The following is a 57,671-nucleotide window of genomic DNA, read 5'->3' as shown; positions in this document are numbered from 1 at the left end:
GGGAAGAAACCCCAGTAATTGTTGGCTCCAAGATTAGAAGCACCATCATAGCGGGCGGTGAAGGAAAACAGGTATTTCTTATCAAAATCGTAGTTTACCCTTCCGAAGTAACCAACGATCACCTGCTGGGTCAATGAACTGCTCACCGAGGTGGGTTCCGCAGAAGCATTGAGGGTGGGAATCAAATCCGAAGCGGCTCCTCTACCAGTGGCGCTCGCCACATAGCTCTTACGGTCATAATAGGATCCACCCAGCTTAAACTGCAGGTTATGAAGGCCAATGCCCTTTTGATAGCTGAACACCCCATCAAATTGTTTCTGCCAATAGATGGAATTGGAAGCTGAAGCCTCCCTGCTGTCCACAAATTGGGTCGGGGTATTGTAGAAGGATTTTTGAAAACTATTATTGGTAGCCTGCACGAAGTACAAAGACGCCATGGGCTCAAATGTAAAATCCTTAAAGATTTCCCAGTTTGCTCCACCGGAAAGTGTCATTCTGTTGGTGGCGTTCATGGCGGAAATCCTATTCAGGTGATACAGCGGGTTCCCCATACTTCTGTTTTGGCCGGTGGCCAAGGTCCCGTCTTCGAAATAAAGCTTGGCGGTAGGCGGCAAACCAAGGGCACGTTGGAACAGTTGGTTTTCACTAAACACCTGACTGTTGGAGCTGGAAGTAAAGTTCAATCTCCCATAGACTCCCAGCCTGTCATTGACCTGTACATCCCCGTTCATACGGGTGGTAAACCTTTTAAAGTCCGTATTGATGGCTACCCCTTCATTATCCAGATACCCCACACCAAGGTCAAACCTTGCTTTTTCTGATCCACCGCTGACATTAACATAGTGGTTTTGACTGACGGCCGTCCTGAAAAGAATATCCTGCCAATCGGTCTCCGCAAAAATAATGGTCTTGGTGGGGTCCGCAGGATCAGGCATTTGCTGCCAGCCTTCATTGAGTTTATACTCATTTTCGGAAGTAAGGTATTGCGGCGTGAAGGCGGTATTGTTGGAAAGGTCATTTCCTACCCCAAAGCCATTGGCCAGGTTCAACCTGAACAAATGCTGGGGACGCTTTTCAGCAGTGGCCAAAATTCCTTTTCTATTGAAATAGATATAGTCTTCAGCAGAAGCCATGTCGTATTGGTTCCACATTTCTGAAGCGCTGATATTATAGCGATAGGTCACCAAGGTCTTGCCCACCTTGCCGGTTTTGGTGGTGATGATCACCACACCATTGGATCCTCGTGCACCATAAATGGCCGTGGCAGCGGCATCTTTAAGCACCTGTAATGACTCGATGTCATCAGGGTTGATGTCGTTCATATTGCTACGGATAACCCCATCCACAATATAAAGGGGCTCCGCGCCATTGGGATTGTTGATGGAAGTTCCCCCTCTTACGATGATTCTTGGCGCTGCTCCGGGCTGTCCGGTGGTGGTCTGCACCCTTACCCCGGACACGGTACCTTGCAGGGCAGAAGCAGCATTGGCAAAAGGCACGTTTTCCAGGACCTTTTTGTCCAACTTCGCTACCGAGGAAGTCAAGGTCTCCCTGGACTGCTCTCCGTATCCGATTACCACCACTTCATCCAATTGCTTGGAGTCTGTTTCCATGCTGATCTGTAGGCTCGTTTCATTGGTAATGGTGGTTTTCTGGCTAACATAACCGATATAACTAAATATCAGCACTTCTCCCTGACTGGCCTGAATAGAGAAGTTACCATCCAGATCAGTTACCGTACCCCGTGTGGTACCTTCGATCAAAATATTTACACCTGGAATGGTTTCCCCGGTTTTGGCATCCAATACTGTTCCATTGATGGCTGCTTCCTGGGCCATGACCTGGCCGGACAAAAGCACCATGAACAGTATCAGCCACTTTTTAATGTAGTTGTTCCAATACATATTCTTTTGGGTTATAGAGTGAATAATAAGGTGAAAGCATAATACCTGTTTTTTACTTTACTGTACAGCGTGGGATATTTAGGAATAGCTTACCTAACAAAGCTAGAAAAGCCATCTTCCAAATAGGGGAACTATCGTCCGTAAGAAGGTGCCCTAAAGTCCAGGGAGGTAAAAAATCGTCCTGAATAAGGGATATAATCGTACATTCTTAACATTTACTTCATGCTGAGCCGGAAAATTTAAAGGGAAAAAACTAGATTGGAGCATGAAAAAGTGATGGTAAAAAAAAAAGGAAAGTCCACGGATTTCACAGCCTGTCCCGTCAAATGACGGGAGATCTATCTGGCACTAGACAGGTTTTGTCCACGAATTACACGGATTAGCACGAATTACTTTTGATAAGTGGAGTTGTTTACCGTTGATGGTGGACTCATATTTGACGGTTGCAAAGGAGGGGTGTTAGGTTTTGTTGCTCACGAATCCACTACGGCAGACAAGTTTCCACAGCCTGTCCCGTCGAATGACGGGAGATCTACCTAACGCTCACAGGTTTTCACAAAATAAACAAAAGCTTTCCGTGGATATCTGTGAAATCCGTGAGAGACTATTTTAAAAACACAAGGCTACTGGTATAATTGCGTATAATCATATAAAAGAGTTAACATAGGCTCAACATAACACCATTTAATTTAGAGATTGACATTAGTCATATACATACTCCTAGTGCTTTCATGATAAAAAATTGCCTCTTCATATTAATCACTATAATTTCTTGTCTTGACTTATCAGCCCAAGGTACGGGACATCCTTTTTATAAATTTACCCACTATACCTCCCAGGACGGCCTGCCACAAAATTCCATCTTGGCCATCATGCAGGATGACAAAGGCTTCCTTTGGTTTGGTACCGATGATGGATTGGCCCAGTTTGATGGCTATCAGTTTACGGTCTTCAAACATCAGTTCCAAAAGCAGAAAAGCCTCAGCAATAATGTCATCCGGGGTATTGTCCAGGACAGCAAAGGCTTCATCTGGATCAGCACCGAGGGCGGTGGAATGAACGTTTATGACCCCAAAACGGCCTCCTTTGCTTCTCTACTCCAGAAAAACCTAATTCCCTCCCAAAAAACAGGGGAATTACTATTGGATTCTCAGGGGCGACTTTGGGTAAGCACCCCCTCCGATGGTATCTATAGGATCAGTTCCAATTCTTCTGCTACTCCTAAAAACCTCGACGAGTTCATCGAGTCACTGGACATTAAACATTATACCAGCAACAATTCCGGATTGTCCGACAACAAAATCTGGCAGCTTTTTGAGGACAGCCAGTCCCGGATCTGGATAGGCACTTATGACCAAGGTGTTCAATCCTTGGATCCGCAAACCGGAAAATTCACCTCCATGGCGATAGACCATCATGGTAAACGCATCCGATCCGTAAAAACTTTCTTTGAAGACAGCAAGGGAAATCTATGGGCAGGGACCGAACACCATGGCGTTTTTATAAAAGCTTCAGGAAAATCCGGTTTTGTACCTTTTGATTCCCCCCTTGCCCCCCTTAGGGAAGAAAATATTACCAGCTTTTTGGAAGATCAACAGGGCCACCTCTGGATAGGCACGCTGGGCGGAGGATTGTACGTCTTTGAGCCCAGATCAAGGCAGATGTTCCATTACGATGACAATCCTGCCGACCCTTACAGTTTGAATGGCCAGTCCGTTTACACCATGCTGGAAGACCGGGAGGGAAATATTTGGATAGGGATGTACTCTGGGGAAGGGCTGAACAAAATCAACCCGGCTTCCCAGCACTTTGAGCACTACCGCCCCCAGGCAAACGAGCCAGGGAGTCTTTCGGGAAAAATGGTCAAATCCCTGCTCATGGACCATGACCGGAACCTATGGGCAGGCATTTTCAATGGAGGCTTGAACGTAAAAATAGCCACAAAAGAACAGTTTTCCATTTTTTCTCTTCCTACCAGGCAAAAAGAAATCACCAAACCCAATGTTCAGGTGATTTTTGAAGACACCAGCCATCAGCTATGGATCGGCACCGACGGCTCTGGACTTTACAAGTATAATCCCGCCACCAAAGCCATCACCTCATTCCATCATTCTCCGGACGCCCCCAACTCCCTGAGCAAGGATGAGGTTTGGGCCATAGTGGAAGATCACAAGGGCCTCCTTTGGATCGGCACGGCCAATGGAGGAGGATTAAATGTACTGGACCCCAAAACAGGAAAGTTCAGCAACTTTTTGCACCGCCCCAATGACCAGAGTACCCCTAGCTTCAACGATGTCCGGTCACTGTTGATCGATTCCAAAAACAGGCTCTGGATTGGCACCTACGGAGGGGGGCTGAACAGGTACGACTTTGACACTCAAAAATTCACCTATTTCAGGCATGATGATGCGGACCCGGAAAGTATCAGCCACGACATCGTCACCACGATCTATGAAGACCGTAAAGGAAACCTTTGGGTGGGGACCTTTGGGGGAGGACTGAACCGAATGAACCCCGAGACGGGAAATTTTGTGCAGTTTAGGGAAAACGATGGCCTGCCCAGCGATGTGATTAAGGCTGTACTGGAAGATGACAGTGGACAGCTTTGGATCAGCACCGTCAAAGGACTTACTGCTTTTAATCCTGAAATCGGAACCTTTAAAAACTATACCGCAGAAGACGGTCTTCAGTCCAACGAGTTTAACCTGGGCTCGGCCTTTAAGGCGCCAGATGGCAAAATGTACTTTGGTGGTACCAATGGCTTCAATGCTTTTTTGCCAGACCAGATCAATCTTCCCGAAAATCCACATATTCCCATTTTGACCAAACTCAGGGTACTCAATCAATTGGTCCACCCGGGAGACACCATAGAGAATGAGGTATTGTTGGCCCACAGCATAAGCTATACTGATGAATTGACCCTCAACCATCGTCACAACAGTTTTGAACTGGAATTCAGCAGCCTGGAGTACAACCAGCAGGAAAAAATCAATTATGCCTATAAACTGGAGGGCTTTGACAAAGAATGGGTATCTACCGATGCATCTAGACGGTATGCTGCTTACTCCAACCTGGATGCGGGGGAGTATGTCTTTCGGGTAAAAAGCACCTCAGAAAATGGACTGCAAAATTCAGAAGAGCGCTTGCTGCACCTTAGGGTTTTGCCGCCCTGGTACAGAAGTGTGGCAGCCTACCTTATCTATTTCATCCTCTTTCTTCTTATCTCCTACATCGTCAAGTCCATCATTACTTTCCGTATCCGGATGAAAAACGATTTGCGTTTTGAGCGTCTGGAGCATCAAAAGCAGGAAGAGATCAACCAATTAAAGCTTCGGTTTTTCACGAATATATCCCACGAGCTAAGGACTCCCCTGATGCTGATCAAGGTACCTCTGGAACAGCTGATCCGAAGGGCCGATCTTTCCCAGCAGGTCCATCACCAACTGAACTCTATCCATAATAATGCCTCCCGCTTGCTAAAGCTGATCAACCAGTTATTGGAATTCAGGAAGCAGGAAACAGGGCATTTAAAGTTAGAAGTTCAGGAAAATGACCTGAAAGCCTTCATTAATAATATCTATACCTCTTTTGAAGGGCTTGCCAAACACGGAGCTATTGATTTTAGGCTGGATATGGAAAAGGAGCTTCCCGAAAAACTCTGGTTTGATCCCGACCAAATGGAAAAAGTGCTCTACAACCTTTGCTATAATGCCTTTAAATTCACTCCCAAAGGGGGGAAAATAAGGATCCATTTGAGTCAAAAAACGATTAAAATCGATCAAGAGGAAATCGTTGGAGTGGTCATCACAGTGGAAGACAACGGAAAAGGAATCCCCCTTGAACATCAGGACAGGATTTTTGAGCGCTTTTTCCAAATTGAAGACGCTCAGGAAAATTTCACGGCAGGAACAGGTATCGGGCTGGCTTTGAGTAAAAACATCGTCGATTTTCATCATGGCAAAATCAGCATGTCCAGCATCCCAAAACAACAAACCTGTTTTACGGTCTTTTTGAGAACCGGCACTGCACACTTTGCCGCTCATGAGATGAAAAGGATGCCTACCGAAAGCAGTCCAAAAAAATTATCCATAGAGCAAGAACTCAACGCCATAGACCTGCACATGCTCTCTTCGATGAAGCTCTCGGAAGATGCCGGTCCAATAGACTCCGGCCTGCAAAACCAAAAGCTCCTTCTCGTAGAAGACAATGAGGAGCTACTTTCCCTGATGAAAGGAGTATTGCAGTCGCATTTTACGATAATCACAGCACCCAACGGAGAAGAAGGTATCAAAATGGCCCAACAAGGGTCTCCAGACATCATTATTTCCGATGTGATGATGCCTAAAATGGACGGTGTAGAAATGTGCGGACTGCTCAAAAAAGACCTGGCCACCAGCCATATTCCCGTTATCCTGCTTACCGCCCGCAGTGCCTATGATTATCAAAAGGAGGGCTATGCATCAGGGGCTGATGATTACCTCAGCAAGCCCTTTCCGCTGGACCTGCTGATCACCAAAGTACGTAACCTGCTATTCACCCGCGAAAAACTCAAGCAGGCCTTTCGCCAAAAACCAGACCTGGCACCTTCGGACATTACCGTCAGCCCTGCCGATGCCGATTTGATGGAAAAAGCCATTCAGGTGGTAGAAAAGCATATGGATGACACGGATTTTGACATTTCCGGCTTTGTCAAGGAAATGGGCATGAGCCGCACACTGCTTTTTGCCAAGCTCAAGGCCATCACCGACCACACCCCCAACGAATTTATCCAAACGATCCGCCTGAAAAGAGCTGCACAACTTTTAGTGAAAAGTGAGCAAAAAATAGCAGAAATCAGTTACATGGTGGGTTTCAACAATCCCAAATACTTCAGCAAATGTTTCCAGAAGCAATTTGGATGTAGTCCTTCAAAATACAAGGAGCAGCATACCCTCTAAAATTTCTAGGGAGAAAAGGTGCTGCTAAGTTTTCCCAATGAAGCCTTTCAATGCAAGAGCAAATCGATGTGGCCTGAGGACTTTTTGTCCATATTTCCATCTAACTTATGTCATAATCTCAGTTCAAGTTTCAAAGACGTCATTCCGAACTTGTCTGGAGCCAAACAGGGCTTGGCGTAGGATTTCGAGAAGGAAGCCGTGGGAATCTCATAATAAGAAGATTGCCACACCCTTTCCTCCCACACTCACCCAAGCACAAAAGGGTTCGCAATAGCCTGCCCCGATCACTTTCGGGGACGCAGCGATCCTATTTCACTGCTTTTAAATCGAACTCGGGTTCATACCTTAGCTATTGTACGTTACTTTTTCAAAGTCTTAGAATTCGGGTTAAAAATCCAGTACCAATCCAATGGAGGGCAAAACTGATCCATCTGAAATCGAGGGTATCAGCTTAAGGTTCCTCGGCTCAGTAATATTGCCCTCATCATCGCGCTCAAGCCCATATAGGGGTTCGGACGGAGCATCCTGGCCCAAAAGGTTTTGGAACTCCAAAAAGAGGTTAAAGGTAAAGTTGGTGAAATTCCACTTTTTATCCACCCTCAAATCCGTCTGGTTGAAAGCCGATAAAAGCAAGTCCCCCTGTCTGGAATAGTCCTTTATGATGGCCGGATAATTTTCCAAGGTGGCTACCTCATCCACAGGGGCTATCGGCATTTTTCCCAGGTACCTGACGCGTGTGCTGATTTCCCAGTTCTTATCAAATTTATAGCCCCCGGTAAAGGTCAGGAGGGTTTTATTGTCCCATGAAGACGGCAAATAGACCTCTTCATCCAAACTGGTATATTCGCTTTTATAAATGGTCAAAGCAAGAATTCCGTAGAAGTCATTGGTGAACTTTTTTTGTAATAACAGTTCTGTCCCATAAGATCTGCCCTTTCCTACGCTGGATACAGGCTCATTGCCCAACACAGAAAAATCACCGCCCAGATTAGCAAGGGAGACGTTCTTACTTAAACTCACAGGATAGTTATCGTATTTTTTATGAAACCCTTCCAGGGTAATTCTGGTGGAGGGATTGATCAAATATTCCAAACCGGCAACGTAGTGGTCACTTTGGATGTATTGGGTGCTTTTGTTCACAAAGTTTCCTGCTTGGCTCTTAAAGCCCAAAACGGTATAAGGCGGAATTTTATAATAGCGGCCAAGGGAGCCGTTAAAACTCCATTTTCGGGCCTTGTCAAGGGAATAGGAAAAAGAAAACCGGGGACTAAATGTTTTCCAAATATCGTTTCCGGAATCCATAAAGTCATTTCCATCCATTCTGGCACCTCCCGAAAGGCTCAACCTTTGCTGAAAAAATTCACGGGTAAGCTGACCGAATATCCCATAGCGCAAAAAGTTGATATCCGACTGATAGGTGAAATCATTGACAAGATCTATCGAACTGTTTTTATAGTCCGCACGTTGCAGAATACCTCCGGTGCTGAGTGTCCAGTCACCTAAAAACTTGGTCAAACTGTACCGAAACTTCGTTTCCTGTTCCCTGGAGTCATTGACCAGGTACTCCCCTTCTTCGTTGACCACATCTTCAAATTGCCTGAAATTATTATTCAACATATTGTTGCTCAAAGCGGTACTCATAAAACCACTTCCATCTTTGAACCTCCTTTTCCAGACAAGTCCATGGGTACTTGTCCATTGTTTGATGATGGGCAACTGGTCCAACGTGGCCTGTTGCTCCGCATCGATATCGTCTGGCTGGTTGATAGCAAAATCATCAATTGATCCCAGTCCGGTAAAGATCAAGCTATTGTATTTATCAATTTCATGGGAAACTTTATACTGAAAATCCCAATAATCAGGCAGGAAGGGCAAATCCAAGGCCTTAAACAGTACCTGTAAATAAGACCTTCTAACCGAGGCGATAAAAGAGGTTTTGGAAAAATCCTTCTCCCTCTTGAACAATGGCCCTTCCAGGGTCAAAGCAGCTTCACTACTGCTCACACGCACGTTGGAGTGAAACTCCCTGTTATTCCCATCCCTTTGATCAAACTGCAACACTCCTGAAAGCACATTATCATAATTTGCGGCAAAAGCACTTGTTGACAAGGTGACGCCTTCAAAAAAAGACACGTTGAGCAAGCCCACTGGTCCGCCGGCACTCCCCTGCGTAGAAAAGTGATTGATGTTGGGAATTTCTATTCCATCCAAGTAATAGACGTTCTCATTTGGGGCTCCGCCCCGGATGATCACATCATTTCTGAATCCGCCTACTGAACCCGAAACTCCAGGCAGGGCTTGCACCACCTTGGCGATGTCGTTATTTCCACCGGGGTAGGTGGCAATTTCTTCTAGAGAAAGTCGCTGAACAGACAGTGGTGTTTCTTCATTTTTACCAAAAGTATTGGCCAGGACCACCACTCCCTCCAGTTCGCTGATTTCTTCTTCCAGCAAAATACTTACGTCCGGCACTCCCCCTGACCTTACGGTGAGGTTGAATACCTGTTTTTTGGTATAACCGATGTATGAAGCTTCCAGTGTATATGTTTTGGGCGGTACCTCACTGATCCTAAAGAAGCCATCCGGATCTGTCACTGCTCCCAGATCCGTGCCCAGTAATTTTACAGCAACCCCTATCAAAGGCTCCTGGGTTTTGGCATCTTTTACGTACCCCGCCACCGTTCCACTTGGTTCCTGCCCCTTGACACTAAATACTATGGTCAAACCAAGTAGAAGTGAAAAAACGATTGCTGATAATTTGTTCATCGTATTGCCCATTTACAATACAAAAAAACAATCCTTGGAACTATATGTTTAAACCTTTCTCTACTTTTTTAACAAAAAATTCTCCCATCAAAAAATGAGGTCTCACTTCCCTTTTCCTGTTTCCCTTGAGCCAGGGCTAAGCAATACCCCTAGGGCAAGATCCCCGCTTCCCCATTTTTAGAATAAATGAGGAATCAGGACAATGCTAAAAGAACAAAGCGCCTGTCTCATAAGTAGATTTCTCTGAGTCCTACACAAATAATATTTTGTAACAGTGTGCGAGTCAGTGGAGAAAAAGCCAGCCCTAAAGGGGGTGAACTTATAATAGCCTGGGGCTGTGCCCCAGGCTAAAGTATTCCGTAAGGATCATGTTTTGGCCGGATCAATATCACTATAGCATACAAATTGCCGCCAAAACCCGTAGATTTCAATTGAGAAATCTACCCAAGATAATGTTTATAATTACGTCATCGCAAGCGATCAGAAACCCTACACCCATGGAATATTTGGTAACAAGATTCCAATCATAACTTATGAGGTAACCTCTCTTTCCTTTCCAATCCCCTAAGCTATGCTTAGAGGGGAAAGAATCCTTTACTGTGAATTTTTGATACCTTGGTACTAATCGGATTAATTGACGATTTTATCCAAGGTAGTTAAAGAAATCGGGCTGTCCCCTGTCGACAAGGAGAGACCGGCATCGATATACTGACCTCCGATATCTTGTTTACAGTGGATGGCCATCACATTGCTACCGTTTGATTTTAAGGATTTTTTGGCTTCCTCGGATATCTCCACATTGATATAATCGGAAGTAAAACCGCTAAGTTCCACGGCTTTCACCCCGTTGATATAAACCACACATTCGTCGTCATGATGGATCCTCAATCGGATCTGGTCACGGTCTATCTTGGAAAGGTTGCCCAATTCGAACTCCCTTCTCAGCCAAATATTATCCGTTCTCCAATCCGTTCCATTGATGGCACCGGGAGTTTTTGGAGCACCAAAGCCGGCTTTTCCTGTGGACCAGCTAGCCGCATTGAAGTCCCTCTCCATCCAGTTGGATGCCGGAGAAGTGGTGGTATATTTCCATTCTTTTTCCGCATCCTTTGCTGTAGGCTCCAGTACATAGCTATAGCTTTGGTCATGGATGATTTTCTGATTCGTTTTGGCCATTACCGCTGGGTCTATCTTCATGATCCTGTCGTAAGTCATGATTCCGTTCAGTTCAATCTCCACATCGGTAATTTCGGTGTAAACCGCTGCGCTAAGGCCCTGGTTGGTTTTAAAATCCACCAGCATATCTGCAAATCGGTTGTACATGCCAAAGTATTCTTCATCGTCTTTAACAGATACATATTGCATCAGGTCATTGGGATTCCACAAATGATCGTCCATCTGATAGCCTATACCTCCGTATTCCCCGCAGGCAGTCGCCCTGTTGGCACTTGTCGGAGCCACAGGAGGAGGATAGCTATGGTAATCCATCACATCCCCTTCACCTCGATCTCCCCCTCCACTGGCTTCGTTCACCAGCCTGGAAGGGTCCATTCCTTTGACCATGGCCACATATTCTTTGGTATCATGCTGGGCCTGGCTTTCATTGAAGACCACCCACATGACGATACTTGGCGAATTCTTGAGGTTTTCCACCATCCTTATCAGTTCATTGGAAAAAGCCTCCTTCACAGGTTCTGGCGCACCAAAGGTATAACTGTTAGGAGAAGGCATGTCCTGCCAAACCATCAGGCCCAGTTTATCGGCCCAATAATACCAGCGCTGGGGTTCCACCTTGATGTGCTTCCTGGTCATGTTAAAACCGAGCTTTTTGGTCATTTCCAAGTCATACCGAAGGGCCTCATCGGTAGGGGCAGTATATAGCCCGTCAGGCCAATATCCTTGGTCCAAAGGTCCCATATGAAACACAAATTCATTGTTCAGAAACAGCCGTTGGAACTCCCCGTCCTGCTCCACAGAAATCTTACGCATTCCAAAATAGGTGTCCACTACATCGACCACCTTATCCCCATCTTTTAGGGTGATGGTCATATCGTACAGAAAAGGACTGTCCGGTGACCAGAGCTTTTGGCTCTTGATAGGAATGGCAGTAGGTTTCATCGGCTTGCTGTCTACCCTGGCAATCACTTTATCGCCTTCTTTTACCTCAGCAGTATAGGAAAGGAATTTACCCCCCGCAGTAGTGACCGCAAGATTGAGCTCGGACCGGTCTATATCAGGTACCATGTGGAAATCAACAATTCGTTTTTCGGGAACCGGTTCCAACCAAACGGTTTGCCAGATGCCAGTTACCGAGGTATACATGATACCTTCAGGGTTCAGGGTCTGCTTACCTCTAGGAAAACCTTCCTTGACCGTAGGGTCCCATACCTTGACGGTTACGGTCTGTGTTCCCGGTTTCAGGTACTTAGAAATGTCAAAAGAAAAGGGATCATAGCCTCCTTGGTGTTTTCCCACCGACTGGTCATTGATAAATACCTCACATTGATAATCCACCGCGCCAAAATGCAACAGAACGGACTGTCCCTTCCACGCTTGGGGCACGGTAAATTCACGACGGTACCAGATCCGTTCATGGGACTCCATCACTCCGGAAAGGGCCGATTCCACGGCAAACGGTACCAAAATAGTATCAGAAAGCTTTCCTTTCGGGTAGGGTTCATTCACCCAGGTTCCCGGCTGGTATTGCCATAGGCCGTTGAGGTTCATCCACTCGTCCCGCACCATCTGCGGACGGGGATATTCAGGAAGTACATTGTCAGGATCTACATCCTTGGCAAACTTGGTCATTAGCGGAGCCTTCTTTGGTGTCCACTGCTGGGCTTTTAGCCCTGCGGTGAGCAAACATAACATAAGCACTCCGAGTAACTTAATTCTAGTCATTTTTATGGATTATGTTGATTGAACAATTCACTTTTTACTCTTCATCAGACAAGATCCTACCAACCGTAGGAATCTAAAAAAAACTGATAAATCGCTTTAGCTTGCCTTTTTTGGCACTACAAAAGTAAAGAAGAGCTACTCGTTCCATTGCCACAAATCCTCCAAAAAAACAGGAGAAATCCTTCATCGGCTGCAGTAATGATGGTAAAGTGCTTTTCAGCATCCATTCCCTCCTATTCCTCGTCCCAACAGGTTGAAAAAATGGAAAGGAGCTAAAAGGGGTGTTTTCTAACTTCATCGAAAAACCGAATAAATAATTCCGCCCCCCTGGGACCAAATTAACCCATACCCACTTTTCACCGATATTCCATCCACCATCCAACTATCAAATAGGGTCATTTCATGTTACACTTTTTTTGTAACTTACGACGATACAATTGACCTTGTTATGAAACCCCTATTGTTCAAAATCGCCAAAACAGAAGAAGAGGCCGTCAGGATATTGCAGGAAGATTATCCCTATTTCTACGATAACCTGCACTATCATTTGGAAACCCAGATCATGGTGATTTTGGAGGGTGAAGGGACTTATTTCATCGGGGATGCTATAGGGAACTTCAAAGCTGGGGACATCTTTTTGCTGGGGTCCAACCTCCCCCATTTTTTCAGAAGTGATAAGCCCTACTATGAAGAGACTTCAGGACTTCGGTCCAGGAATATTTCAATACTGTTTGCTGTGGAAACTTTAGGGAAGGACTTGATGGACCTACCGGAATTCCATGGCGTAAAGCAGCTCTTGTACCATAGTAAAAGGGGACTCCTTATTCAGGGGAATTCCAGAAAACGGCTTTTTGAATCTGCTCACAAAATTGCCTCAAAGAAAGGCTTGGACAGGCTCATTTATCTGCTGAAGATTCTGAACAGACTCTCCAAAAGCCAAGAACTTATTCCGCTAAGCCATATTAATTTCGAGCTGGAAGCCCGTCCAAGCGACACCAAAAAAGTAAATGTCGTCATCCGTTTCATAATGGACAATTTCACCCGTGACATTTCACTTTCTGAAGCTGCAGATGTAGCTAACCTTAGTGTCAATGCATTTTGCCGTTTTTTCAAACAACATACCAGAAAGACCTTTTCTCAATTTCTGAATGAAATCCGCATCGGACACGCCTGTAAACTCTTGATCGAAGAGGGTTATAGTGTCAAAGAAGTCGCCTTTGACAGCGGATACTTTAATATTTCCTATTTCAACCGGCAGTTTAAACTCATTACCGGACATACCCCTTCGGAGTATTTAAAAGCCCATACCCAGAAACACAGCAAAGCGGGTTAAAGCACCTAGACGGAAACCAGAATATCCACCTCTATCGATTTGCTGATCGGTGTATTGCTTTTATCGGCATACTGATCATTGGGAACAAGTACATTGGTCTCTGGAAAATAGGCTGCCAGATTGCCCCTTGGGATATTATAAGGGATGATCAAAAAGTTCCTGGCTACCCTTTCCTTTCCATTGTAATTGCTGACCAGGTCTATCTTATCGAGCTTTTTCAGCCCCCATTCCACCGCATCTTCCGGATTGATAAACACCACTCTTCTTTCATTATAAATTCCCCTGTACCGGTCGTCCAATCCGTAAATGGTGGTATTGAACTGGTCATGGGACCTGATGGTCATCAGCAGGAACTTGGCGTCGGTTAGGTTATGCTCTGGAACCGGGCAAATGCTGAATTTTGCCTTACCTCCAGGAAGGCTGGAAAAGTCCCCTTTTCGGGCATGGTTGGGCAGGTCAAAGCCGCCTGACTTCGATCTCTCGGAATAATTGTCAAAACCTTTGAAAACCTGCGCTATCTTTTCCCTGATCAATCCATAGTCAGCTCCCAACGCTCCCCAATCAATCAGGTGGTCATTTCCAAAATAAGCCTGGGCCATTTTTGCCACAATTTCCGGTTCGCTTTTAAGGTTTTCAGAGCTAGGTTGAAGGCTTCCCTTTGACCGGTGAACCCTGCCCATGCTGTTTTCCACCGTCACAAAGCGTTCCTGGCCATTTTTGGCGTCCTTTTCGGTTCGCCCCAGCGTGGGCAGAATTAGGGAGGTTTTTCCTGGAACCAGGTGTGTCCGGTTTAACTTGGTGCTGATGGATACGGTCAACTGGCAGTTTTGAAGGGCCTGCCCCGTATATTCTGTATCAGAGGCTGCAGAGAGAAAATTGCCCCCCAGAGCGATAAACACTTTTGCTTTGCCTTCATGCATGGCTTTGATGCAGTGCACCACATCAAGGCCCTCCTTTTCGGGAGGCTGGAAGCCAAACGCAGTGGCAAAAGCCTCATTTAAGGACTTGGACACATGGTGGGTAATCCCCACTGTCCTATCTCCCTGGACATTGCTGTGCCCTCTAACCGGGCAGGTACCAGCTCCTTCCTTCCCAATGCTTCCTTTGAGCAATAACAGGTTAACACATTCTTTGATATTATCCACCCCGTTTTTATGCTGCGTCAGGCCCATGGCCCAGCAGATGATGATCTTCTTTTTTTCGGCAAGCAGGGCAACGGTTTGGTCCACCTTTTCGGCGCTTACTCCGCATTTCTCCAAAAGCGCTTGCTCATCGTAGTTCTCCAAATCACCTAAAAGTGCTTCATAGCCCTGTGTATGCTTTTGGATAAATTCATGGTCAAATACCCCACCTTTTTCCTTGTCCAGGCGGGCCAGCTTCTTGATCAGCAGTTTGAGCAGGGCGACATCCTGGTTGATTTTTACCTGAAGAAAAATATCGGTAAATGCAGTGCCTTCCCCAATAAGGCCATTCGGTTTCTGGGGATTTTTGAAGCGGATCAAACCTGCTTCTTCCAAGGGATTGATCGCCACCACCTTGCCCCCATTTTGCTTGCATTTCTCCAAAGCTGACAACATCCGGGGATGGTTGGTGCCCGGGTTTTGCCCGATGACCATCACCACTTCTGCATGGTCAAAGTCTTCCAGGGTCACTGAGCCTTTGCCAATTCCAAGGGTTTCTCCCAATGCCACCCCGCTGGACTCATGGCACATATTGGAGCAATCGGGCATATTGTTGGTCCCAAATGCACGGACAAAAAGACCGTATAAAAATGCGGCCTCATTGCTGGACCTGCCCGAAGTATAAAACACTGCTTCGTTGGGATCTGCTAAGTCTTTCAGCTTGTCGGCTATGGTTTGAAAAGCTGCTGCCCAAGAGATCGGTTCATAGTACTGGCTATCGGGCCGGAGAATCATCGGATCCGTGATCCGCCCACTCTTTCCGATCCTAAAATCCGACCATCGGGACATTTCAGCCACCGAATACTGGTTAAAAAACTCAGGGCTAACCTGCCTGGTGGTGGCTTCCTCAGCCACTGCTTTCACCCCATTTTCACAAAATTCACCTAAGGAAGTCCTTTTATCCGGATCAGGCCAGGCACAGCCCGGGCAATCAAAACCGTTTTTCTGATTGAGATGGGACAACGTCGAAAAAGACCTCTTCAGGCCCATTTCCTTCATCGCATGGTCCAAAGCCACTTTTATCGCCGGTATCCCCGCCGCAAAGTTTTTGGGCTCACCGGTTGCTATACCCGTCAACTTCTCCGGGCCAACAACCGAAATATCCCTTTTATTTGATCCTTCCATGGTTCAATTTGCCTAAAAACAATAGTAAGATAAGGATAAAAATTTATTCGGGAAGTTTCAGGCTACCTGTAAATTTCCTGAGACAACTTGTAATCCCCCACTGATTGTCCCATCAGATTTTAGTCCGGCTGATTGAATTTCCTTTTATCAAAACCCGGCCCTGACCAACTTAATTTGGGAAATTGACCTGTCTGGTTTTTCAATTCAAAAACATGTTTCCCCTTGCTCAGGCCAATGACCCCATACCTACCCAGCATCAATTTTTTATCATCACCTTGAGCAATGAAATTTCCATCTACATAAACATCCGCTTTCCCCTCGATATAAAAAGTATAATAGCCATCCCCGTGCACCTCGAAATTCCCGTTTTTATGCGAAGGGCTTAAGTCCATCTCCACAACCATCTTTTCCCCATCCAAACTGTGGCGCATATGTTTTAATGCCCTTAGCTCTGTTTCCTGTCCTTGGTCACCACATGCTAGCATCCATTTTTGAAGTGCAGCTTTAAGCTCCGTTATTTTTTCAAGGTACCTAGGATCCTGAGCAAGGTTGACCAGGTTATAGGGATCTTCCCTATCATTATACAATTCTATTTTTGGGCGGTACTGATACCGATAGGCCAAGTTTTGATAGAACACATTACTTGAAGACTGCCATTCCTTAAAAAATTGCTGCCTTTCTGTTACTGAATTTTTAAAAGGAACCTCAGGCGATAAATTCACAATAAGCCTAAAAGTCCCGTCAGAAACAGTCCTGATCCCATAATACTCGGGACCAAAATAAATCCCCCTGCTTGTCTGTAGTCCAAAAGTATATTTTCTTCCATTATCCTTCTTTGTACCCTGAATAAGCGGTACCAGGGACTGGCCATCCATTTCCCGTGCCGGCTCTCCTCCGGCCATTTCAATGAAGGTGGGCAATAGATCAATGTACTCCACCAAGGCTTCCGACTCCGTACCTGCCCTAATTTTCCCTGGCCAATAGGCAATCAAAGCAGTGGTCAATCCCGCATTATAGCAGGTCCATTTGGCAAAAGGAAAACTGTTACCCTGTTCGCTTGAAAAAATAAAAATGGTGTTTTCTTCCAAGCCATTTGATTTTAGCAGTTCCAACATTGACTTTACCTGCCCGTCCAAGTAGTTGATTTCAGCCAGATAGTCCCTGAAATCCGACCTGGTCCGCTTGGTGTCCGCAAGGTTGGGCGGCAGCACTATTTTATCCTTATCGAAAAGCGTGGTATCGCCCCTGTTCCATGGTGTATGGGGCTCCGTGGAGCACACGTACAAACAAAACTTATCACCTTTGGACTTTGCATCTTTGAGGAATCCATCAATTTTGTCAAATTCCGGATTGAGCTCTTTGTCCGCACTCCCATCCAAATATTCATAATCAAACACCGACTGCGGAAGTATGTGCCTCTTGCCGGAAAGCGCCACCCTGTACCCCAAAGGTTTCAGGTAATTTACGGTGGATTTCACATCAGATCTCACATAAGTATGATTGGGATAGGCTCCTGTCTTTACCGGATACATGCCTGTCATGATACTGTGCCTGGTGGGCGAGCACATCGGTGCTGATTGATAACAGTTGTTGAATTTCATCCCCTTTGCCGCCAACATATCGATGGTTGGGGTAATGGAGTTTGGACTTCCATAGCAGCCCAAGTCCCATTTGGTACAATCATCCGCCAGAAAAAATACAATATTGGGACGCTCTCGATCCTTATTATTCTGGCCGGATGCTTCCGCATAGCTGAAAATCATTAATAGCATTCCCCAGATGCAGTTGCTTGGAGTAAGATAAGCAATCGGGTTTCTTAGCCGACAAAACCTTTCCATATTCATCATTAAAATTTAATTAATCAGGGTATTGATTACTTGGCTTTCTTTTAGTACTTCCTGCTATCCTTAGGCTTATTCGGACACTTAATTACCATACAGATACCTCCAGCTCTTGGGCAAGCAGTGTAACACCGCCTTTCCGCCTTTTTTGTCCTCAAAGTTTGTTTTTATCAAAGCTGTCTTTCTGGGCCCCACCTTATCTTCTGAATAATGAGTATGAAACACATAGTACAAATCATCCCCAATAGAAAAAAAATCACCATGCCCTGTACCTGGAACTCCTAACAACGCTTGATGCAACAAGGGCTGATCATCCATTTTTTTCCACGGCCCCATGGGATTCTTGCTAACCGAAACACCCACAGCATAATGCTTGCTTCTAAAGTCGTTTGCACTGTAAACCATGTAGTAATGGCCATTGCGATATAATACAGTGGGACCTTCTGTCACTGTCCAATCTGCCTTCTCGAAATTCTCCCATGGCATAGTGGCCTCAACACAAAGCCTTTCTGTTTCAGTTATTGTACCACTTAGGTCTTCCTTCATTTCAGCCACGTAGATCCTGTTGCCCCCATTGGCCACTTTGACGAAGTACAAATAGGCCTTTCCATCAGGGGCACGGTAAAAGAAGGGATCTATCATCTTTCCATCCCCTTCGATCGGTTCTTGAACGGTTTGTTGAAAAGGGCCTAAAGGGCTGTCACTTTCCGCCAGGGCAATATGCTCATTAGCCGTATAGGCCATATAAAACTTCCCGTTTTCAAAAAACACCTGGGGTGCCCAAAAGCCCTGATCCCCATAAACATCCTCTTTCCGGAGACAAAACCCTTCATTTAGCTTGCCTGAGGGACCTGACCATTCCTTGGTATCCTTGGAAGTATAGACCTGAAAACCTTCATTGGCCCTTCCTGTTCCATACAAGTAATAAATTCCCTCGTGATAAAAGATGGTGGGGTCTGCCATTTGAAGGCTTGGCTTATCCTGGGCCATTAGTGAGGATAATTTCAAAAAGCATAGTATTCCGAACATCAGCTTTCCGAGATTTCCTCCCCTTTGATATAAACTCTGCTTTGACATAGTTGAAAGTAAGTTTCCTCTTATGAATAGTTCCAACTTCTGCTTTTGACCTTTCCTTCTGGCAAGTATTCACAACATTTCAGCTATTTCTCTACCGTCTCCCCTTTTATTCCCCAACCTGAAGAATTAAACTTTCCTTTTTCAACCCCTTGCCGCTGACGGTCAGCTCAATCTCCCCCTCTTCAGCAGAGGATTGGACCAGCACCACCAGCTTACCGCTAAAAGCCTTCATGGTCGGATGGTGAAACATTTCCATTGAAGTGGGATCACCGTTACATACTGCCCTGAATTTACCCTTGCCCTTTACCTTAAAATCCAATTGGTTGGATGCCGTCGGACAGGGGTTTCCATCTTTGTCCACGATGGTTGCGGTCACAAAACTCAGGTCTTTGCCATCAGCTTGGAGGATTTGCCGGTCAGCATCCAACTGGATATGATGGGGCTTGCCAGCAGTCACCACTGATTTTTCCGCCACCGCATTTCCCTGCTCATCGTAGGCCACTACTTTTACAGTACCCGGTTCATACTTTACATCCATCCACATCAGGCGATACCGCTCTAACTTTGAATCCTTGCTCTTGCGCTGCACTCCCTGGCTTTTCCCGTTGACGAATAATTCGGCACTGTTATAACTGGTATATACAAAAACTGGAGTAGTCTCTCCTTCCCTGCCTTCCCAGTTCCAATGGGGCAGGATGTGCAGGGTCTGGTCTTCTGTATTCCACCGGCTTCTGTAGAGGTAATACCTGTCTTTTGGCAGGCCGGCCAGGTCACTGATGCCAAAATAGGAACTTCTGGATGGCCAGTAATTGTCATAGGGCGTGGGCTCTCCCAAATAATCGAAACCTGTCCAAACAAACTCTCCCAGTACCCAGGGCTTATCGTCCTGAAGGACAAAATCATCTTCAGGGATATTCGACCAGTTACAATATTCCAAATCATAGGAGGAGCTCTGCAGGTCCTCGTACACTTTGTCACTTCCCTTCTCTACGGGAAACTTGTAAATTCCCCTAGAGCTCACTGTTGAGGCTGTCTCGGAACCTAAAATAAAACCTTGAGGAAACCGCTCATAGGCCTCTTCATACAAATGGGTCCGGTAATTCAGGCCAGGAATATCCAAAATGGCTCCAAAACCGCTTTCCATCACTGACTTGACCTGGTCCATTCCCACGGTCACCGGTCTGGTGGGATCTTCCCGATGGAAGAGGTCCTGCAGCCACCTTGCCCGCTTCACGCCTTCACTGCCCCACTGATCGGGCACCTCATTTCCTGCACTCCACATCACTATGCTCGGGTGGTTGCGGGTGGCCTGTACCAAATTCACCACATCCTTTTCTGCCCACTCATCAAAATACTGGTTGTACCCGTTCTTTACTTTAGGCTTTTTCCATTCGTCAAAACTCTCGGCCAAAAACAAAAAGCCCATTTCATCGCACAGCTCCAACTGCTCAAGGGATGGCATATTATGCGCTGACCGCACGGCATTACAACCCAAATCTTTCAGAATGGTAAGTTGCCTCTTCAGTGCTGCTTTGTTCACTGCCGTACCTATAGGCCCCAAATCATGGTGCAGGCAGACTCCCTTGAACTTGATGGTTTCCCCATTCAGCTGAAAGCCGTTTTCAGCACTGTATTTTATTTCCCTGATTCCAAACCGTACGGTTTCTTTATCTTTTAGCTCCTCGCCTTGGTATAATTCCAACTCCGCCGTATACAAATAAGGGTGCTCAGGATTCCATAATATGGGATGCTCCACAGCTATATTTTGCTCTATTTCATCTCCAAAACGCTCCCCTGAAGTGTTTTCCGCAATGATGTTCCCATCAGCATCCTTGATGACGGTTTTAATCTCCACCTGCTCACCTTGCACCTTAGACTTTATCCTTACTTTGGCCAGTTTTTCCGAGATATAAGGAGTGGTCAGGTAATGCCCCCAATGTTGAAAACTCACCTGGTCCTTTACGATAAGCTGGACTTTGCGGTACAGCCCCGCACCCGGGTACCATCTGGAGGAAAACTCCTGGTTTTCCAATCGGACGGCAATCACATTTTCTTTTCCTTTTTTGAGCTGTTCGGATACATCAAAATAAAAATAACTATAGCCATAAGGCCTGTTGCCCACTTTTTCGCCGTTTACATAAACCTCCGCATTGCTCATGGCTCCATCAAAAGTCAGCAGCAGCTGCTTCCCCCCAATGTGTTCCGGAAGCTGCAGTTTGGTACGGTACCAGCCCACTCCGGTAAAGGGCAATGCACCTGTCCGCCCTGTTTTTTCTGTAGCTTCCTTTTCGTTATTCTGTACAATCTTGACGATCTGCTTATCTACTTCTTTGTCAAAAGGACCATATATGGCCCAATCATGCGGCACGGTGACCGATTCCCATTTTGAATCATCAAAGTCCTCTTGAAAAGCATTTTCATTTTTCCCTTTAAAAAATTTCCATGCTTCCAGTTCTTTTATCAGCCTGGATTGGGCCATGGAGTGGGTACAACAAAACAAAAACAACAGTAGGGTTAAGTTTCTATAGTTCATAGGTTTTCTATCATCCGCTGCCAAAACAGCAATTGCGTTAGGGTTATATTATTTTTAATTTAGCCCAAAGATAGACTTGACAATGAATTTTCCCGTACTGATTTGTCTGTTATTTGCTCTAGAAATAATTCAAGGGTGGAAATTAAACCCAAGCCAAAATAATATCCGGAAATGATATACTATTTTAACTAAACCAAAATTCAAGATGGACTACCTTTTTGTTTACGGAACATTAGCCCAGTCCTCAGCCCATCCCATGGCTGTATTTCTGAGGGAAAACTGTAAACTTGTGGGGAAAGCGTATGTCAACGGAAGGCTTTATTTGGTGGCCGATTACCCTGGACTGGTCTTAAGCAAAAATTCCCAGGAAATCGTGTTTGGCTATATATATTCCGCCGAAGAAATGGATAGCTTGCTGCTGGTTTTGGACAAATATGAAGAAGCTGGGCCCAAATTCCCTGTCCCACAAGAATATAAAAGAGAACGAATTCTCGTGTATCATATTTCCTCCTCCCAAACCTGGCTATGTTGGGCCTATATCTACAATCTTCCTACTGAAAACCTGCCACTCATTCCATCTGGCGACTTTGAAAATTTTAAGGCCGTCTCATAAGTCATGATCGGAATCTGCTTACCAAATATTCCATGGGTATAGGATTTCTGGTCGCTTGCGATGACGTAATTATACATTTTATTGGGTAGGCTTCTCAATTAAAATCCACGGGTTTTGGCGGCAAAGTATATGCTCCATTGGTATTAATCCCGCCAAAACATGACCCTTGCGGGGGACTTTTGCCTGGGGCTGCCACCCCAGGCTATTATAAGTTCGCCCCTTTGGGGCGGGCTCTTTCTCCACTGACTCACAGAGTACAACGAAATATTATTTGTGTAGGACTCAGAGAAATTAATTATAAGACAGCCTCCAATGATAGATTATAGTGGTATGAAATCCTATCAGTGCTTCTCTAAAAACTGGACAGCCGTTTCATTGATATTGTATGGATGTTTCTCGAGCAATTTTATCATCTCCGCACCAGCTAACATGACGGGACCATAACCATGGGCAGCATAAACGCTTACCGGCCGATGGTAATAAAATGCGGGGTCAAAGCCCATTCCAGTTCCCACACAGGTGCCTTCCACCTGACCGGTTTCATTGACCTGGCTGGCCACCCCGGACCATGCCAATAAGGTCATTGGCCCGAACACCCGATAATCCAGCCAACCATTATTGATGGCCTTGGCAAAACCATAGGTATAGATGGCCGTTGCCGATGTTTCCAAATACGAGTCGTTTTTATCCAACAGCTGATGCCATAATCCCTTGTTGGACTGGTAGCTGGCTAGCCCTTCAGCTTGCGCTAGGAAGTAGGACATCACCTCGGCCCTTCCCGGATAATCCTCCGGCAAGACATCCAACAGTTCCACCAAGGTCATAAAGGCCCACCCATTGGCCCTTCCCCAATGAAACTGGGGGAAATTATTGGCCCCTTCTACCCATCCATGCATATAAATTCCCTTTTGAGGATTGAACATCCGCTTGGAAAAAGCCAACACCTGCCGAATGGCTTCATCAAAATATTTGGTTTCACCTGTCAAATCCCCCATTTGGGCGAGGGCAGGCACGCTCATGAACATATCATCCAACCATAGGGTATGGTCCACAGGACGGTTTCTGGCCAAGGTCCCATCATCAAGACGGAACTGCTTGTTCATGATAAAATCGACATAATTTTCTATCATAGGGCTTAAATCAGTCTTTAAGCCACTTTTCTTGGCCTTTATCATGGCCGCACATATGGCTCCGGCGTCATCCAATGCGTGAGGAAAAATAACCTGCTGTATGGGAGTTTCCATTTCAGGATTATTTGATAACATCGCTTTGTAATGACCGTGTACCTCTGATAAAAAATCCAGTCTTTGATAAGTATAATTTTCAAATTCTTCTTTTCCTGTGGCCTGAGCAGCAGCTATCATGCCCGCATAAAGTACTCCCCACTCATAACTGAAAATTCTGAAATCCCCCTTTTTCAATTTTGCCCCTTTTTCCGCCTTGGCAATATCCTCAATGACTGCTCCGGAGCCCTCCTGCACCAGTTCAGCAGGTGTCGTTTGCTCCAAATAGTGGCACACCCTGCCCAGCACAGTTCCTATCCCTTCCTTATTGACCTCCCCATAGGGAACGGCATAATCGGGCTGAATCAAATGAAGTGGGGTGTTGCTGTCCGTTTGTACTTGCTGGGCATTGAGCCCATCGACAATTAGCATGAAAAGAATCAGAACGGTGAAAAAGGAATAGCTTGTATTATTTCTCCAGGTATTATTGTACGTTCTAAACATTATTCATTAAGGGTTTTCAATGGTTATAATTGGTTTTACACTGAGTTGGGAGCCCAGATTTTTGAGATAGTTTTTAAAATATTCTTCCTCCCTAAATCCCAGATCAGCCAGCTCCCAAGCTGCAACGACATAATAGTCCAGGGATTTTCCTTCTTCAATTTCGACTTTTGCGAGAAATGAATTGGTCAGCTGACCCGTTTTAGGCGCTTCGGTCCAACCTTTATAAACTTCAGAGGGAATCAATAAGGCCAATCCCAAGTACCATTCCTTATCATAAGTCTGTTGGTCATGGGTATAAAGAATGGTGAAATCCCCCACTTCCATGATCCCTAATTCTTTTTCGGTATGGATATTTACCAACCCTATTACCCCGGTTTCATCACCTTGCAGGTTCTGGAAGGAAACCGAACTTTGATACCCGTACATTCCTGGCCAAATTTGACTGATCTCCTGTACCTGATAGGTCCTATCGGTATTCTCAGGTTTCCAATCTTTATAATCATAGCGCATTACAGACCTAATAGGCCCACTTTCCAACACCTCAAAAGTCGTTTCGGCCACATTGTTCAGACTATCCCTTTGGGTTACTCCTAGCCTTACCAGGGAATCCCCTATCATCAAGGAATAACCACCGATTCCTACTGAAGTACCCACCGAAAGGATGTCCCTGCCCCAGTTTTCCATCACATGGTAATTGTCCTCGGTCACTCCCTCCGCATTGATCCCTACATCCCTTGGGGACATCTCCTCTACTTTTTTCCCGAACACATCTTTAGAGTTTCTGCCATCCAAATAATGTCGGAATCCTACCTTATCATTTTCCCAGGATGGCCCATCTGTTTGATAGGGCTGGTAGCCCATTACCCCGGGAAGCTCATTGGGGTAAAAGGTATCCTTCGTGGCAGGGCGTACCGTATCCCCTTCTGAGGGTCTTACGCCAAAGCGCACATAAGTTCTTTCTTTCCATTCCAACGGCTCGTCCATCCATTGAAGCGAAAGGCTATTTTCAGATTGGGCGGGAAGGTCCAAAAGGAAAAACAGCTCATCCCATTGCCCATCCCCGTCCACATCTGACAACTGGCCAGGAATGCTGTCCTGATTTAGATCCAGCAAAAGTGGATGCTTCCCTGCAGGGGCATTTTCGAACAATTCCCGGGAAACCATGATGGCTTTTTCTTCCAAAAGCTCACCAGAAGTGTTTTTGATGGTAATTGTGGTTGGACGATTTTCAATAGGACCACTGCAGGAGGCAAGGCTCCCTCCTATCCCCATTCCACAAATCAAGGTAATATATTGGCTATATTTTCTCATTCTAAGGTCAGCTTATGGGTAAAGGGAGTGACTCCGGTCAGGTAAACATGGTTGCCTTCGGTTCTTAAACTGCCAAAATGCACACTGTATTTTTCTCCATCTAAGCGGTTGATGCGTTCATGTTTTTTTACACCAGGCCCAAAAGAAATCTTATCGCCATCTTTTTCAAATGTTCCCGTGCCATCCGTCAGGAAATAATTATCCTCATCACCATCGGCAGAACTGACTCCATGCAGCTTGCCCTCTTTATCAAAACACATTTCTATGGTCACCGCAACCCCTTCCAATCCGGTCACTTCAAAAAGCAAGGTGGCTTTTCCATTATTTTCCTCTATGGTCACTTTGGACTCCAAAGTCTTCACATTGCTTACGGGACGCTCATCGAAGGCCATTTTGCTCCAAAACCTCCCGTCCACGCTAGGTGTAAGCTCATAATCCCCCTCCTTGTTTTGGAGATGATCTGGCAAAGGCTGATAATAGGGCGCTTCAAGCTTTTGGTACAGCACATACTTATTGTCTTCTTTCCACAGTCCTTCACTTCGGAAATGGCCCATATTGAAGAAATTGGCAGACATACGCATGTACCATAGGATCGCATTGCCTTTTCTATAACTGAAAAAATTAGGACTTACCGACCTGCCTGATGCGATGATCAAAGGCCAATCCACCCCACCAAAAATTGTTGCCGTAGTATCCTCCCTTCTTATCCTTGCCAGACTACTGGTATGAAATACCTGCTCAAAGTTGGTGGGAACAGGTTCTTCCGCGGGCAATTCCTTCATCAGGATCTCATCTTCCATAAAGTGAAACAAGGCCTCCTCCACTATCATCTTGTCAAAACCAGGAAATCCTTCAATCATTTTCACGATCCGGGCAAACTCTCCATTTCCATCATGAATGGCCAAAAAGCGGTAATGCAGGTATTGAACTACAATACTCCGGTGGGAATACTGGTCCTGTCTTCTGGAATCCGTTGTCACCAAATCCCCATTGGGTTCCATATAGTAATAGGTCATTTCGAGGCTTTTCCTCGGAGCCTCAAAAAGTTGTGGGCGATCAAGCAACCTTCCCAGTGCAATGAATGCATTGTTCTCCACATCAGAATAGTTCATGCTCCGCTCAGGATAATGCCCGTCCTCATCCATATAAATCCCCTCACTCAGCCACTCATCGATTCGATTGACATATTTTTGATCCGGATACAGTTGGTTGATCCTTGCCAGTGCGTGACAGACCACCCAGCGATGGTTAGGGGTATGGATCCCACCTACGACCAATGCCTCCCCGGTTTTCAGGACAAAGCCTTTGATTTTTCCTTTTACTGCCTGCAGTGCTTTGTCATCTTTTTTGCTCAAAATATAGACCCCGGCACATAGGGGTTCCATTATAAAGCCCGTATCCGGAGGTGACTCCAGGTTGCCTGCATTAATGGTCCCATCAGGTCGCTGATTTTCGATCAATTTATCGGTGGTATAATCCAGCAATTCGATCAGCTTGGGACTTTCATAATACTTGGAATCCTTACAGCAATAGGCTGAGGCCAGCATGGCAAAATTATAACCATAACTTCTACCTCCATGCTTGTTGGCGGCATCCCCCTGATCCAATAGTGCCTTTACATGAGCATCATTGGCCTGTACCATTTTATCCCAGAGTTCACTAAAAGAACCAAAGCGCGGATTGTTTTGCGGAGAGGAAAATCCCAACATGGGCATCATGTACATTGCAGTCCCCAAGCCCAGTGACTGCTTCAAAAAGGTTTTTCGGGTAATATTTTTCATTTTTTAGTTATTTCAGTTTTATAAAGTATTTGACCGGTTTCATCAATGATATGTACTACCATTTTTTCTTTATTTACCGAAAAAAGCATAAAGCCATAAGCAGATGCCGCAAATTTTGAGATGGGTATCCTTGCTGCCTGCGTTTTTTCGGAAGCTGATCCGGATATAAAATGATGAACCCCTTGATGAGGGACCAAATGTTGCAAACTGTGATCATGCCCCGCCAAATACACATCCACTCCGTTTTCTTCCAGCACGGTATCCAGCGTATGACGAATCCTTCGTGTATCATATCCCTCGCTTCGCTTATCACTCCCCGTGTACATAGGGTGGTGCCCAACCACTATCTTCCAGTGAACCTGATCCGTATTATCTGACAGCTCCCTGGCCAACCAAGCCTTTTGGGCAGTGGTATCCTGACCGCTGACATTGGGTCCATATTCTGAATTGGCATAAAATTCAGGGATCAAGGGATTGGTATCGATCATGGCAAACTTTATCTTCTTTCCACTGCCATCCCTGAGTCGAATGTCTTTTGCATAATAGCGGGACGGCATGGTCCAGCGCCTGCTGATATCGGAATAGGCAATCTGGGCCTCGGGATCTCCCATATAATCGTGGTTTCCCAAAACCACGTACCATTCGCGCTGCAGCGCAAAGTCAGTATAAATTTCTTCCAGAGAATATTTCCAATGAGGATCATGGATACTGGCCACTCCTTTGGGATAAAAATTGTCACCGGTAACAATAAAAAACTCCACATGGTTGGCCTTGGCAGTTTTGGCCATCTGGGCACTTACTTCCTTTTGATGGTCATCACCAAATCTTCCCCAATCCCCAAAAACAATAAAACTGAGCGCATCCTCAGGAATTTCCAGTTGATCACTAGACAGGGGGGCTTCTTGGGCTTTACCGGGTATCCAATAGCCCACCAAGGCCAAGAAAGCCAAAATAAACCAGGCGGTAATGTTAGGATAGTTTTTCTTCATGGAATGGACATCAGGTTGTTTTTATAGAGGGGGACCAATAAAGAGTTCTTTGGTCCAATGGATGGAATTTAATAGAGCTAATCCGGTTGCCGGTAAAAAAGGGAAAGTTTCCCCAAACGGGGAAACTTTCCGACAATCAAACCCCATTTTAATTATATCCTTCATTTTGGGAGATAGATCCTCCACTGACATCCACCTCACGTTGTGGAATAGGCCTAAGGTTATGAAAAGCCTTAATCGCCTTGTTTAAAGCCGCATGAGGGTTGTGGGCCAACACTCTCTCTTCCAATTTTCCTGTTCGTTTCAAATCCATCCACCTGCTGATTTCTCCGGCCATTTCTATGGCACTTTCGTCCAAAATCAGGTCAATGTCTATTTCATCCGCAGCAACCATGGTTTCTACATCCGCTCTTGCACGAAGTGCATTGATATGTTCAGCGGCCTTTGCTCCATTTCCTGCTTTTAAATACGCCTCTGCAGCGATGAGCCTGGTTTCCCCAGACCGGATCAAAATGGCATCCCGCTCCCCGTCAGGATTGATACCGGGGTTGGTATAGGGCACCCCAGGATCATCAAACTTTTTGAACATGGGAAAATGCACTTGGGTTAAACCATCAGGAGTGAAATACTGCCCTGGATTAATGACCACATAGGCTTTGCTGTCAATAACAGACTGAGGCCATGGGGTCTTGGGAAAGTAAATGCTGGTATCTCCCGCTGCGATGCTGCCATCCATACTGTTTACCTCTGCGATCATCGTCCTTCGGATGGTGGCGTCCTCCCTTTCATCCCCCTCCTCAAAAAGGTCAAAGAAATAAGGGCTTGGCGCACGGCCTAATCCTCTATGGTACAAGGTAGAACGGGTTTGTCCCGGATAGACGTCATAAACAAACTTGAAGAGCAGGTGACGGTTATTGCCCAATCCTCTGGAAACGGGATTGGAACCATAGAGCATGGAAAAGATCACTTCTGAATTTCTTTGGTCTTCTTTTGATACCAAAGAAGCAAAATCATCCACTAAAGGGTGGCTGGCAATGACTGCTTCTGCCAAGGTTGCCGCCTCGGTAAAATCCTGGCTGCTTCCAAATTCCTTATAGCCTCTGGTCAAAAGCACTTTTGCTTTTAGGTGCCTAACCGCATCCTTGGAAACCCTGCCGTATTGACTAAGTGTACCATCTACCCCACTCAGTGCCTCATCCAAATCGGAAATGATCTGGCTATATACCTCCTGCTCGCTTGCCCTTGTAAATTCTGACTGCGCTGACCTGATTTCCTCCAATACCAAGGGGACACCGCCAAAATTCTCCACCAAATGGAAATAAGCAAAAGCCCTTAGGAATTTGGCCTCGCCCAGACCACGGCTTCTATCGGCTTCACTAATCCCCTCTACCGCATCTGCGCGGCTGATGGCGGTATTGGCTGCAGCAATTACGTTATAGTAATTGGTCCAATAGGTTCCTACCGAACCATTGGTAGGCCGAAGGTTCACATAATCATTCAAATCACTGATCCCTGCAATAATATCCCTCCTGGTAAAGACATCGGTACCTTGATGGTCGAGATCATAGAAGGTAGTGGCCAGTCTAAGCTTGTCATAAGCATTTGCCACCAATTGGTCCAAAGCCTGGGGATCGCTCAACAATATGTCATCGGAGAGAAAATTCCTGTTTTCTTCTTCAAGAAAGTCTGCACAGGATGACAAGCCCATAATTCCAGTCACCCACGCGAATAATATGATGTATTTTTTCATGATGCCGTCTGATTAAAATTTAACATTGATGCCACCCATAAATATTCTCGACATATAAGCTGACCCCCAGCTGTTTCTGGCAGCGTTCTCTGGATCCCAACCCTCATAGTCGGTAAATGTGAATGGATTTTGAGCGGTGAAGTATACCCGAAGACTGTTGATCTTCAAAGCATCCAAAATTCTCTGGTCGAACTTGTATCCCAAGGTGATGTAGCCCACTTTGACGAAGGATACGTCCTGGTAAACAAGCGGCTCCGCAAATGGCCCGTTATTACTTGGCTGATACCATTCGTTGGACGGGTTATCGGGGGTCCAGTAATTGGTCTGCAGGCTGTTAAACCTTGCAGGAGTGGCATCAAATCCTCCCGAATGGGAAATATGGAAATAACTAGGTGAAATGGCTCCTTGGCTGGTTCTTACAAAGAAGGTGAAATCCCAATTTCTGTAATTGAAGGTATTGGCTATACCTCCTGTCCAGTCGGGCATATTGGCGCCGATTACTGTCCTGTCATCCGCATCAATCAACCCGTCATTGTTCAGGTCTTTTACTTTTACCTGCCCTGGCTGCTGACCATAACTTTGTGCTACATCCACCTCATCCATTTGCCAGATTCCATCAAACACATAAGTATAGATAGACCCTACTGGCTCACCGACTCTATGTACATAAGATCCTGCCTGCACACCAAATAGGATTTGATCAAGATCGCCGTACAGCTTGGTGATTTTATTTTTGTTTCTGGCGAAATTGAAGGAAGTGGTCCACTTGAAATCGCTGTTGTGGATATTGACAGAGTTCAGTCCAAGCTCAACGCCCTTGTTGGAGGCTTCTCCCACGTTTTCAAACACACCTGAGAATCCGGTAACAGTTGGAGTAGGACGGAAGAAGATAATCCCTGTATTTTTTCTGTTGTAAATATCCAAAGAACCATAAAGACGGTTATTAAAGAACCCGAAATCCAAACCAATGTTAAACTCCTTGGTCTTTTCCCAGGTAAGGTCCTGATTTGCCAAATTGTTTACAAAAGCGGTCTTGATTACCTGATCACCGAAATTGGTAAAGCTGTTGTCGATCAAAGAAAGCGACTGCAAAGGCCCCAATCCTCCTCCTGCACCGTTATTACCTGTTTCACCATAGCTAAGGCGAAGTTTTAAATCTCCCACCAAGCTCTGGTCTTTCATAAAGCCTTCATCGATAATCCTCCAGGCAAATGCAGCTGATGGGAAGAATGCCCACTTATTTTCTGCAGCCAAAATGGAAGAACCATCATATCGCCCTGTCAAGGTAAACAAGTACTTGTCTTTGAAGGTATAGTTGATTCTACCTGTGTAAGACTCCAATGTTTGTTTGGAAAATCCGCCCTCTGCATTTCGGATATCCGAACCTGCATCGATGTTATAAAACAAGAACTCATCGGTACTGAAGTTTCTTCTCTGCATGAGGTAATTCTCATAGCGGTCCATAAACAGGGAATATACCAAGGTGGTATTGAGTACATGGTCTGTTCCAAAACTCAGATTATAATTCACAATATTATCCCAGGTATATGAAATCCGGTTACCATTTCTCACCTCGGCCCTACGGTTACCGACCTGCCCACTGGTAGATTTGGCATAAAGTCCCCGGTATTCCCCATATCGGTTGAATTCAATATTTGGAGAAAAGTTGGAAGTGATTTTAAGGTTTTTATGAGGGGTAAATGACAGCGAAAGGTTACTCAGATAATTCAATGTTCTTGTCTCCCGAGTGATATTGTCAGCCTCAAAAAGCGGATTGGTAATAAAGGTTTCCCCTTCTAGAGGGAAGAAGAGCGGATCTCCATTTTCATCGAAAGGGGTACCGGTAGGCCGCAACCTATAGGCACTTCTCAAACCTTCACGGCTACCTTCATTTCTGATGGCGAAAGAAGCATAATTACTGAAAGCCATGGAAAACAACTCCGAAAGTTTACTGCTCATATTACCTCTGATGGTAAATCGCTCGTAATCTTCCCCTTCAAAAGTCCCTTCATCCTGGGTATAGGCAAGACCAAGACCATAAATCGTTTTATTATTTCCCCCATTTAAACTGAGGCTGTGGTTTTGTTGCATACCGTTATGCTTCACCAAGTCGATCCAGTTGACATAATCTCCATTGGCCACATTTTCCAATTCATTGGGCCTCATATAATCGCCAAGATTAACATCACTGGCATTAACGCCAAAGTCTCCTGAGGAATAAAAGTTGCCCACAACTGCATCTCTGAAATACTGAACAAACTCCTCCCCTTGAAGCATATCCGGTAAATTATAGGCTTGCTTAACGCCGATATAGTTATCATACTGGACAGTTAATTTACCTTCACTACCTTTTTTAGTCTCCACGATTACCACGCCATTACTACCTCTGGAACCATAAATAGCGGTTGCAGAAGCATCTTTCAGCACATCCATCCTTTCGATATCTGCCGGATTCAGGAAAGAAATATCATTCACGAATATCCCATCTACCACAAACAGCGGGTTTTGTCCTGGATTGAATCCACCCTGTTCTACTGTCTCATTGGCATTGATGGTGTTTGAACCCCTGATCCTGACATTGAAACCACCGCCGGGTTTGTTATCCGCTGCTTGGATGTTCACCCCTGCTACCTGTCCCTGAAGGGCCTGGAAAGCATTCACCTTATTGGCTTCCTGTATATTCTTTGAATCCATGGAGACCACCGAACCGGTAAGGTCTTTCCTTTTGGTTTCTCCGTATCCAACTACTACTACTTCGTCCAATTGCGCCACATCTGGCTCTAAGGTTACATCTATTTTAGATTGGCTGTTTACAGAAATTTCCTGGGTAAGGTAGCCTACAAAAGAAAAGGATAAAACTGCATTTGAGGCATTGCCCACATTTATCGAGTAATTTCCATCCAGATCCGTTACGGTACCCACCCCCGAACCTTTGACAAGCACGGTCACACCAGGAATGGGCTGTTGATCCTCTCCGGAGATTACATTTCCTTTTACTTCGGATTGGGCATAGGCACCATGTGCCATATTCATCATCAAGACCAGCACGATCAGGCCAGCCGTTTTGGTGGCATAAGTCCATCTCCTTTCGAGAGACAGTATCCACCTTTTCATTTTTAGTGAAATTTGTTTCATACGGGTGTTATTAAGGATAATTATTAATTTTAATTAGAGATCAACTAGCGGTGACAACTTATAACATATATGGACATTAATATTTTTATCAAAACATTATTCTCAACTCAATAAATATCACCAACTATTATTACATCAAATTAAAAGCGTAATAAGAACAGTTCCAAAAGTTATTATGCAAACGTTTGCACATTACTTTTTAAAGTTTGCACCTCTTCATTGGTTAAACATTCAGCAATGAAAACTCCTGTTTTTTTTAAATTCTGTAAATATTAAGGATAGTTGTTAAATAGGACAGGAGCCTCAAACCAGCTTAGCCCCTGTCATTTTCCGTACTTCCTGAAGCAAAATGGGGCGCTTTTCCTCTACCGATTGCTTGGCTGCAATGGCAATCATCATGGCTGCTAAGCCATCTTGACCACTTACAGGAACGGCTGTATTCTCTTGCAATGCTTGGATAAACATTTTCATTTCGACCTTGTAGGAATCCACATATCGGTCCATAAAAAAATCAAGTGGCAAAGCACCGTGACTGCCCTTTTCATCCATCAGCAAGTGGCTGTCGTGTTTGTTATTGTCCGCCTGGGCCATTCCTCCGCTACCGAATATTTCCAATCGCTGATCATAGCCGTAAACCGCTTTTCTGCAATTATCAATGACCGCCATACTCCCATCGGTAAAAGTCAAATTGATCACTGCGGTATCGATATCCCCAGCTTCGGCCACCTCCTTGCTGGTAAAAACCCCAGCAGTTGCATAGACCTTTTCGACTTCTTTGCCCATTATAAAGCGGGCCATGTCAAAATCATGGATGGTCATATCCATGAACATCCCTCCTGAGCTTTTAAGGTACTCCAAGGGTGGTGGTCCTGGATCCCGGCTGGTGATTTTCAAAATGGTAGGCTCGCCAATTTTATTATTCTGGACCAGTTCATGGATCTTACTGAAATTGGCATCAAACCGCCGGTTAAAACCAAGCATCAGCTTTACACCTGCTGTAGTGACTGACTCCAAGGTGCTGATCACCCTGTCCAATGAAAGGTCATGGGGTTTTTCGCAAAAGATATCTTTACCAGCAGCCGCACACATTTCTATATAATCCGCATGGGTATCTGTAGGAGAGCAGATGACCACGGCATCAATCCCAGGGTGTGCAATGACTTCTTCCGGGCTGCCTACAGGAATTCCTTGATAGACTTCCTTTTCCCTTGGGTCAGCTACCATCACCACCTCCACATGAGGGATTTGGTACTTTAGATTATTAAAATGGATTTGACCAATCCGGCCCAAACCTATTATTCCAACATTTATTTTTTTCATCGTGTTATTTGGTCTGCATCATGTTCTTATTGATAAATTCTAGGTTGTGCTTAGCACATTCATAAGGACTTCCCATGCCTGGCAGGACATCCTGCTCCACCACAATCCACCCCTTATAGTTCAGTTCGTCAAGTTTTCGGATAATGGCACCAAAATCCACTTTGCCTTCGCCCAACTTGCAGAAAACCCCATGTTCTACTGATTTGAAATAATCCCAGCCTTTTGACCTGCTTTCCTGGCCAATTTGCCCATCATAATCCTTGAAGTGGATATGCCAGGTTCTCTCAGGGTACTTTTCCAAAACATCCATGGGATTTCCTCCGCCAAAAGCAAAATGGCCCATATCCAGGCATATGCCCACCAGCTGTGGGTCTGTATGCCTCATTAGCGCATCCAATTCCTCAGGGGTTTCCACATAGCCTGCGCAGTGGTGGTGAAAGACGGTTCTCAAACCGTATTTTTCCTTAACCGCCGCGGCCACCTTATTTGCCCCTCTTCCATACACCTCCCATTGATCGGGTGTTAAGGTCATCTCGGCAGTGATTCTGCCGGCATTTTGCGTACGCTCCGACACACTGCCGTTGTCATCAGCCAAAATGATAAAGGCATCCTTATATCCGGCTCCCACCATCAACCCGGCTATCCTAAGGGCATTTTCCACCCCTTTTTCATGTTGCTCTTCCTGGGCCAATGCAACAGGAACAAAAGCTCCCGGAAGGTCCAGACCAAAATTGTCCAAAGCGCTTCTCAGGGCCTTGGGATCAGTGGGCATAAAGCCCCAATCTCCCAGTTCGGTCCCTACGTATCCAAGCGCTGCCATCTCAGATAACACCTGCTGATAGCCGAGGGATTTGCCTTCCAATTCGAATTCCAAGGCCCCCCATGAACAGGGGGCGTTGGCTATTTTAATGTTTTTCATCGCTTAAAATTTTCTGGTCCATTCCTGAAGCCATCGCTCCACAGTGACTTTGGTTTGTGTGAAAAATTCAATGGCATGACGGCCCTGGCCATGTAGGTCCCCGAAGAAGCTGTCGTTCCAACCGCTAAAAGGGAATTGGGCCATCGGTGCTGCCACACCGATATTAATACCGATATTCCCTGCATTGGCCTCGTTCCTAAACCTTCTTGCATGGGCTCCACTGGAGGTAAACAGGCATGCCATATTTCCGTAATTATTGCCGTTGATAAACTGCAGCGCCTCATCCAGGCTATCCATCTTTACCAGGCTCATCACCGGACCAAAAATTTCCGTTTTGATGAGCTCTCCTCCCAAGCTTACATTCTCCAGAATGGTCGGCTTCAGGAAGTTGCCCTTTTCAAAGCCCGGAATGGCTCCATTTCTACCATCCAACAGTACATTTGCGCCCTCACTTACCCCTTTTTCGATAAGCTGCTGCACCCTGTTTTTGCTGGCTTGGGAAATTACCGGTCCCATTTCCACGCTTTCATCCAGTCCGTAGCCTGTGGTTCTTTTATTGGCGGACTCGTACAATGCCTCCTTAAAAGTTCCCTTTTGATCCCCTACAGTGATGATGGTAGAAGCTGCCAAACAGCGCTGGCCTGCACAGCCATACACACTATCGGTAATGATTTTGGTGGACACCTCAATATCTGCATCCGGCAAGACTACTACGGGATTTTTTGCTCCCCCTTGGGCTTGGACACGCTTTCCGTTTGCGGCTCCTTTGGCATAGATATACCTGGCCACGTCCGTGGATCCCACAAAACTGATGGCCTTAATCGCAGGGTGCTCCAGCAGGGCATCAACCGTATCTTTGCCCCCATGCACCATATTGACTACCCCTTCAGGTAAACCAATTTGCTCGATCAGTCCCATCACTTTTTGCATGGTCAAAGGCACTTTTTCCGACGGTTTCAAAAGGAAGGTGTTTCCGCAGGCAATTGCATACGGCAAAAACCAGAAAGGAATCATCCCGGGAAAATTGAAAGGGGCAATGCAGGCACATACTCCCAAGGGCTGACGGATCATGAATTCATCCACCCCCCTGGCGATATTTTCGGAAAACTCACTTTGGATGAGCACCGGGGTAGCACAGGCCGTTTCCACATTTTCTATGGCTCTTTGCAATTCACCTCTTGACTCCCCTAAAGTCTTCCCACACTCCATGGTAATGGTCCTGGCCAGCTCTTCCTTATGCTCCTCCAGCAATTGCTTTAGCTTATATAGCGGTTGCACACGCTGCATGACAGGAACTTGGGACCAGGAAATAAAGGCTTGCTGTGATGACTTTACAGCTTCCTCCACGTCCTTGGTAGTGGCTTTTCCAATGGGCACTTTTCCCAGAATTTCTTGGGTTGCCGGATTGAGCACATCCACCAAATTGGCTTCCTTGCTTTCTGTCCATTGTCCGTTGATATAATTACTTAACTTTTCCATTTCAGATGGTTTGTATTATGGTTTAAATATTTCCTAATAAGATGTATATGGTCACGGTAATGATGACCAGCACGATGGAGACCGCACCGGCATATTTCCATTTATCGAGTTGAATACTGTGGGAAAGCACCGAGGAGGCCTTAAGGTCTTTTGGCCATAAGAAAGATATTGCCGTCATCACCAGCACATTAAGCAAAAACTCTATTCCCCAGATATGCACAAAGTGGATGTCCACATCAAAAACAAAGGTGGTCAGGATGTAAAAAGCCAGCCCGGTCATCAGGGCAACCTTTGCCCCTAAGGCAGTGATCTTCTTGGTAAAGAAACCAGCCAACATGATCGAAGCGATAGGGATGAAGAAGATACCATTGAGCTGCTGCAACAACTGGAAAAGCCCTTCAGGTGCATTGGCCACCATTGGAGCGGCAATGATCGAACTCACGGCCAAAACGGTAGCGGACAATTTCCCCGCCTTTACCAATCGGCTGGCACTGGCCTGGGGATGGATCAAGCGCTTGTAAATATCAATGCTGAAGATCGTGGAAGCACTGTTCAGCACACTATTGAAGGTACTCAGTACCGCTCCCATGATCACCGCCGCAAATATCCCCGTCAGGCCTACCGGCAGCACCTTCTTCACCAGTTCTGGATAGACCATATCCTGCTGTTCGTACATACTGTTTCCAAAATAATAGTAGCCGATCACGCCGGGCAGCACAATGATAAAGGGAACCAGCAGTTTTAATGCCCCTGTATACAAAAGGCCCTTTTGGGCTTCTTTCAGGTTTTTGGCCCCCAAAGCCCGTTGGATAATCGTTTGGTTCATGCACCAGAAATACAGCTGGTTGATGATAAGCCCGGTAAAAAGGGTGCTGAAGGGCAAAACAGAATCCTTTTCCCCAATGACATCGAATTTTTCCGGGCTGTTTTCGAAGACTTTGCCCATTCCTGTAAAGGGATTCCCCTCGCCAATCATAAAGAGCGCGATAAGGGGAACCATTAGGCCGGCGATGAGCAGTCCATAGCCGTTAATGGTGTCGGAAACTGCTACGGCCTTTAATCCGCCGAAAATGGCATAGATCGACCCTATTCCTCCTACTATCAACACGGTGTACCACAGTCCTTGGGAACGGCTTATCCCCAAGACCTCCGAAACATTGAACAGGCTCTCCAGATTGATGGCACCGGTATAGAGTACTATGGGCAACAAGGTCACCGCAAAGGAAACGAGAAGGAAAAGTGCCACCATGGATCTGGTGCCCGCATCAAAGCGGTTTTCCAAATATTGGGGAATGGTGGTCAGCCCCATTTTCAAGTATTTGGGCACAAAATAGACTGCCGCTATGATCAATGCCAGAGCAGATGTCACCTCCCAGGCCACGATGATAAAACCATTTTTATAAGAAGACCCGTTCATGCCTACCAGGTGCTCGGTGGATATATTGGTCATGATCATCGAGCCTGCGATAACAACTCCCGTAAGACTTCTTCCTCCTAGAAAATAGCCATCCTCTGTGTCCAGGTTTTCCTTTCTGGTTTTCCTCCAGGCATAGAAGGCCACAAATAAGGTGAAGGCTATAAAAGACAAAGCAGTTATTTCCATAGTGTTTGATTAAGGTTATTTTGGGTAAGCTCTGTAGAATTATAAATGGTAATGCTGTTTGGACTTATTGGGCAGAGCCTTTTCCCTTGCTTGGTCCACCGAGGCCAATTCTGCCACTTCCGCTATGGGCACTTCCCACCAGGCATGTCCGTAGCCGGCGAGTTTCCTTTCCGGAACCGTTTCGATATAAATCACCGTGGTTTTGTTGATTTCTTTGGCTTTTCCCAAGGCCTCATTCAGGTCTGCAATGTCCTTGGTAAGGATAACTTCAGCTCCGAGGCTTCGGGCATTGTCGGCCAAATCCACTGGCAGCAGCTCCCCATCGAGTTGCCCTGTCTTTTCATTTCTATACCTATAGACGGTCCCAAAGCCTTCTGAACCCAGGGATTTTGACAGCCCCCCAATGCTCGCATAACCATTATTGTTGATCAATATGATCGTCAGCTTATAGCCCTCCTGTACAGAAGTGGTGATCTCGGAAGACATCATGAGGTAACTTCCATCCCCCACCATCACATAAATCTCCCTTTCCGGACAGGCCATTTTTGCCCCTAAACCGCCCGCGATCTCATAACCCATGCAGGAGTATCCATACTCCAAGTGAAAGCCCTTTGGATTCTTGGTTCTCCATAATTTGTGCAAATCTCCCGGAAGGCTTCCTGCGGCACACAGCACCACATCCTTTGCTTCCGAAAAGTCATTGACTGCTCCGATGACTTCTGATTGGCTGGGAAGATCTCCCTCTGCAGGCTGATAGGCCAGGCGTACCTGTTCATCCCAGCTTTCGTTATAACTTTTTACTTTGGAGCGGTAATCATCCTCCACTTGGTAGTCTTCCAGTGCTGCCTCCAATGCTTCCAGTGTTGCTTTTGCATCTCCGGTCAATGGAATTCCACCGTGCTTGGCCGAATCAAATTCCGCGATATTGATATTGATGAACCGGGCATCCTCGGTAAAGGCCGTTTTGGAGGCCGTAGTAAAATCACTGTAGCGCGTGCCCACACCAATGATCAGGTCCGCCTCGTTGCTGATGGCATTGGCTCCTTCTGTACCGGTGGCCCCAGCAGCACCTAAATTTCCCGGGTGATCATAACTGACCGCCCCCTTGCCTGCAAAGGTCTCCGCTACCGGAATGCCAGTCTTATCCATGAAGCTTACCAATGCCGAATTGGCCTCACTGTAATTCACACCGCCTCCTGCTATCAGCAGTGGCTTTTTGGATTTTTTGATCAAACTGGCAGCCCTTTGGATCAGTGATGTATCAGGAGTGGCCCTTGGGATAAACCACACTTTCTTCTTGAAAAGGGACACTGGAAAATCATAGGCTTCAGCCTGGACATCCTGTGGCAGGCAAAGCGTCACTGCGCCCGTTTCTGCAGGGGAGGTCAAGACCCTCATGGCTGCCTGCAAAGCAGTGATCAGCTGCTCTGGCCGGTTGATCCGGTCCCAATATTTGGATACCGGTTTAAAACAATCGTTTACGGAAATATCCTGACTCGAAGCGCTTTCCAGCTGTTGTAAGACCGGATCCACCCTCCTGGTCGCAAAAATATCACCCGGCAGGAGCAAGACCGGCAGTCTATTGATGGTAGCCCCTGCCGCTGCGGTTATCATATTGGTGGCGCCCGGGCCGATGGAAGAGGTACACACCATGGTGGACAGCCTGTTCTTCATCTTTGCATAGGCCGCCGCCGCATGTACCATGGCCTGCTCATTGCGCGACTGATAATAGGTAAACTGAGGATATTGATGCAAAGCCTGTCCAATTCCCCCTACATTGCCATGGCCAAAAATGCCAAAGCATCCATGAAAGAATTTATGTTCTATTCCATCTCTTTCCACATACTGCTGATCCAAAAATCGTATCAGTGCCTGGGCAACGGTTAACTTTATCGTTTTCATAGTTTGGGTCATTGTTTGGCAGTTATCTCTTTGGGGTAAAAACCTCCATGTTCTTCAATAAACTTTTCTGATTCCTCCAAGGTGGGCATAAAATTGGCGCAGCCTGGCTGGAGGACCACTTGTGCCCCGCTGGCATTCCCCATCCGGCAGGATTTATACAGCTCCCAACCTTGCAGGTAACCATAGATAAAACCCGAAGCAAATGCATCCCCGGCGCCCAGCACATTTAAGGGTTCCACTGGAAATCCGGGCACATCGGTGATGTTGCCTTTATCGTCATAAATCGTGACTCCCTTGCCTCCTCTTTTCACCACCAAAACTTCCACGCCCAGTGCCATGATCCCTTTGATCGCTTCATCAATATCCCCTGTGATTTTGGGGGCACTTATCTGCTGGTGTTCTATTTGAACCTGGGAAGAGTCCTGGAGCATGGCCGCGAGGATTTCCTCCTCTGTCCCCAAAGCAATTTTCACTTTGGGCAGTGCCGCCCTGACCATAATCCCGAACGAACGGATATCCGACCATTGATCTGCCCGGAAGTCTATGTCCAATAAAGTGGTCACCTTGGCTTTGTGGGCTTCTTCCAGGGCAAAAAACACGGCACTTCTGCTGGGCTCCACGTTCATGGCCGTGGCTGATATTTCGATCATCCTTGCCTCGTGTACCTTGGCATGGATCACATGATCCACCGTAATCTGGCTGTCGGCACAATTGTCGCGGTAATACACCAAGGGAAATTTGTCAGGAGGCTGGATGCCCAAAACCACTGCACTGGACCTTGCCCCCCTGATTTTTGGGATGTATTGGATCCCTACGCCTTCCTGTTTCAGGAAATTCAGGATAAAATCACCTACCTTATCTTCCCCCACGCCTGTCAGCAAAGCGGCATTGAGTCCCAGTCTGGCACAACCGGTGGCAATATTTAAGGGAGATCCCCCTACAAACGCATCAAAGCCTTTGATATCGACAAAATCCGCTCCGATGTTTTGGGAATACAAGTCGATCGATGAACGACCGATCGTGATGACATCTATTGATTTATGTTGTTCAGCCATGGGATTTGATTTTTGCAGTGACCATAGGGATACGCTCGTCTTTTCCCTTCCAGGTTCCGAAAATCCATTCATGATCCGGATCAGGAGTATTGGCAAGGGATTGATCACTGCCGGTTAGGAAATTGAGGTAATAGACATTGTAGCCATGTCCGGCAACTACCGGGTGATAGCCTTTTGGAATCAATACCACGTCGTTATTTCTGGCAACGGCGATTTCATCCAGGGACCTGTCACCGGTATAAATTTGCTGGATGGCATAGCCCCCTGGCTTATCGATTTTATAGAAATAAGTTTCTTCCAGCCTTGCCTCCAACAAATTGCCTTCGGCATCCACTTTACGCTCATCATGCTTATGGGCCGGGAAAGAACTCCAGTTCCCGGAAGGGGTATAAACCTCCACCGCCACCAACCGGTGACAGGGGAAACCTGGCCCCAAAAGATCATTGATTTGACGGGTGGCGTTGTCCCCGCCCCGAATTTCAATTTTAGCCTGATCGGGAGTTTTGATTACCGGTTGGAAATCCTGGTCGGTCTCACACCAACCGTAGGCCATGTCCAAAATGTCACTGTTGGCGGTCAAGGTGAATTCCGTTCTTCGGGGTAAATAAACGCTATGGGCAATCCCTGAAAACACATCTTTCCTTCCATCAGTAACCTTATAGGTCCCCTTGTCAGTTTTCATGGTAAAATTTCCCGATAGTAAGATAAAGGCATATTCATTTTCCCCGGTGTTACCCGTCCAGGTGCTTCCTTTCTTTAGGATCCTGGCTTCAAAATTCAGGTATTGCCAGTCTCCGTCTTCTTTCAAAACCTGCTGGTAAACTCCCTCTTCTATCTCTTTGGGTTTGGCCAACAAGTTGTATTTTTTGTCTCGTATCATAGGTTGTTTTGATTTATTGCTGTGTTTAAATGCAAATTTTCAGCTGGCGGAAGGGATTTTAAAGGAGGCTGCTTTTCCTTTGGATCCCAGCAACTCAAACTTTTTCGTGCAAAATTCCACCAATTCTTCTTGGTACTTTTTCCCCGGTATGATGGGGTCAAACTGGTCAGGATGGTCATTAAAAAACTCCCGATGGACCCGTGTCCACAGCACCCGAAGGTCGGTGGCAATATTTATCTTGCACACACCGAGCTGAATCGCCCTTTTCAATTCATCCGTGGAAACTCCCCTGGAACCGGACTGCAGTCCTCCTCCCAATGCATTGATCCGTTTTATTTCACTTTGCTCCACTGCAGAGCCCCCATGCAATACCAGCGGGAAACCTGGTAAACGCTGATTGATTTCTTCCAATATCGAAAACTGGATTCCCTGGCCTCCTGAGAATTTGTAGGCCCCGTGACTGGTGCCTACAGCGATGGCCAGACTGTCGCATCCTGTAAGCGACACAAACTGCTCTACTTCTTCCGGCTGGGTATACTGGGAATGTTCCGCATCCACTTCCAAATCATCCTCCACACCGCTAAGCACCCCTAATTCAGCTTCTACGACTATTCCTTTCTGATGCGCTGCATCCACTATCTCTTTGGTACGGGAAACATTTTGGTTAAAATCATCATGCGAAGCATCTATCATGACCGAGGTATATTGGTCTTCCTGTAATGCCGCATGGATATGGGCTTCATTGCCATGGTCAAGGTGGAGGGCATACACCACCTCCGGAAAAATTTTGGCTGCTGCAGAAACCATCTCCAGGATCATCGGCGCGCCTGCATAATTTCTGGCCACTGGAGTAGTCTGGATAATTACCGGTGAAAGACTTCTATCTGCCGCCTTAAATACCCCTATCACCTGCTCCATGGTAAACACATTGATGGCAGCTATGCCGTATTTACCATAACAATCGGTGAATAAATCCTTTGGGCTTACTTTCATGGGTTTTGGGTTTTCGTTTTCCCAATACTCCAATTATTTGATCGGAAATAAAAGATTACCACCTATTATCCTTATGCAAAGGTTTGCATAAACAGTGTTTTATTTGGTACAAAAACATTTTTCAGAATATCAAACCAGAACACACCCTAACAGCAGTAAATCATGTTTCTGAAGGAAGAGAGAAAAGTTGGAGCTAAATAATAAAAGTATAAAGGGTTTACCTATTTGACGATACCACTCCTTACCCGTTGTGCAGGACATGGCTGCTTGTTTAACTGCCTAACTGAAAAATTACGTTTAGTTATGTAAAATCCATCAGTCCTGCCGACAGGCAGGCAATTAACCGATTAAACAAGAAGGTGACTAGGAAAAGTATTGACAAATCATGCCCAACAAAACACTAGTCATGTTACATTAAAATAAAGGTTTGGACGAATTGCGTATAATCAGCTCAGGTTTGAGCAACTCATACCGGTACTCGTAATCGTCTGTTTCATTGACGATGTGATGCATTAAAATTCTGGAGGAAAGCATACCCAAGTCGTAAACAGGTTGCCACACAGAGGTCAGGGATGGATTAAAATACTTACTATAGGGCTCATCGTCAAACCCCACGATAGAAATATCTTCCGGGATTTTCAAGCCACGTTCTCTTATCACTGCCATCGCACCGATAGCCACCGCATCATTAATGGCAAAGATCGCATCCGGCGGGGAGCTCAAATCCAGCAGCTTTTTGGTGGCCTCCTCCCCATCTTCCGAAGTAAATCCCTCCACTTCGGTATTCAACTGTTCATCTATTGCCAAGCCATTTTTCTCAAGCGCATCCAGATAGCCTTTTTTCCTATGCTGGCAGGTGGATAAATTTTGGGGCCCGGAAATATGGGCAATTCGCTTACATCCTGTCTTAATCAGATAATCCACTGCCTGGAAGGCCCCGTCATAATCATCCACCAATACCTTATCCGCTTCAAAATTTGGGCAGTCCCGGTCAAAAACCACTACTGGCGTGCCCGAGGCCCTCAGCTTTTCCAAATGGTCAAACTTGGTTGTTTTAGATGAAGGAGATATCAAAAAACCGTCCGCTCGCCCCAAGGATAACGTCTCAATCAGCTTTTGCTCCTCCTCATAAGATTCGTTCGATTGGCAGATGATCAATTTATACCCTGCTTCATCCACCATGTCCTGCACCCCACTGATGACTGTTGCAAAAAAATAACTGGTGATTTCAGGCACGATCACCCCAATGGTTTTGGTCTTTTTGTTCAGCAAACTGACGGCCAGCATATTGGGCTGATAATTGAGCTTTTTTGCCAATTCCATCACCGCATCCTTTGTCTCCTGACTAATGGAGGGGCTGTCATGCAAAGCCCGGGAAACTGTAGAAGCGGATACATTTAGGGCCTTGGCAATGTCGGTTATCGTACTGGGTCTTCGTTTCATGGACTATAGGGTAATCAACTACGATAAATATAGCGGTATATAATGAAAACACCTGCTAAGTCAATTATCTATTTTCTTATTAAGTGTAAACAAAACATTTTTTATATAATTGAATTCTTCAAATTATTTGGGGATGATTATAAATCTGATGTTGGCAAAATGGGCTTACTTTCTAAAGCAAAATGGCCAACATGGTAATTTCAAATTACGATTGTCCGGAATTACACCAGTAAATTTATTTCTCACAGATTCCACAGAATTCCACGGAATTAAAAAAACTTTTCTGTGGGTTTCTGTGCATTCTCCGCCAAGGCGGACAAGTTGTGAGAGATGGTCTGCTAACTTAGAGCTACTGGTGTCTTTGCGGATATACATATTTCAAATTTTTGATATCCAGAATTTCACACCGACTATTAAAAACACTAAATATTAAACTGAATACCATTTTTTGCCTACTTTTTCATCAATGGAAATACCAAGCATTCATGATGACCATCGAGAATAAAACACCACGGGTATGAAAAGTAGAAAAGATAAATAAAGGAAATTGAGCATTGAATTTGGATACGTGTATCATTTCGTTTACAAACTTCCCAAAAATAAATAACCTATTTTTTTAATTAAGTTAGTGTATATTTTACATTTTTATTCCGTAAGTTAGGCTTCCATTTACTTACCCTAACACCCCATGAAAAACACTACTGCTCTTGCCTTACTAGGCCTTTGTTTATTTATTTCGTGTAAGTTGTCCGCTCAGGTTCATTCCATGGAGAAAACGTTCATTTTCGAAGACGCTCCTTTCAATGAGTGCCACGCCTCTTCCGTTTTGGCCCTGAAAAACGGTGAAATCCTCACTACCTGGTTTGGAGGAGAATACGAAAGGCATCCGGATGTAGCCATTTGGGTTTCCAAAAAAATCAACGACACCTGGACTTCTCCTGAAAAAGTGGTTGACGGCCACGTCAATGACACCTTGAGTTACCCTACTTGGAATCCTGTATTATTCCAACTGACCGAGGATACGATTGCCCTCTATTACAAAGAAGGGCCATCCCCGCAGGAATGGTGGGGTAAATACCTGCTTTCCTCCGATGGAGGCGAAACCTGGTCTGCTCCCAAAGCTTTACCGGAAGGAATATTAGGTCCCATTAAAAATAAGCCTATTTATACCGATAAGGGGACATTGCTCGCTCCATCAAGTGTGGAATATGGAGAAAGCTGGAAAACACACATCGAATTGTCCGAGGACCATGGAAAAACCTGGAAAAAAGTATTGATTGACCCGCAGGGGCCTTATGATGTCATCCAACCAAGTATCCTCACCCACAAAGACGGAAGATTACAGGTGCTTTGCCGCAGCAAACAAAACAAAATCATGACGGCTTGGTCAGAAGACAATGGCCATACCTGGTCAGCGCTTCAGCCAACACAGGTACTCAATCCCAATAGCGGCACCGATGCTGTCACCCTCCAAAATGGGCAACACTTACTTGTCTATAATCCTGATGTAGCAGGAAAAAACTGGTGGGAAGGAAGACATACTTTAAGACTGGCGATCTCTGAGGACGGCCTGCACTGGAAGGACCTATGCACTTTAGAAGAGGAAGAATCCGGTGAGTTTAGTTATCCGGCAATTGTACAGTCTGAAGATGGGGCCATCCACATCACTTATACTTGGAACAGGAAAAATATAAAATATGTAAAAATCCGGGCGAGTGAGATTCCTCGCCCGGATAAAAAAATTAGTCAGTAAGACTGATGCACGTCAGTTTTCTTAACTGTTTGGCGGCTTCTACCATCCGTTTGAGGGCGCCGTCAGTTTCCTCCCAGCCTCTGGTTTTCAATCCACAATCAGGATTGACCCAGAGCTGATCTTCTGGGATGACTGCTTTGGCTTTTTCCATCAACTGCACCATCTCTTCCGTAGTAGGCACCCGTGGCGAGTGGATGTCGTAAACTCCCGGACCGATTTCATTGGGATATTGGAAAGCGGCAAAGGCATCCAGCAATTCCATTTGGGACCGTGAACATTCAATGGTGATCACATCTGCATCCATCGCAGCGATGTGCTTGATGATATCATTGAATTCTGAATAGCACATATGGGTGTGGATCTGCGTGTGATCCTGTACTGCAGCTGCAGAAATCCTGAAGGATTCCACCGCCCAATCAAGGTACTCTTCCCACTGGGCTTTGCGCAAAGGCAAGCCTTCCCTAATAGCAGGTTCATCGATCTGAATGATCTTAATTCCCTCTTTTTCTAGATCAAGTACTTCTTCTCTAATGGCCAGGGCGATTTGCTGGCAAGTGGTAGACCTTGACTGATCATTCCTTACGAAGGACCACTGCAATATGGTTACCGGGCCGGTCAGCATCCCCTTTACATTTTTTTCAGTCAAAGACTGCGCAAAGGAAGTCCACTTCACGGTCATGGCTTCAGGGCGGCTCACATCTCCGTATATGATCGGGGGTTTCACACAACGGGAGCCATAACTTTGCACCCAACCGTTTTGGGTAAAGGCAAAGCCCTCAAGCTGTTCGCCGAAATATTCGACCATGTCGTTTCTTTCAAACTCCCCATGAACCAAAACATCCAGTCCGATTTCTTCCTGCCACCTGATGGCTTTTTGGGTAGCTTCACTGATCAGCTCGTCATATTGATTTTGAGTCAATATCCCCTTTTTAAGCTGAGCTCTCCATTGACGGACTTCCTTTGTCTGCGGAAAGGAGCCAATGGTTGTGGTAGGGAAAGCCGGAAGATTCAGATGTTCCTGCTGCAGTTTTTTCCTTTGCTGAAAAGCTTGGTTTCTCTGCGCGTCTTCAGGTGTAAGGGACTGTACAGCTTTTCCCACCTCAGGCTTATGGATGATCGGGGATTTGGCTTTGTGCTCAAATACAGCTTTGTTCTCCTTCAAAAGGGCTTTGGCTTCATCCGAATCCGGCTCCAGGACCAAAAGCTTAAGGGAAGCCACCTCCTCTACTTTTTGCTTGGCAAAGGATAACCAGCTTTTGATTTCGGCGGATAGGTTCTCTTCATTGGTTTCTTCATAGAGATCACATGGGCTGTGCAGCAAGGAACAGCTTGGCGCGATCATTAGGCGGTCATCTGCTTTCTTAAGCCTTGCCTTTTGAATTTGCTCCAACGATTGACTGAAGTCATTTTTCCAGATATTTCGCCCATCTACCAAGCCCAGGGAAAGACTTAAGTTGTCCGGAATTTCCTGAAGTACCGCTTCCAATTGCTCAGGAGCCCTTACCAAGTCAATGTGCAGCGCACAGACAGGCAGGGAGGCAGCCAGCTGCAAATTATCCTCAAGTGCACCAAAATAGGTGGTGAGCATCGTCTTCAGATTTGGAAAGGCCCTTTTGATTTCTTGATAGACGTATCGGTAAGCATTTTTTTCTTCCGTGCTCAAATCCATCGCCAGATACGGCTCATCTATCTGCACCCAGGTAGCATTGAGGGCTTCCAGTTTTTTGAAAATGTCCAGGTACACAGGCAACAGGTTCTTGATCAGGTCAATTCTATGAAAACCTTCCTGCTTTTCCTTTCCTAATAAGAGATAAGAAACAGGACCAAGAATGACGGGCTTGGTATGAATTCCCAGTCTTTTTGCCTCCTTAAATTCATCCAGTATTTTGGTTGAAAAAAGCTTGAAGCTTTGGTCCTTGGTGAATTCCGGAACGATATAATGATAATTGGTATCGAACCACTTGGTCATTTCCATGGCGATAATGTCCAGTCCATCTTTTTGATATCCCCGGGCCATGGCAAAATAAAGATCGAGTTCCGGTTTCTTCTGATCCGTGACAATTTCATGGTAGCGTTCGGGAATGGCCCCTACGGTCAAAGACATGTCAAGCACCTGATCGTAAAAGGAAAAATCATTGGAAGGGATCAGGTCTATGCCTGCTTCTTTCTGGAATTTCCAGTTGGTTTCACGGATTTCCGCACCGCTTTTGAGCAGTTCATGCAAGCTGATTTTTTCGGACCAGTAGGCTTCATTGGCCTTTTTGAGTTCTCTTTTGGCACCAATGCGCGGGTAGCCAAGATTGTGCGTTAGCATCTTTTAAAACGTTTATTGTGATAAATGATTTAAAAGCCTTTAGCCAAACTTCACAATGCTTTGTGGACAGAAGGATGCTGAAAAATAAGACATAATTTCCCCTTGGGCACAACAATCCCATGAGAAGAGGAGAAAAGAATGCATACTTGACAGGAGCTTCAAATCGCGAAAGCATTGTCATTTCAATACAGGCAGGTCTCCTGGCTTGTAACATTTTTGCCGTCCTTCCCATTCTGATAGTGATCAGAACAGTGGACATCGATGGGCAAAAACTTTCCCGTTACTAACAGTTGCGCGACAGCCCGTGATTTTCACACGGTTCCCTATTATCCCTGACCTTCGTCAAGGACCTGTATTGGTAGATTAAGAAATCAAGTAAAGAACTTTGGTCGGCAAATATAGGAATTTGAATTGGATTTGTGGACAAATTGAATTTTACCCATAAATATTTTTAGGGCTTTAGCTGATTTTGTGTTGAAGGGAAAGCTTGGCATGGGCAACCGATGCCCCTAATTATTCCTAGACGGGTCTTTTAAACAAGCATTGTGAACTTTTTTTAATGATAAAAAAGGATTATCTGACTATCCGGAATTTAGCACGTAGTACAAATGAAACAAAATACTTAACTGAAATCCTTCTAAAGGCCTTTGGAGCATTCGGTTTTGGGACAGTTGATGGAGGCGTTAAGAAAATGAGTTAGCTCGCGAAGTGGACGAGCGAGATCCACTCATTTTTAGCCTACAACAAATGGCACAAAATCAAATTGAGGAAAACTGATCGTAATCTTAAACAAATTCACTCAATTTGAAGAACCTGTCCCGACTACTGTACGGGAGGCTCCGTGGCCTAGATTTTTGGTTCTTTTCATCAATGGAAATGCACAGCATTCATGAAGACCATCAAGAACAAAACAATACCTGAATAAAAGAACAGAAAACAACAGGAACCTTATAAGATTTGGTTACGTGGAACATTGCGGACACACAGAAAGGACAACACCAAAAAACCCTGACTATAAATAACTTATAATACCCACTGTATTTATTTATGCCAGTATAATTTCACCGTTAAATTCCATCCAAGGTGTTTTTGGTCGAATACTTTAACCTCACTATTTCATAAAAGTAAAAAAGGCCTAGTACTTTAATCTGTAAGTGATTAGCTACTGTCCAAACTGACATTTAAAGCAAAGGATCAAGCCGGTTTTTGTTCTTAGCCACGAGGCAATTTCCCGTGATTTTTTGTAGTTTAAAATTAAAAAATGAACCGACTTCAGCTAAAAGTACGGAATAAAAAGGGCCAGGCGCTTCAGGCCCATCTTGAATTGCCTGCAAACCAAAAACCAAAGCATTACGCTATTTTTGCCCACTGTTTTACCTGTAACAGTGATCTGACCGCCGTAAGGACCATTAGCAGGGCTTTGACTACCTATGGCTTTGGGGTGGTAAGATTTGACTTTACAGGTTTAGGAGGCAGTGAAGGTCAGTTTTCCGAGAGTTCCTTTTCTGCCAATGTCAGCGATTTATTGGCTGTAAATGAATTCTTAAAAGAAAACTACCGGGAAGCGGAACTCTTGGTGGGCCATTCTTTGGGAGGGGCCGCAGTATTGGTGGCGGCCTCCAAGCTTCCTGCTGTCAGTGCCATTACGACCATTGCAGCTCCGGCCAGCCTGGGACATGTAAAGCACCTCATTTCCAAACAGGCCGACAACATTCCGGAAGAAGGAGAGGTACAGGTAACTATTGGTGGAAGGCCCTTTTTGATCAATAAGGATTTTATAGATGATCTTGATCAAACAGCCCTTTCATCCATTGTCAAATCTTTGCGTAAACCTTTATTGATCATGCATGCCCCGGGAGATAAAACAGTGGGAATAGAAAATGCCGAAGAACTGTACCACCAGGCCTTTCATCCCAAAAGCTTTATTACCTTGGACGGTGCTGACCACCTTTTGACCCAAAGAAAGGACAGCGACTATGTGGGGCGAATGATCGGGGCATGGTCCCAGAGGTATTTTGAGGAAGAAGACAATAGCATGTTGGATAGAAAAGGTGAGCAGCTAGTGGCCCATCTGGATGTAGAAAACGATGAATTTACGACGAGAATCCAGACTTCCAAACATACCTTTCTATCAGATGAGCCCACTGATGTAGGAGGGGACGGTTTTGGGCCTTCCCCCTATGATTTTCTCAGCGCGGCATTGGCTTCCTGTACGGTAATGACGATCAAACTGTATGCTGAGCGAAAAGGCTGGGACCTCAAGGAGGTTTATGCTTATATCACGTATTCCAAGAAGCACAGCGATGACCTGAAGGTGGATGTGGAACAGCCCGGTAATTTGGATTTTTTATCCAAAAAGTTAAAGTTCGTAGGAAACTTGGACAAGAAGCAACAGGAAAAATTAAAAGAGATTGCTTCAAAATGTCCTGTACACCGTACTTTGCAGACGCAAACAGTGATCGAAACCGAATTGATCCAATAGAATATCTGAAAAATGAGTAAAACAAAATTGGGCTTGGGCCTGGCAGCCCTGGGCCGGCCGGAATACATCAACCTGCGACAGGAAACCATGGAAGACAAGTCTCCGGAAAACTTCAAAGAGATCACCATGGCCGTATTGGACAAGGCCTATGAGCAAGGACTCCGTTATTTTGACACCGCCCCCTCCTATGGAAAGGGCGAAGCGTTTCTTTTGGACTGGTACAGGAGCAGAGGGCATGAGGATGTGGTATTCGGGACCAAATGGGGGTATACCTACAAGGCCAACTGGGAACTGGGCTATGAAGGCAAGCATGAGCTCAAGGAGCATTCATTGGACAAGCTGTTAGAACAGTGGGCATATTCGAAGGATCTTAGGCCGGCTCTGAAATACTATCAGATCCATTCTGCCACCATGGACTCTGGGGTGTTGGAGAATAAAGCCGTACATGAGGCCCTGATGCGCATCAAAAAAGAAACAGGGATGAAAATAGGCCTAACAGCCAGCGGAAAGCGACAAAGTGAGACCGTGGAAATTGCCATGGACATCAACATAGCTGGCGAAGAACTTTTCGACAGCTTCCAGCTCACCTTCAATGTGCTGGAACAATCCGTCTGTAAGACCGTGAAACTGGCCAAGGAAAAAGGAAAGTCCATTATCATCAAGGAAGGGCTGGCCAATGGCAGGGTTTTCCCCAATCCCGCCTACCCCCATTATCATCATGCCTATGATGTATTGACTACGCTGGCAAAAAAATATGGTGTAGGCATAGATGCCATTGCCTTGCGCTACTGTATGCAGGCTTTGTCCCCGGACTATGTATTAAGCGGAGCCGGCAACATACAGCAGCTGATGGAGAACCTGAAAGCCAGCTCACTAGAGCTTTCTATGGACGAGGTAAACTCCTTAGAAGGATTGGCACAGGACAGTTCTGCCTATTGGGAGGAGCGAAGTAAATTGTCATGGAATTAAATTTATCCTTTGATGGTATTTTAATTTCTACAAAAAACTGCTTTATTTGCATCGGTTAACAGCAAGCGGTGAGCAATTCACCAGTCTGAATTTAGCCTATACCGGTAAGTAAACCCGAAAAGACGGGGGAACAGCCGGTGAAAAAACAAGGGACATGTTCCACTCGGAGTGTAGCGCAGCCCGGTAGCGTACTTGCATGGGGTGCAAGGGGTCGTGGGTTCGAATCCCGCCACTCCGACAAAAAGGGGTGCAGATCGCACCAAAAGCCTTCAAATCGTTTGATTTGGAGGCTTTTTTGTTTTTTATACCACAAAAAAGACCATACAATTTATTCGCCGTGATTAGAAGGAGGCGCTCATGAAGCTTCGCTTTCAAAGAAAATGAGACCTATTCGGTGACCTATTTATTTTTTTAAATTAGGTCACTGGTTAGAGCTTAACTAACTGATAGTCACCAACTTCCCAATCTCTATTTTTGGGTGTTTTTGGGCGTTTTTAAACGCTAAAATCAGTCGTTCTGGTGACCATTTTAAGCGAAAAAGGGCCAGATTAATCTAAATGAAATTGTTATGAAAAACTCAAAAACATTTGGTATTCAATTCATTATCCGTCAAAACAAACTGGATAAGGATGGTCTTTCCCCTGTCAGAGCTCGGATAACTGTGGATGGAGAAAGGGTTGAAATCTCTGTAAAAAAGCGGATCGCTCCTTCCCAATGGGATCTAGGAAAAGGAAAAGCTAAAGGAAACAATCCTGAATCCAGGTCTTTTAACCGATTCTTGGAACACCTAAGAGCTAGAGCTTTGGAGTGTTACCAGGAACTTTTCATTGAAAAAAAGAGGATAACCGCTTCAGCGGTTAAAAACAAACTATTAGGCATTGAGGAAGACGAACATACCCTAATGGAACTGGTGGATTACCACAATTCACAAAATATAGGAATTCTTGCGGAAGGTACATTAAAGAATTATAAAACGACCAAACGACATCTTGCTGAATTTTTAAAAAAAATGCAGCCGTAATACTTCCGGTCCCATCGTGTGAGGTAGTCAGAAACAGGTATTGTTCAATCAGATCCTCCTTTCCAACCAAAATCCCATCGGGCAATTTGGCCGTAATGAACACCCTTTCCCCATCGCCCAATGCTCCAGCGGTTTCATACTTAACCCCTTTCCCCTCTTTGATGATGGCATCAAAAAAAGAAAAGGCATCCCGGTTCTGTACGATACCATAATCCTTCCCCACCACACCAAATACCTTCTGGGTGTCGGTTCTCATGGTGGCAAACTGATGGGGTATTGGGATTTCGGTACTGGATTTATCCAGCCCGTTTTCACTCACACTCAACCCCTCCCATTTTGTAAATAAAGGTGCTTTGACCACCTCATAATCCAATCCTGCAAATTGAATGGCCTCCTTACTGGTAGGGTAATCTTCCACCACTTTCCCCAGCTTATGCCATGCCGGCAGTTTGACGCTAAAAAAGCTGTGCTTTCCTGTTCTCTCGTTATAATGGATATTGTGTCCCATGATCTTAATGAATTAAAGGGTTGTACATTTATTTTGCTTCCATTTTGCCGATCCTCTAAAAGCCTGTGGAAAAAACATTTTTTTAAAAGAAAAAACGGCAAAAAAGAAAGCTCAACAAAAGGGGCGGCCACCAGGCAAAAAGGAAACGGAATAAAGGACAGGCAGCGGGAAGGCGGTGTTTATGCCGTCCCTTTTTGTTCCACCTTACAGGCTTAAGCCAAGGCCGCCCCTACCTTAGCTGCCCTTTTCTGCCGTTCTTTTAAAAAATCACCAGTAAAATCCTAGCCTGTATTATGTATTAGCTTCGTTAAGCAGGAGAAGGATCTTGCCATTTCTATGATCAAAAAGATTTCTTTACCATGTCATGCAGCGGACGGAATTTCCCGTTTGAAGCTGAAATGAAATGTCCCTTTCCAGCCGTGCGGAAAGGGTTAGTGGAATGCATGCAAAAATGGAAATTTGGTCCAAGACGGTTTATGAAGTACTTTCCCTGAAATGGAGTTTACGCAATAAAAGGGAAGGTAGTGCTTCGTAAAAAAGTAAGCCTTTCAACTTATATTATCGCATTATAGGTATTACTCTCTCCAATGATTTGAATACCTTTAACCATTCTTTTAAATTGCAGCTTAATCATTGAATTTTTATGAAAAGGATACGGGTCCATTTTATGAACAGAATAGCAGGAGGTCCTTATAAAGGGCAAATAGAACGGATAGGCGGTATCAATGACAATGGGGAAAAATGGACTATTTCCATCCAGGAAGCCATAAAAGGATTAAAAACCGAGCTCTGGGAATTTTATACCATCCATCACAACAAAGAAATCCCCATAACTCTCTCAATATTGGAACAGGTTTTATACAATGGGGATTGCAATGAGGACCTGGATTTTTTAGTTGAACTTGTAGAAGATTAGGACTGACAATAGAATAAAGAACTTTTTAAAAGAACCTAAGGTATTTTTTTCGAATGGACCATTATTGCCTGCTAAGTATAATAAAATTTTCCTGTTGATAATGTAACCACACCCATTATTTACAATGTAATATTTTGTAATATAATGAAAAATATTTTTTACAATTTTATGTACATTTGTAAATAATATTTAACATTATGTCCAGAACCAATATCCTTTTGCTTCCCAAAAACCAAAAATTATTGAAGGTTTTGGGAGAGAACATAAAATTGGCCAGATTACGTAGAAAACTTACCATGCAGCAGGTGGCAGAACGCGCCGGGATTTCCCGCCCAACACTCTCTTCCCTAGAAAATGGAAGCCCTGCAGTTTCACTTGGAATTGTACTACAGGTATTGTTGGTATTGGGTCTTGAGAAAGACCTACTTTCCATTGCCAATGATGATGTGCTTGGAAGAAAAATACAAGATGCGGAGCTTACCTTAAAACAACGAGGCTCAAAAAGCAGCAATAAATGACGGTATCAAAAAGAAAAGAAATTTTAGTATATGCACATTGGGAGGGCATCGAATCACCGTACTTAATGGGCACTTTATTTGCCAGCCCATCAAGGGGAAAGGAGATATTTTCCTTCCATTACCATTCAGATTGGTTAAGATCAACCTATGCCCAAGTACTCGACCCGGATTTACATTTGTTTGAGGGTCCTCAGTACCTTAGTGATGACAAACCAAATTTCGGCCTATTCTTGGACTCCTCCCCTGACCGCTGGGGGCGAGTATTGATGATGCGAAAGGAAGCTGCCAAGGCACGAAAGGAAGAAAGAAAGGCAATGACCTTAATGGAATCCGATTATCTTTTGGGGGTGTTTGATGGAAATAGGATGGGCGGTTTACGTTTTAAAACCACAATAGACGGACCATTTTTAGATGACAATAAGGAAATGGCCGCTAAGCCATTCGCCTCTCTCAGGGACTTAGAATTTGCGAGTCTCCAACTGGAAAAAGAAAATGCACCCGATCACCCGGAATATATAAAATGGCTCAATATGTTAATGGCCCCAGGCTCTTCGCTTGGTGGAGCCAGACCAAAGGCAAATGTCCGGGATAATGATGGAAGTTTATGGATTGCTAAATTTCCAAGCCAAAACGATGGCCATGATATTGGTGCTTGGGAAATGCTGGTTTACAAGCTTGCTATCCGATCGGGAATCGATATGGCCCCTTCCAACATTCAAAAGTTTTCTCACTACCAACACACCTTTCTTACAAAACGATTTGACCGTAAAGCGGATGATGCTCGGATTCACTTTGCTTCTGCTATGACGCTTTTAGGTTACACAGATGGCATTGATTACCACGATGGTGTAAGCTATTTAGACCTGGTGGAATTTCTAATGCAAAACGGCTCTGATGTAGATGAAGATTTAAAAAGATTGTGGAAGCGCATTGTTTTCAATATTTGTGTATCCAATACGGATGATCATCTCCGTAACCATGGTTTTATATTAACCTCTTCAGGGTGGACACTTTCCCCTGCCTACGATGTCAACCCTATTCCAAATGGAACCGGGCTCAAACTGAATATTTCAGAAAATGACAATGCTCTGGATCTGGATCTAGCAATGGAAGTAGCCCGGTATTTTCGCTTACCTGCCAATGAAGCAAAAGAGGTTATCAAACATATAAAGGACCAAGTATCGGTCTGGAGATCTATTGCAAAGGATCTCGCTATTCCAAGAACTGAGGTCGAATTAATGGAAACGTCATTTATAAATTAACGGAAAAAGGCTTCCCGAAGGAAGCCTTGAGACCCTTACACTTTCATCCCTTTGCTCTTTTCTTGTTTGAGCTGCCATCTTTTTGCCTCTTTCATCAAACCGATAATTTTCTAAGTTGTCAGTAACCCTATTCCGGAGGAAAAGGATTTGCAGCAGGGAAAGGAGCAGCACCCGCCTGTCCCTTGTTGAAATATTCTATTCCAGAAGCAGAAAATAGCTGCTACTCTAAACAACAAAAACATTTCATTTACTCATAAAGACATTTATGACAATCCTTTTTATGAATTTCCGCTTAATTTATTTTCAAATAGAATAACCTTGTTTATTAATTCTAATGTTAATGATCACTCAATCATATAAGTATGGAATGAAGTCAAATTCATATGAGAAGGGAAACTTAAATTACCGTTTTATTCTTGTTGTTTCAGGCATCTCACATTTCCGAATCGGAAATACATCTATTGACATAAAATCTCCCTGCACAGTTATTTTAACTCCTGAATGGCAAGTTAATATTGATTTTTCCGCTGTTTATGAAAGTTATCAGCTTTGCTTTCATGAGACCGAGCTGATCAATTATCCCCATACCCTTCGAAACTTACTAAGCCATAATACCCCTGTTTTTTTAATTGACACAGACTCCATTAATTATTTGTTGAGTCAATTTTTACTTCTTACTAAAGTACCTATGTCCCAAAAGAATGATGTATACGAAGCATGTATAAACCTCCTTTTACAGAAGTATTTAACATTAAAAAAAGAAAAATATAATTTTGAAGATCATGAAATCCGGCAATTGTTGACCTTTAAAACTCTAATAAACCAGCACTTTAGGAACTTAAAACACCTCGAACCATATAGCGAAATATTGAACCTATCCGTCTCTCAGCTGAATAAAATCGCCCAACGGGTTAGTGGGCTTCAAGCAAAACAATTCATCAACAATCGCTTGATAATTGAAGCTAAATTATTATTGGTCCATACCGAAAATACCATCAATGAAATTACTGACCATCTACAATTTACTGACCCCTCGAATTTCATAAAATTCTTCAAATCCAAAACAGGGTTTACGCCTCGCAAATACAGAATTAAGATGAAGAATGGAGATAGCTTCAGTTAATAATAATCTTAAACTTGATAAACAATAATGACCGACACTTTATGAAACCAAACTCTTTAAACCCATTATTAACGGTTTTGATGCTTTTATGCACCTGGGCCTGTAAGCAGCAAAAGACGGATGAAAAAACAACGGAAGTTTCAGTCAAGCCGAATATTGTGGTGATCTATTTGGATGACTTGGGCTATGGTGATGTCAGTGCTTATGGAGCTACTGAAATCAGCACCCCGAATATGGATAAGATCGCCAATGGCGGGGTCCGTTTTACCAATGGCTATGCCTCCTCCGCCACCTGTACCCCTTCCAG

35 protein-coding genes, 1 tRNA gene, 1 pseudogene and 1 riboswitch (1 of these 38 running past the window's edge) are annotated in these 57,671 nt (G+C 45.0%); of the genes and pseudogenes, 13 read left to right on the top strand and 24 right to left on the bottom strand.

Annotated features, from left to right (window positions below; genetic code table 11):
* Window positions 1-1,904, bottom strand: the 5' portion of a protein-coding gene (locus ACYVAA_RS04275; protein ID WP_460538830.1) for a SusC/RagA family TonB-linked outer membrane protein. It extends 1,270 nt beyond the left edge of the window; only the first 1,904 of its 3,174 coding nucleotides appear in the window; its start codon is at window positions 1,902-1,904; its stop codon lies beyond the left edge, outside the window.
* A gap of 731 nt (window positions 1,905-2,635) precedes the next feature.
* On the opposite strand from ACYVAA_RS04275, the gene ACYVAA_RS04270 reads away from it, so the two are divergent.
* Window positions 2,636-6,841 carry a hybrid sensor histidine kinase/response regulator transcription factor gene (locus ACYVAA_RS04270; RefSeq protein ID WP_460538829.1) on the top strand — a complete coding sequence of 1,402 codons (4,206 nt, stop codon included), beginning with the start codon at window positions 2,636-2,638 and terminating at the stop codon, window positions 6,839-6,841.
* Between the two features lie 387 nt (window positions 6,842-7,228).
* Here ACYVAA_RS04270 and ACYVAA_RS04265 read toward each other — a convergent pair whose 3' ends face one another.
* A complete protein-coding gene (locus ACYVAA_RS04265) occupies window positions 7,229-9,607 on the bottom strand; it encodes a TonB-dependent receptor (protein WP_460538827.1) in 2,379 nt (792 codons plus the stop codon).
* Window positions 9,608-10,237: 630 nt separating this feature from the next.
* The gene (locus ACYVAA_RS04260) at window positions 10,238-12,508 is read right to left on the bottom strand and encodes a glycoside hydrolase family 2 protein (protein ID WP_460538825.1); all 2,271 of its coding nucleotides are present in this window, start codon (window positions 12,506-12,508) and stop codon (window positions 10,238-10,240) included.
* A gap of 448 nt (window positions 12,509-12,956) precedes the next feature.
* On the opposite strand from ACYVAA_RS04260, the gene ACYVAA_RS04255 reads away from it, so the two are divergent.
* Complete coding sequence (locus tag ACYVAA_RS04255) at window positions 12,957-13,841, top strand: AraC family transcriptional regulator (RefSeq protein WP_460538823.1); 885 nt, start codon at window positions 12,957-12,959, stop codon at window positions 13,839-13,841.
* 5 nt (window positions 13,842-13,846) lie between these two features.
* Here the strand turns inward: ACYVAA_RS04255 and ACYVAA_RS04250 are convergent, their stop codons facing one another.
* From ACYVAA_RS04250 to galB, 4 genes are all read right to left on the bottom strand, one after another.
* A complete protein-coding gene (locus ACYVAA_RS04250) occupies window positions 13,847-16,147 on the bottom strand; it encodes an FdhF/YdeP family oxidoreductase (RefSeq protein WP_460538822.1) in 2,301 nt (766 codons plus the stop codon).
* A 119-nt stretch (window positions 16,148-16,266) separates the two neighbouring features.
* Window positions 16,267-17,985 carry a sulfatase family protein gene (locus tag ACYVAA_RS04245; protein ID WP_460538821.1) on the bottom strand — a complete coding sequence of 573 codons (1,719 nt, stop codon included), beginning with the start codon at window positions 17,983-17,985 and terminating at the stop codon, window positions 16,267-16,269.
* Window positions 17,986-18,072: 87 nt separating this feature from the next.
* On the bottom strand, window positions 18,073-19,065 hold the full coding sequence (locus ACYVAA_RS04240) for a glycoside hydrolase family 43 protein (RefSeq protein ID WP_460538820.1): 993 nt from the start codon (window positions 19,063-19,065) through the stop codon (window positions 18,073-18,075).
* Between the two features lie 106 nt (window positions 19,066-19,171).
* The gene (gene galB, locus ACYVAA_RS04235) at window positions 19,172-21,598 is read right to left on the bottom strand and encodes a beta-galactosidase GalB (protein WP_460538819.1); all 2,427 of its coding nucleotides are present in this window, start codon (window positions 21,596-21,598) and stop codon (window positions 19,172-19,174) included.
* A 205-nt stretch (window positions 21,599-21,803) separates the two neighbouring features.
* Here galB and ACYVAA_RS04230 point away from each other — a divergent pair, with 205 nt between their 5' ends.
* Entirely contained in the window at window positions 21,804-22,211 is a 408-nt protein-coding gene (locus ACYVAA_RS04230; protein WP_460538818.1) for a gamma-glutamylcyclotransferase family protein, read from the top strand.
* 341 nt (window positions 22,212-22,552) lie between these two features.
* On the opposite strand, the gene ACYVAA_RS04225 is transcribed toward ACYVAA_RS04230, so the two are convergent.
* From ACYVAA_RS04225 to ACYVAA_RS04155, 15 genes are all read right to left on the bottom strand, one after another.
* Window positions 22,553-23,938 (bottom strand): glycoside hydrolase family 88/105 protein, encoded by a 1,386-nt coding sequence (locus ACYVAA_RS04225; RefSeq protein WP_460538817.1) that lies wholly within the window; start codon window positions 23,936-23,938, stop codon window positions 22,553-22,555.
* 6 nt (window positions 23,939-23,944) lie between these two features.
* The gene (locus ACYVAA_RS04220; protein ID WP_460538816.1) at window positions 23,945-25,249 is read right to left on the bottom strand and encodes a DUF4861 domain-containing protein; all 1,305 of its coding nucleotides are present in this window, start codon (window positions 25,247-25,249) and stop codon (window positions 23,945-23,947) included.
* Complete coding sequence (locus tag ACYVAA_RS04215) at window positions 25,246-27,030, bottom strand: hypothetical protein (RefSeq protein ID WP_460538815.1); 1,785 nt, start codon at window positions 27,028-27,030, stop codon at window positions 25,246-25,248. Before ACYVAA_RS04215 ends, ACYVAA_RS04220 begins: the two co-directional genes overlap by 4 nt.
* On the bottom strand, window positions 27,027-28,019 hold the full coding sequence (locus tag ACYVAA_RS04210; protein WP_460538814.1) for a purple acid phosphatase family protein: 993 nt from the start codon (window positions 28,017-28,019) through the stop codon (window positions 27,027-27,029). The genes ACYVAA_RS04215 and ACYVAA_RS04210 overlap by 4 nt, the downstream gene beginning before the upstream one ends.
* A gap of 148 nt (window positions 28,020-28,167) precedes the next feature.
* Complete coding sequence (locus tag ACYVAA_RS04205; RefSeq protein WP_460538813.1) at window positions 28,168-29,769, bottom strand: RagB/SusD family nutrient uptake outer membrane protein; 1,602 nt, start codon at window positions 29,767-29,769, stop codon at window positions 28,168-28,170.
* Between the two features lie 12 nt (window positions 29,770-29,781).
* Window positions 29,782-32,904, bottom strand: coding sequence for a SusC/RagA family TonB-linked outer membrane protein (locus tag ACYVAA_RS04200; RefSeq protein ID WP_460538812.1), 3,123 nt, complete (start codon window positions 32,902-32,904; stop codon window positions 29,782-29,784).
* Window positions 32,905-33,207: 303 nt separating this feature from the next.
* Window positions 33,208-34,224: an inositol 2-dehydrogenase gene (iolG, locus tag ACYVAA_RS04195; RefSeq protein WP_460538811.1), complete on the bottom strand. Its 1,017-nt coding sequence runs from the start codon at window positions 34,222-34,224 to the stop codon at window positions 33,208-33,210.
* A 4-nt stretch (window positions 34,225-34,228) separates the two neighbouring features.
* The gene (locus ACYVAA_RS04190; RefSeq protein ID WP_460538810.1) at window positions 34,229-35,143 is read right to left on the bottom strand and encodes a sugar phosphate isomerase/epimerase family protein; all 915 of its coding nucleotides are present in this window, start codon (window positions 35,141-35,143) and stop codon (window positions 34,229-34,231) included.
* Between the two features lie 3 nt (window positions 35,144-35,146).
* Window positions 35,147-36,622, bottom strand: a complete 1,476-nt coding sequence (locus ACYVAA_RS04185; RefSeq protein ID WP_460538809.1) for a CoA-acylating methylmalonate-semialdehyde dehydrogenase — start codon at window positions 36,620-36,622, stop codon at window positions 35,147-35,149.
* A 22-nt stretch (window positions 36,623-36,644) separates the two neighbouring features.
* Entirely contained in the window at window positions 36,645-38,225 is a 1,581-nt protein-coding gene (locus ACYVAA_RS04180; RefSeq protein WP_460538808.1) for an SLC5 family protein, read from the bottom strand.
* A gap of 39 nt (window positions 38,226-38,264) precedes the next feature.
* Window positions 38,265-40,127 (bottom strand): 3D-(3,5/4)-trihydroxycyclohexane-1,2-dione acylhydrolase (decyclizing), encoded by a 1,863-nt coding sequence (iolD, locus tag ACYVAA_RS04175; protein ID WP_460538807.1) that lies wholly within the window; start codon window positions 40,125-40,127, stop codon window positions 38,265-38,267.
* 8 nt (window positions 40,128-40,135) lie between these two features.
* Complete coding sequence (gene iolC, locus ACYVAA_RS04170; protein WP_460538805.1) at window positions 40,136-41,182, bottom strand: 5-dehydro-2-deoxygluconokinase; 1,047 nt, start codon at window positions 41,180-41,182, stop codon at window positions 40,136-40,138.
* A complete protein-coding gene (gene iolB / locus ACYVAA_RS04165; protein ID WP_460538804.1) occupies window positions 41,175-42,062 on the bottom strand; it encodes a 5-deoxy-glucuronate isomerase in 888 nt (295 codons plus the stop codon). Before iolB ends, iolC begins: the two co-directional genes overlap by 8 nt.
* Window positions 42,063-42,101: 39 nt before the next feature.
* Window positions 42,102-43,055 carry a class II fructose-bisphosphate aldolase gene (locus tag ACYVAA_RS04160; protein ID WP_460538803.1) on the bottom strand — a complete coding sequence of 318 codons (954 nt, stop codon included), beginning with the start codon at window positions 43,053-43,055 and terminating at the stop codon, window positions 42,102-42,104.
* A gap of 414 nt (window positions 43,056-43,469) precedes the next feature.
* Window positions 43,470-44,498, bottom strand: coding sequence for a LacI family DNA-binding transcriptional regulator (locus ACYVAA_RS04155; RefSeq protein WP_460538802.1), 1,029 nt, complete (start codon window positions 44,496-44,498; stop codon window positions 43,470-43,472).
* 688 nt (window positions 44,499-45,186) lie between these two features.
* Here ACYVAA_RS04155 and ACYVAA_RS04150 point away from each other — a divergent pair.
* Window positions 45,187-46,251, top strand: a complete 1,065-nt coding sequence (locus tag ACYVAA_RS04150; RefSeq protein WP_460538801.1) for a sialidase family protein — start codon at window positions 45,187-45,189, stop codon at window positions 46,249-46,251.
* Here the strand turns inward: ACYVAA_RS04150 and metE are convergent.
* On the bottom strand, window positions 46,241-48,565 hold the full coding sequence (gene metE / locus ACYVAA_RS04145; protein ID WP_460538800.1) for a 5-methyltetrahydropteroyltriglutamate--homocysteine S-methyltransferase: 2,325 nt from the start codon (window positions 48,563-48,565) through the stop codon (window positions 46,241-46,243). The two genes, ACYVAA_RS04150 and metE, sit on opposite strands and share 11 nt — an antisense overlap.
* A 173-nt stretch (window positions 48,566-48,738) precedes the next feature.
* Window positions 48,739-48,934, bottom strand: a riboswitch (cobalamin riboswitch).
* Between the two features lie 892 nt (window positions 48,935-49,826).
* On the opposite strand from metE, the gene ACYVAA_RS04140 reads away from it, so the two are divergent.
* The 4 genes from ACYVAA_RS04140 to ACYVAA_RS04125 all read left to right on the top strand — a co-directional run bounded on the left by ACYVAA_RS04140 (window position 49,827) and on the right by ACYVAA_RS04125 (window position 53,037).
* Window positions 49,827-51,047 (top strand): bifunctional alpha/beta hydrolase/OsmC family protein, encoded by a 1,221-nt coding sequence (locus ACYVAA_RS04140; protein ID WP_460538799.1) that lies wholly within the window; start codon window positions 49,827-49,829, stop codon window positions 51,045-51,047.
* Between the two features lie 12 nt (window positions 51,048-51,059).
* Window positions 51,060-52,016, top strand: coding sequence for an aldo-keto reductase family protein (locus ACYVAA_RS04135; RefSeq protein WP_460538798.1), 957 nt, complete (start codon window positions 51,060-51,062; stop codon window positions 52,014-52,016).
* Between the two features lie 164 nt (window positions 52,017-52,180).
* Window positions 52,181-52,254, top strand: a tRNA-Pro gene (locus ACYVAA_RS04130).
* 330 nt (window positions 52,255-52,584) lie between these two features.
* Window positions 52,585-53,037: an Arm DNA-binding domain-containing protein gene (locus ACYVAA_RS04125; RefSeq protein WP_460538797.1), complete on the top strand. Its 453-nt coding sequence runs from the start codon at window positions 52,585-52,587 to the stop codon at window positions 53,035-53,037.
* On the opposite strand, the pseudogene ACYVAA_RS04120 reads toward ACYVAA_RS04125, so the two are convergent.
* A pseudogene (locus ACYVAA_RS04120) lies at window positions 53,024-53,545 on the bottom strand (DUF932 domain-containing protein); the annotation flags it as partial. The gene ACYVAA_RS04125 and the pseudogene ACYVAA_RS04120 sit on opposite strands and share 14 nt — an antisense overlap.
* Before the next feature lie 643 nt (window positions 53,546-54,188).
* On the opposite strand from ACYVAA_RS04120, the gene ACYVAA_RS04115 reads away from it, so the two are divergent.
* The 5 genes from ACYVAA_RS04115 to ACYVAA_RS04095 all read left to right on the top strand — a co-directional run.
* Window positions 54,189-54,461 (top strand): hypothetical protein, encoded by a 273-nt coding sequence (locus ACYVAA_RS04115; protein ID WP_460538796.1) that lies wholly within the window; start codon window positions 54,189-54,191, stop codon window positions 54,459-54,461.
* 197 nt (window positions 54,462-54,658) lie between these two features.
* On the top strand, window positions 54,659-54,979 hold the full coding sequence (locus ACYVAA_RS04110; protein WP_460538795.1) for a helix-turn-helix domain-containing protein: 321 nt from the start codon (window positions 54,659-54,661) through the stop codon (window positions 54,977-54,979).
* Between the two features lie 323 nt (window positions 54,980-55,302).
* Window positions 55,303-56,241: a type II toxin-antitoxin system HipA family toxin gene (locus tag ACYVAA_RS04105; protein ID WP_460538794.1), complete on the top strand. Its 939-nt coding sequence runs from the start codon at window positions 55,303-55,305 to the stop codon at window positions 56,239-56,241.
* Between the two features lie 340 nt (window positions 56,242-56,581).
* On the top strand, window positions 56,582-57,364 hold the full coding sequence (locus tag ACYVAA_RS04100; RefSeq protein ID WP_460538793.1) for a helix-turn-helix domain-containing protein: 783 nt from the start codon (window positions 56,582-56,584) through the stop codon (window positions 57,362-57,364).
* Window positions 57,365-57,405: 41 nt separating this feature from the next.
* On the top strand, window positions 57,406-57,671 hold a 266-nt coding region (locus ACYVAA_RS04095), incomplete at its 3' end, for a sulfatase-like hydrolase/transferase (RefSeq protein WP_460538792.1).

Source organism: Echinicola sediminis (assembly GCF_054777495.1).
The sequence above is the reverse complement of the archived record's forward strand: the minus strand, read 5'-3'. Positions and strand labels throughout refer to the sequence as shown.

Excerpts from the sequence above, each read along its gene's own strand:
- ACYVAA_RS04270 (WP_460538829.1), top strand. The coding sequence starts at position 2,636 with ATGATAAAAAATTGCCTCTTCATATTAATCACTATAATTTCTTGTCTT.
- ACYVAA_RS04265 (WP_460538827.1), bottom strand. The coding sequence starts at position 9,607 with ATGAACAAATTATCAGCAATCGTTTTTTCACTTCTACTTGGTTTGACC.
- ACYVAA_RS04260 (WP_460538825.1), bottom strand. The coding sequence starts at position 12,508 with ATGACTAGAATTAAGTTACTCGGAGTGCTTATGTTATGTTTGCTCACC.
- ACYVAA_RS04255 (WP_460538823.1), top strand. The coding sequence starts at position 12,957 with ATGAAACCCCTATTGTTCAAAATCGCCAAAACAGAAGAAGAGGCCGTC.
- ACYVAA_RS04250 (WP_460538822.1), bottom strand. The coding sequence starts at position 16,147 with ATGGAAGGATCAAATAAAAGGGATATTTCGGTTGTTGGCCCGGAGAAG.
- ACYVAA_RS04245 (WP_460538821.1), bottom strand. The coding sequence starts at position 17,985 with ATGGAAAGGTTTTGTCGGCTAAGAAACCCGATTGCTTATCTTACTCCA.
- ACYVAA_RS04240 (WP_460538820.1), bottom strand. The coding sequence starts at position 19,065 with ATGTCAAAGCAGAGTTTATATCAAAGGGGAGGAAATCTCGGAAAGCTG.
- galB (WP_460538819.1), bottom strand. The coding sequence starts at position 21,598 with ATGAACTATAGAAACTTAACCCTACTGTTGTTTTTGTTTTGTTGTACC.
- ACYVAA_RS04230 (WP_460538818.1), top strand. The coding sequence starts at position 21,804 with ATGGACTACCTTTTTGTTTACGGAACATTAGCCCAGTCCTCAGCCCAT.
- ACYVAA_RS04225 (WP_460538817.1), bottom strand. The coding sequence starts at position 23,938 with ATGTTTAGAACGTACAATAATACCTGGAGAAATAATACAAGCTATTCC.
- ACYVAA_RS04220 (WP_460538816.1), bottom strand. The coding sequence starts at position 25,249 with ATGAGAAAATATAGCCAATATATTACCTTGATTTGTGGAATGGGGATA.
- ACYVAA_RS04215 (WP_460538815.1), bottom strand. The coding sequence starts at position 27,030 with ATGAAAAATATTACCCGAAAAACCTTTTTGAAGCAGTCACTGGGCTTG.
- ACYVAA_RS04210 (WP_460538814.1), bottom strand. The coding sequence starts at position 28,019 with ATGAAGAAAAACTATCCTAACATTACCGCCTGGTTTATTTTGGCTTTC.
- ACYVAA_RS04205 (WP_460538813.1), bottom strand. The coding sequence starts at position 29,769 with ATGAAAAAATACATCATATTATTCGCGTGGGTGACTGGAATTATGGGC.
- ACYVAA_RS04200 (WP_460538812.1), bottom strand. The coding sequence starts at position 32,904 with ATGAAACAAATTTCACTAAAAATGAAAAGGTGGATACTGTCTCTCGAA.
- iolG (WP_460538811.1), bottom strand. The coding sequence starts at position 34,224 with ATGAAAAAAATAAATGTTGGAATAATAGGTTTGGGCCGGATTGGTCAA.
- ACYVAA_RS04190 (WP_460538810.1), bottom strand. The coding sequence starts at position 35,143 with ATGAAAAACATTAAAATAGCCAACGCCCCCTGTTCATGGGGGGCCTTG.
- ACYVAA_RS04185 (WP_460538809.1), bottom strand. The coding sequence starts at position 36,622 with ATGGAAAAGTTAAGTAATTATATCAACGGACAATGGACAGAAAGCAAG.
- ACYVAA_RS04180 (WP_460538808.1), bottom strand. The coding sequence starts at position 38,225 with ATGGAAATAACTGCTTTGTCTTTTATAGCCTTCACCTTATTTGTGGCC.
- iolD (WP_460538807.1), bottom strand. The coding sequence starts at position 40,127 with ATGAAAACGATAAAGTTAACCGTTGCCCAGGCACTGATACGATTTTTG.
- iolC (WP_460538805.1), bottom strand. The coding sequence starts at position 41,182 with ATGGCTGAACAACATAAATCAATAGATGTCATCACGATCGGTCGTTCA.
- iolB (WP_460538804.1), bottom strand. The coding sequence starts at position 42,062 with ATGATACGAGACAAAAAATACAACTTGTTGGCCAAACCCAAAGAGATA.
- ACYVAA_RS04160 (WP_460538803.1), bottom strand. The coding sequence starts at position 43,055 with ATGAAAGTAAGCCCAAAGGATTTATTCACCGATTGTTATGGTAAATAC.
- ACYVAA_RS04155 (WP_460538802.1), bottom strand. The coding sequence starts at position 44,498 with ATGAAACGAAGACCCAGTACGATAACCGACATTGCCAAGGCCCTAAAT.
- ACYVAA_RS04150 (WP_460538801.1), top strand. The coding sequence starts at position 45,187 with ATGAAAAACACTACTGCTCTTGCCTTACTAGGCCTTTGTTTATTTATT.
- metE (WP_460538800.1), bottom strand. The coding sequence starts at position 48,565 with ATGCTAACGCACAATCTTGGCTACCCGCGCATTGGTGCCAAAAGAGAA.
- ACYVAA_RS04140 (WP_460538799.1), top strand. The coding sequence starts at position 49,827 with ATGAACCGACTTCAGCTAAAAGTACGGAATAAAAAGGGCCAGGCGCTT.
- ACYVAA_RS04135 (WP_460538798.1), top strand. The coding sequence starts at position 51,060 with ATGAGTAAAACAAAATTGGGCTTGGGCCTGGCAGCCCTGGGCCGGCCG.
- ACYVAA_RS04125 (WP_460538797.1), top strand. The coding sequence starts at position 52,585 with ATGAAAAACTCAAAAACATTTGGTATTCAATTCATTATCCGTCAAAAC.
- ACYVAA_RS04115 (WP_460538796.1), top strand. The coding sequence starts at position 54,189 with ATGAAAAGGATACGGGTCCATTTTATGAACAGAATAGCAGGAGGTCCT.
- ACYVAA_RS04110 (WP_460538795.1), top strand. The coding sequence starts at position 54,659 with ATGTCCAGAACCAATATCCTTTTGCTTCCCAAAAACCAAAAATTATTG.
- ACYVAA_RS04105 (WP_460538794.1), top strand. The coding sequence starts at position 55,303 with ATGGAATCCGATTATCTTTTGGGGGTGTTTGATGGAAATAGGATGGGC.
- ACYVAA_RS04100 (WP_460538793.1), top strand. The coding sequence starts at position 56,582 with ATGATCACTCAATCATATAAGTATGGAATGAAGTCAAATTCATATGAG.